This is a genomic window from Clostridium puniceum (assembly GCF_002006345.1).
GTDB lineage: Bacteria > Bacillota > Clostridia > Clostridiales > Clostridiaceae > Clostridium > Clostridium puniceum.
This window is the reverse complement of record NZ_LZZM01000234.1, coordinates 57672-113998: the sequence shown is the minus strand read 5'-3', so window position 1 is coordinate 113998 and position 56327 is coordinate 57672. Positions and strand designations below refer to the sequence as shown.

The following is a 56327-nucleotide window of genomic DNA, read 5'->3' as shown; positions in this document are numbered from 1 at the left end:
ATTTCTGCAATTGTCTTATTTTTAAAACCTTGAAAGTGCTTTAAAACAACAGAATATCGTTTATACATTCGTACATTTTTAGTCTTTTTCATTGCTGATTCTAGTTCTAATATTGCATTTTGATTATCTTTTATAATAACCATTTGAATCACCTCACAAAATAAATCTAGATTTATTTTGTGCAAACTCATCGAATAATATAAAGCTGTTTTGCCAAGCTATGAATTTTATTAATTAGAACTTATATATATTAATTTATATATATATGTTCTAAAAAATTTTGTTCATTAAGATTTAATTTCTATATTAGAGTGATTGGATAAGACAACCAGCTAAATTATGAACTTTCTTAATTAGAACTTATATATAAATAAAATATCATAAAAAAGTTAAAAATAATATTATAATAAAGTATGTTATTTAAAAATATTTAAAAATATTTAAAAATATTTAAAAATATTTTGTTTGAAAAAATTAACAAACAGATGTATAATTTTACAATAATATATATATTTTTGATTTTGTGAAAAATAATGTTGGTATGGGTGGGATGATATGAGAGATGAGAGAGATGAAGTTGAGTACATAAATAAAATTATAGGTAATTTTAATGTAGGAGAAACGATAAAGTTTAGGCGGAAAATTAAAAAAGGGACAGTAAATAATACAATTTTATTAGAGGGTAGAAGCAAAAAGTATATATTACAAAGACTAAATTCTGATGTTTTTAAAAATCCTAAAGACAATATGAATAATATTAAAATATACATCGAAACTGCTAAAAAGGAAATTGAACTTAATGATTACAGTGATTGGTGTATACCGAAATTCTATACTAGTACTTTAAATAATAATTATTATATTGATGGATTTAATAATTATTGGAGATTATATGATTATATAGAGGGTATAGTACACGATAAGCCTAGATCTTTAAAACAAATTAAGGAATTGGGAAGAGGACTTGCTAGAATGCATAAAATATTGAAATGCATACCTAAAAATAAAATAGTACCATTTTCAAAAAACTTTCATAATATTGAATATTATTATAATGAATATCTCAACTTAAAGAATGATAAAGTTATGGATGAGTATTGTGAAGACATAATCAGTAGTAATTTTTACAGTATGATTAATTGTAAAATCAATTCCCGAAAACTCACAGGACAGGTTATACATGGAGATTCTAAAATAGCAAATATGATATTTAATGTAAAAGAGGAGGTGATTTCATTTATTGATCTTGATACTCTTTATTATGCACCTATAGTGATCGATATAAGTGATTGCTTGCGCTCAATTACTAATAGTGCTGGTGATGTCCCTACAGAATATATGGAGGTTAAATTCAGCAAAGATATTTTAAAAGAATTTTTAAAGGAATATAAGGAAGCATCAAGTGGAAAAATATTAAGCAATTATGATGTTGTAGCATTAGAATGCTATATAAAAATGTTACCATTTGAGTTGGGATTAAGGTTTTATACTGACTATATTAACAATAATAGATATTTCCCTGTAATAAATGATAAAGATAATTTGTTAAGAGCAAAATCTCAATTCAAATTATTTGAAGAAATGACTAAATGTGATATCGGCAAGATTGTATTAGATATATTTAAGGAGGAGTTAAATGAATACAATTACATCTAAAAAGGCATATAAAATTTTAATGGATGCTAAAAATAGTAATGATGGTGAATGGATTGATCACTCTATATATGTAGGCATAGCGGCTAAGAGGATAGCAGAACATGTAAATGGATTAAATCCAGATTTGGCGTTGGCTTACGGATACATTCATGATATCGGAAGAACTTTTGGAAGAATGCAATTGAAGCACTCAATATGTGGATATGAATTTCTTAAAAAAGAGGGATATGATGAAGCTGCTAGAATATGTCTAACACATTCATTTATAAGCAAAGATATTGAAGAATGTGTAGGTAATTGGGATTGTACAGATAGTGAGTATATTTTTGTAAAGGATTATATTGAATCTATTAAATTTACAGAGTATGACAAATTAATACAGTTATGTGATGCAATATCATTATCGACAGGGTTTACAATAATTGAAAAGAGATTAATAGATGTAGCTTTAAGATATGGAATTAATGAAAGAACAACAAAACGTTGGAAAGCATTTTTTAATTTGCAAAAGGACTTTGAAAATAAATTAGGATTTTCACTATATCAATTGTTTCCGGAAGTAATTGATAACATTTAAGTAAGTAGATAGAATTTTTGCTAATGAAAGGTGTTGTTTTTTTTGAAAGAAGTAACAAGATTTGACTTGAAAGATAAATTATATCAAAAATCAGTTTTTAATAAAATAGATGAATTGAAAAAAAAATCCTCAATATATCATTTAGTTATAGATTTAGATCCGACTACAAGTTGTAATTTAAAATGTAAACATTGTATAAGTGCGGATTTATTAAATAAGAAAGAGTTTTCAAAAAGTCAATTGTTAAATTTGGCAAATGAATTTATAGAAATAGGAGTTAAAGCTGTTATATTAACAGGTGGCGGAGAACCATTACTAAATAGAAATATTCCATATTTTATATCAACATTAAAAGAAGCAAATATAAAAATTGGTCTTGTTACTAATGGAATTTTAATTCCTAAATATCTAGATTCATTAAAACTTATAGATTGGATCAGAATATCAGTAGATGCTGGTTCGGAGAGTACTTTTTATAAGTTGAAGTTAGTAAATAAATTTAATGATGTGATTGAATCAATAAAACTATTGAATAGAGATAAAAAGTGTACAGTCGGATTTTCATTTCTAGTAATAAATAATGAGGATGCAACAAATATTAAAGAAATATATGATGCAGCGGTGATAGCTAAAGAAATTGGATGTGATTATTTTGAATTAAAAAATAAATTTGATATGTCGCACAAAAATATTATGCCGCCAGATAAGTATATGGAGATACTTAAAGATCAATTGGTTAAAATCAGAGACTTAGAAACTCATGATTATAGGATTTATGCTAATTATAACATTAGTAATATTGTTAATGATAATGGTAAAATAGATAAAAAATGTAATAAATGTTATATTGCAAATTTTAGAACTGTTGTTACACCAAGTGGTGCTTACTTCTGTTCTTATCATAGAGGAAATGATATAAAAAAATATGGAGATATTAACAAAAACAGTTTTAGAGAGTGTTGGGAATCAAGAGAAAAAGAAAATATCTATGTTGATACTAACCCTAATCATGATTGTAGATTTCAATGTGCTAGGAGTAGTTCGAATTTAGAGATTGAAAAAATTATTTCAAGTTCAAGAAATGTAGTTCAAAATAATATTTTAGATGATTATGATTTATTCATTTAGATGATGATAGGGAGTGTAAAAAGTGTACAAGTATAGAGTAAGTATTATAATTCCAACCTTTAATCGTAGTAACTTATTGAACCTAACTTTAAATTCTTTATTAATGCAAAGTCTATCAATAAATGAATTTGAAGTAATAATAGTTGATGATGGTTCTACAGACGATACAGTATCAGTTATAGATAAATTTGATGGTGAATTGAATATTAAATATTTTTATCAAGAAGATAATGGATTTAGAGCAGCAACGGCAAGAAATGTTGGAATAAATAATTCAGAAGGTGAAATATGTGTATTTATTGATTCAGGTATCTTGCTAGCAAGTAATGCTATAGATGAGCAGATAAAACTACATAATTTACATTCTAATTCAGCAATTATAGGGTATGTATATGGATTTGATGAATATAATGAAAACTATGAAAAATTAATAAAAATGAATATAGACTCTTTTAATGTTGATAAATATTTTAATAAATTAGAAGAAGATAAAATATTAGATTTAAGGGAATCTATATATTTTGATATAGGGGATGATTTAACTAAATGGCCTGCACCATGGGTGATTTTTTTTACAGCTTATGTTTCTGTGAAAAAGGAAACACTTATAAACATTGGGATGTTCGATGAAAGTTTTGACACATGGGGTGGAGAAGATATTGATTTAGGAATTAACTTGTATAAAAATGATACAAAAATAATATTAAGTAGAAAATTAAGATGTATACATTATCCTCATGAAAAATTCAAAACTAAGATTTCTCCAGAAGAAATGGAAAAACATACTTTAAGAAAAAAAGAATATCTAAATCAAAAGCATAAATTATATTCTACAGAGATTTTTATTAATTCAAGTAGTAAAGAATTAAATAAAATCTTGTTAAACAAATAATACTAATAAGTAAATTAATTTCTAAATGAGCTTTGAATACGTAAAATAAAAAAGTGTTTGTTCAGTGTTTATGCTCCAATATGGGAACTTAATTTACTTGAGTTCAAGAAATAAGTATAGTCTTTTAAACTTAGTAAAATAGCACTTTACAGGACTTTATAAAAATTGATAGAATTTATAAAAATGTATAGGTGGTATCCCGCTGGGAGTACCATACAGCAACTAGATATTAATGCTCATATAGTCTTTGTTTTTTTTATTTGTTAGGTTACATACAGGAAACTAAATCATAATAAAAAATGTAGAAAGTTTTTTATTAGCTAAAAGCAGTTCAGCAATCCAACTACTGCTTTATTTTTGCTAAAAATATATATTAAATAACAAATGAAATTTTATCATATTAGATTAAAATATATAAGAATAATACGATAATAACGAAGAGCACTTTTATATTTTAATGGTAGAATTAAGGAGCGATTTTATGAGAAATGTAACTAAAGATACAATAATGGAAACAATGAAACGACTTCCAGAGGAGCAACAAGAGATTATATTACATTTAATGGAGATATTTGAAGGTGAAGAAGAGACTATCAATGAGTATGTTAAGAATGAGTTAATTGATAGGTAGTGTATTATTGATATAATATATTTGGCTAAATTGCACAAGTACTAGAAATTAGAGGTAGATTAAATGCTCAGGTTTAAGCTACCTTTTTTTATTTTGTGAAGAACTTATGAAAGAGGTTTTAAATAATTAAGGTTAGTATCTAGTTACTTTAGGGGATATACTCATAATAAGGGATTTCAATAATGCCTTCTTTATTAAATTTATAATTTGTACCTTCAAGAGGCTCTCTATTGTAAATTAAATTTAATCCAACAGAATAAAGTGCGTTAGCGAATTCTTTAGGATCTTGAACAACAGTGCCTGCCATAAAACCTTTAGAGATAAGTTCTCGTGCCTCTGGGATGGCATCAACACCAACAACTGGAATAGTTTTTGTTTTGTCTCCTTTATTGTACCCGTAGGCTTGTAGTGCATCAATAGCGCCTATTGCCATAGCATCATTATTTGCAATTATTGCTTCTATATTTCCCCCATATTTAAGAAATAATGAATTAATTGCAGCTTTTGCACAATCTCGATCCCAATTACAAATTTTTAAGGCAAGTTCTTCAGTTCTTATGCCATTATCATTAAGTGTTGAAATAGAATAAATAGTTCTGTTAAGGGAAGCTGGATTATTAGTTTTACCCTGTAACATTATATATTGCAATACGTTATCATTATTTTTATCTATGACTTTTTTATTATTATTCCATAAATCTGCAAGAATTTTACCCTGTATAATGCCTGAAAGCTTGGAATCAGTTGCTACAACAGCAACTCTTTGGGAAGTGCTTTGGGGGGACAGTGGTAATTCTATATTGAAGAAAATTAATGGTATATTTTTTGTGGTTGCTTTATTGATAATGCTTGATATAGTACTTTGTTTCGTATCAACTAAATTTATTAATAAAAGATCAATATTATCGTTAATTAAATTGTCTATATCTGCATTTTGTATAGCTTGATTATCTTTTGAATCATAAAAGGAAAATCTAACTTTATTTGGATTTTCTTTTTCAATATTTTCTAAACTTTGTTTAACGAAAGATATATATGGATCGTTAAAATTAAATAATAATACACCAACCTTAGGAGGATTACCTATAGCATTAATTGAACTAATATAAAAATTATTTTTATTAGTAGATATTAATACATTAATTATCGTAAATGAAATAATGGCAATGACGGTTCTTATAAATAGCTTCATCCTTAAACCTCCATGGTATGATATCTAATATAGATTATGAATAAATATAAAATTTATTCTAATTAAATAATTGGGTATCTCTTGAAATGGAATTTCACCTAATATAATTAGATTCCCTTGTGGAAGTAACAAGCACTTGAATAGAGATTATTTAAAAAAATTACATGATAAAGGATTTAAAATATATGATTGGGATTTAGATAATACAGATTGATTAAATTCAAAGCTTTCACCTGGTACTTTATATAGAAAAGCGATAAAAGGAAGTGAAAATCGCTCCAATATAATATTACTTTTACACTGTACGGACATGCATAAAAACACATGTAAAGCTCTTCCACAAATAATAAAATACTATAAATCTAAAGGATATGAATTTAAAGTTATTACAGAAGATACTCCAGAATTATATTTTCACATGAAAGGTAAAACATTAAAATAAAAATACACTTGCTTAAAATTAATATTAAAAAATACTACAAAATATTATCACTTTGCGAAAGTTAAAGCAGTAGCCAGGAGAAATCCACTACTGCTTATTTTAGTTCAAAATTCATTCGCATAATATGTTATAATTAATGGGCAATGCTAACATGAGATAAACTGTAAATTTTGAAATTTTAAGTTGCGAAGGATAATTGACCATTGCCCACTATTATAACTTTATAGTCAGATTGAAGAGGTATCATAACATATCGTTTTGAGTTTGATTCAAAACGTAAAGCTTGATGTATAACTTCATTACCATCAACTATAATAATTAAAGCTCTCTTATCGGAAACATTTTGAACATTGTATGAAACGTTTGGAACTAATTTTAGTTTACCTACATCATAAAATCCTTCAGAGAAACCTTGTGTAGGCTGAGCGATAGCAGTTGTTGCATTCAGACCAAAGCATAGAAATAAAAAAATAGAAAATATAGTGATAAACTTTTTCATTAAATATGACCACCTTCCATGAATCCAGTAAATATAATTAAGTATTCTAATATATATTATTATGTGAAAATAAAAAATATATATTCTGTAGTCATTAAAAATGAGAATGTAATTTACAATGGTAAAATAATGCGAAGATTATTGATAAAATGACTTTTAGAAATAAGTTTAATGTGTGCTGATTTGCAAACATAATTTAACTCAGAAAGAAGAGTTTAGGTACAAAATCAAATTTATTATCTTTAGTATTAATCAAAATTCTTAGTTCATCTAGCATTTGTTCTAATTTTGAAAAATAAAGCTACATTCCTTCCAACTTATGTCTAATAAAAACTTCAACTTTATTAAAATTAATCATTTTATCTTTGGATATGTAATAATAAGTTACAGAAAAGGCAGATTGCTATTATTTTCAAAATACTGCCTGTAAAAAAAACATGTATAGAATTGTTCCTGTTGCAATTGAAAGAAACATGTTTTTTTTCCAAAGTTGCAAACATACAACAATTATTCCTGCAATAAGTTCAGGGATTCCATGATTTACAGAAAATATGTTTATATTTTTATAGCAATAAACAACTAGCATACCAAAGATAGTAGGTGGTAAAACCTTACCTAAATATTCAATATAACTTGGAATAGGTTTATTAGAAGGAAAAGAAATAAAAGCAATCCATCTAGTGAACTGAGTTCCCAATACTACCATTCCAATTGTAATAATTTGTTGTATTGTTGTCATAGCGTATTCACCTTATCTTCCAATTTTTCACGACGTACAGAGAGTGACATCCAAATGGCAACCATTGCTGGCAATAAAAAATTTGTTTTTTCAAATAAAATTAGACTTATAAATGAAAGTCCCAGTCCTAAAATAGAACTTTCATGTGATTGTTCCTTTATATGCTTCTAATGGTCTAATCCTCATAGCTTCCACCATTGCCTCTGTTATGTCTACTTTTTTAAGTTCATAAGATGGAAAGTCCATTTCAAAAAGTTCGCCTTTTTTTATAACTGTTAATAATCCAGATAGCGTCTTGAAACGTACTTCTGTTACTTGAGTTTCAATAAACTTTGTAATGACGTAGGTAGTTGCAAGTGTTGCATGTCCGCATAGATCAACCTCACCACCCGGAGTAAACCACCTTAATTTATAATCTAAACCTTCTTTCACCGTAAAAGCTGTCTCAGACAGATTATTTTCCCTTGCTATCTGTATCATGGTTTCATCGGTCACCCATTCATTCATCACACATACTGCTGCTGGATTTCCTCCAAATACCTTCTCAGAAAAAGCATCTACTACATATTGTCTCATTGTAATTTCCTCCTTTATTCTCCTAAATAAACAATTGCTTCAACTTCACATAGAATACCAAGCGGAAGTGTTTTTTCCGCAACACAACTTCTTGCCGGCTTTCCTGTAAAATATTTACCATACACTTGGTTAAACGCTGCAAAGTCAGACATATCAGCAAGAAAACAAGTTGTTTTAACTGTTTTTGTAAAATTAGTTCCTGCTGCTTGGAATAATTCGCTTAGGTTTTTCATAGTCTGTTCCGCCTGTGCTTCAATTCCACCTTCCACTACAGAACCATCAAAAGGATTTAGCCCTCCTTGTCCTGAAGTGAAAAGAAAGTGCCCTGCTACATGTCCTATCTTTCCTTCTTCAATAGCATCTATCAAAGCATCTGTATCAATTAGAGTACCTCTCGCAGTATTCACAATCATGACACCATGCTTCATAATCTCAAAGGCCTCTTTATCAAGTAAATAATTATTTTCCTTATGCGCAGGTACGTGAAGGGTAATAATGTCGCTTTCCTTCAACAAAATATTCAAATCTGTATACTCTAAAAGTTCACTCAGTTCTTGTTTTTGATGAGAGTCATTTGCAAGAATCCTGCATCCGAATGCCTTCAAATATTTGATTACTGCCACTCCAATCTGTCCTGTTCCAATCACTCCCACAGTGCAGTCACATAAATTCTTTCCTAATTTCCCCTTAAGAGAAAAGTCCTGAACTTTTGCCCTATCTAAAACGTGGCATATTCTGCGGCAGCCCATCATCATAAGCATCAATGTATATTCAGCTACTGAATCCGGTGCATAGTTAACTTTAGAGACCTTCATTCCAATCCTTTTCGCATGTTCTATATCGATATGATCATATCCGATAGATCTTGTTGCAACATATTTCACTCCCAGTTAATGAAAGCAGTCCAATAATTCAGCATTAATGTCACATACAGTTGTACTAACCGCATCATATCCTTCTACCAGTTTGGCATTTTCCAAGTTAGGATAATCTGCTGAGTATCCATAGGTACAACCATATTTTTCTGTTAGCTCATCAAAAAATTCTTTTTCATCAAATTCCCTAAAACAATACACAAATATTTTCATTCGTTTGCTAACCATCCTTTACACACATCAACCCATTTTTTTGAGTTTGAGTATTTTTCTAATTCTGTTATATTTAATTCTATAGCGCTGTTTCCGCTTCCCGCAGCCGGATATACTGTAGAAAATAGTTTTATTGAAATATCAAGATAAACATCTACCTCTTCATTTATGCCAAATGGACATACCCCACCTGGAGCATGACCGATTATTGCCTCCACGCCATCAGCAGGTATCATTTTTGCCTTTTCGTGAAATTCTTCTCTGTATTTTCGATTATCTATTTTAGCATCACCTGCAACAACAATTAATATCCCTTTTCCATCAACTAAAAATGAAAGTGTCTTAGCAATCCTTTCCGGCTCACATCCAATGGCTGCCGCTGCAAGTTCCACTGTAGCACTTGACTGCTCTAATTCTATCACTTTGCCTTCAATTCCAAAGCTCTTAAAATATTCTTTTACCTTAGTAATTGACACTATACTTAACCTCCCGTTTCTTTATTGATTTTTATGTATACTCAGTATACAATAGGTCTATATATAAGTAAAACGACAATTTCTAATCAATATATAAGAAATACTAATGTAAAGGAGATTATTATATGAACCGATACCTTGCCCTGTATAAAATTGTAGAAGTTGGAAGTTTCACTAAAGCCGCCGACTTGCTTGGTTATACACAGTCAGGAATAAGCCAGATGATACAGTCACTGGAAGATGAGCTATCTCTAAAGCTACTGTTGCGTTCTAGAACTGGTGTAAAACTTACTCCGGAAGGCGAAGAATTATATCCTTATATCTTAAAAACAGCTTCTTCTTATCGTGCAATGATAGAGAAAAGTAAAGAAATAAAAGGTCTTGAATCAGGAACTATACGAATTGGTACTATTTCCAGCATTTCATGCCATTGGCTTCCTCATATGATAAAGGAATTTCAGACCATTTATCCTAATGTACAATTTATTCTTCATCAAGGAGACTATACTACGATCCCTGAATGGATCAAGTCAGGCGAAGTAGATTTTGGATTCATAAATCCTGCCGCTGTGTCAGGATTAGAGACCATTGCTTTAAAGGATGGGGAACTTCTGGCTGTTCTTCCGAAAAAACACCACTTAGCAAAAGAGAGTGTGATTACATTGAAACAACTTGTAACGGAACCTTTTCTTCTTTTGGAAGAAGGCACTCTCAGTGAACCTTTAGAGGCTTTTCACGTACAAAATCTTCATCCTAATATCAAAATGTGTATTCATGATGATTATTCCATTCTTTCAATGATTGAAGAGGGGTTAGGGATAAGTATTTTACCTGAATTAGTTATGAGACGAGTAAGCTACGATGTGGCAAAAATTCCAATTGATCCGCCCGTGACACGTACTATAGGAATTGCTTTTAATAATATAAAAACAATTCCTATAGCAAGCAGATATTTTATTGATTATTTAGAGGAACACATTCCTGATTAATTGCAGATTATATAAGTAATTTTAATAACCTACCAATAGCTAGATTATTAAACTTTTCCCCAATACATTACATCATATTACTTGTACCATTTGATTAGTTGTATGTAGTAATTACTTTTCAGTGCATGACATGGATGCTATTATTACGCCATTAAGTTCGGAATGTTCTTAAATCATGAATTATTAATACTATTCATTAACATAGCCAATAAAAAAGGATCATATAAAAATATGATCCAACTTCAAAATAGAAATAGTAAACAAACTTGTAATTCAGTATTATAATATTATATTCAATATTTTCAATAAAAATGTTTAAGAGCAGTAATTAGAATGAAATAATATTAATTTAATAATAATTTAAATACACAAAATCATAAAACAGTATTTAGTTTGTATTAAAAATTTTTAGAAACTCAAAATTCTACCACACTTATATTGTATAAAACTATAATAAAAGTGCTACTTTTAATAAAGCCGTTATTGAATATTTTGAACAGCAATATCATATATATTATATGTAGGCATATGGTATAGATAAAGAAAAGCTTCTAACTCAACTGTAACCTTTCAGAATAAAAAAGATGCAGTCATTAATTTGGCTGCATTTTTTATAGTAATGTTTTCTGTCTCATTTTATATTAGTTATAAGGCAGGGGTAGATTATCATAAAACTACTACATTAGCTTTTACAGCTGCAAGCAATAATTTTGAATTAGCAATAGCTGTTGCAGTAGCAGTATTGGGAATAGAGTCAAAGGTAGCCTTTGCAGCAGTAATAGGATCATTAATCTAAGTTCCTGTAATGATAGGGCTTGTGAATATAGCTTTGTATTGGGGAAGAAAGTATTTCTCATATTCTAAAGAAAAATAGTTTATTTCTAAATTAAAACGTACAATTTCAATTAAACTTATATAATAAAAAAGATGTTCACTGAAATTATGACCATCTTTTTTTATTTACTTATATGAATTTGTAAAGTTAATAAATCTAAAGAGATTTGAAACAGATAAAGATTCATTAATATATATTAAAATGTTTTGAAAACAAGTCAATAGAGTTATTTCATAAGGTGTTAAAAGATAAAGAATCAATATTAAGTCCTAAACAAAAGAAAATGATATATTATAAATTTTATTTGCAATGATTATAAGTGGTGACGCTAGTAGTATAGAAACCAAAACAATGAGATGGAGTGGTGCAGGTGGGGGAATTTCGCCTGGATTAAGTAAAAGATGTAGAGCAAGAGTTAATATGTGCTTATATGAGGAATATGACTCTACTTATCAAAAAATTATAGCTGCTACTTATAGAACTTTATATAAAGGTGTTGAAATTAAATCATATAATATTTATGAAAAATAAAATTAATAATAAATAGAATAATAATTAGAAAGTTGCAGATAATAAAACGAAATACCTTAAAAATTATTTATTTGGAAAAATGTTTACATTGACAAAACTGGATTGGAAATGTTAAAATATTTATTTTGCTTGACAAATGAAGAACTTTGAGGTATAATTTAGTGTGAAAGAGGGTGTATACATGGAAAAAGTTAAAACTATTGCTTCTATCAAAAATGATATAGAGAGACATGTAGGTCAAAAGGTCACTCTAAAAGCTAATGGTGGAAGGAAAAAGATTTTAGTGAACGATGGTATCATTGAAAGCGTGTACCCAAGCATTTTTGTAATAAGATTGAAAGATGACACCCAAAGGACTGTGACATATAGTTATTCAGATGTATTAACAAAGACTGTACAATTGGTATTTCCAAATAGGATATAAACTTCGATTTATCGAAGTTTTTCTTTTTTGAAAATTATTATTTTAATATCATGCTTTTTTGACATAAAGCTAGTAGTTTATTTAATAAAATACAATAAAAAAGAAAGATGGTGGGTTTCCATCTTTCAACTATGGTATAAAAGGGTATTGAGAATTTATGAGAGGTTATATGGTCAATAACCACTTCCTATATTACGACAAAAAATAATATATGTCAATAAAAAAATGAAAAAATTTTTAAAAAACTAAAATATTAGGCGAATTAGATAGAATTTTTGTTGAAAATTAATATTAAAACAGGAAGATATCTATCATAAAATTCCATATATAAGTATATAAATAAATAGTAGGAATTTTATGGAGGTATAAAAGTATGGCAGAGATAGATATTATAAAAGAAAATGTACAATTTGAAAAATTGCTAAGAGAAAGTAATTCTAATACTGTATTGAAAGATGAATATTTAATTCCAGATACTCATCCGGATGTACAAGAAATATTAACAGTTGAAGCTAGACCAATGATAATTAACAAAGAAATAATTGGAGATAAAGTAATCTTAGAAGGAAAAATTGAATATACAGTAATATATTTGGCTAGGGAAGATGGAATTGTTGTAAATTCAGTTGATTATAATCAAAACTTCACAAATAATATTGATTTGAATCAAGGTGAATATAAGGTTATTTGCGAGGCACAGTGCAATGTTGAACATATTGAAGCTACCATAATGAATGAGAGGAAGATATCCATTCAAGGTGTAATAACTATAGATTGGGAGCTTTATAAGAGTAATGAATTTGAATTTGTAAAAGATATTCAAGGCAGTGATGAGGTAGAAGTTCTAAAGAAGACAGAAACAATAAACAAAATAAGTGCTAATGAAGATGTTGAACTAACAGGCAAATGTATGATTAGAGTTGGTATGGATAAGCCTCAAATAAATAAAATATTGAACTGTTCGTTACGATTACACAAAAAAGAAGTTAAGATTGCAGAGGATAAAATTTATCTTGGCTGCTATTGTAAACTAAATGTTTTATATAAAGGAGAAGATTCCAAGGAAGTGATTCCTTTAGAAGATGATATTTACTTATCAAAGGAACAAGATGTTACAGGGATTACATCTGAGATGATTCCAACTGTCTGTTATGAAATAGCCAATAATGATTTAATGCTCGAAGAAGATGATTTAGGAGAAATAAGGATTATAAATGATGAATTTATAGTCAAAGCAAATGTTAAGGTCTTTTCAAAGGAAAATATAGAGACAATTAAAGATGCATATTCTAATAAATGTTTGCTTGGACTCAAAAAAGATGAATATGAAGTTGGAATTCTCCATGGAGCAAATAATTCAGAAGCGATTGTTAAGCATAATATTCAGCTAAAAGAAAATAATTTAAGACCTGATCACATTATATCTACAAATGCATCTATAATATTAACTGATAAGCAAGTTATGAAGGATAGAGTTGTTGTAGAAGGTATTATTAAAGCGGATGTATTATATAAAACAACTGATCAGGATAAATATTTAGCAAGCGTTAAAGCCGAAATACCTTTCACAGCAGCCATTGAAATTTTTGGTGCAGATGAAAATATGAAATGTATAGTAAAGGCAAATTTAGAAAACATAGAGGCAGCAATTGAAGGGAATAGCATAGCAATTAAAGCAACTATAATATTATCAGGCAAGATTTCATATGAAATGAATAAAGAGTTTATTTCAGATGTAGCTGAAGAAGAAGGTGATATGATACCTAAAAAGGCAAGTATAACTATTTATGTTGTAGGTCCAGAAGATACTCTTTGGGAACTTGCTAAAAAATATAATACAACAGTTGCAGACCTTATTAAGGTAAATAAGGTTGAGGATTCAGAACATATTGAAGAAGGACAAAAATTAATAATTCCAGGAAGAGCACTTTTTTAATAATACAGAAAATTTAAGGTAATACCCCAAAATAAATTTTAATTTGTTTTGGGGTATTAATTTCATAGCGGATATTTTTAAAGATTTTACATTATAAATAGCAGAGATTTTTTACTAACCTATAGAATTTTAAATTGTACTTCTAAATTAATAAAATAAAAAGGATACTGGAATACTTGTCTAGTGTCCTCTTTAGCTTAAGGTTATCATATTTCAATTTTACAATCGCAAAATTCACCATACATATTTATTAAATCTTTCGATTTTTCTTTTTGTTTTTATCCCTTATTCTTTTTTGAATAATTATTTAAATCAGTGGAAAGAATAGTTAATGCATGATATGAGGTGATAATAGTTGAAAGATGTTTTAAGTGGCAACTTGATAATTATTGGAGGTGCCGAAGATAAAGAAGGTAAAAAAGAAATATTAAATAGAGTATGCAATTCAATTGATAAAGACAAAGATATATTGCTAATTGCTACAATTGCAACTGAGTATCCTAAAGAAGTAGCAGCTAAATATAAAGAAGTCTTTGGAGCGCTTAAAGTCAAAAATATGAAAGTTTTAGACATTAGTGAAAGAACTGATGCATTTGACCCAATTAATGTGGAATTAATACAAGAAGCAGCTCTTATATTTTTTACAGGTGGAGATCAGTTAAGAATAACAAGCTTAATGGGAGGGACACCTACATATAATGCTTTAAGAGAGGCCTGCCATAATGGAACTTTTATCGTAGGTACATCTGCAGGGGCATCTGTTATGAGTGACACCATGATAGTTGAAGGGAAGGATGAAGATTCACCAAGAAAATGTACTCTAAAAATGTCGCCAGGCTTTGGATTAATTAAAGATGTTATAATTGATCAACATTTTGCTCAAAGAGGAAGATTTGGAAGATTGTTAACTGGAATCGCACAAAATCCTGAGATTCTAGGGATCGGAATAGATGAAAATACCGGAATAGTAGTTAATAAAGCTGGAAATATTGAGGTTATAGGAGAAGGCGCAGTTTATTTTGTTGATGGAAGTACAATTACATATACTAATGTATCAGAATTACGATCAGATGAAATTTTAAGTATGCACAACGTAAAATTGCATATATTAACTGATGGAAATAAATTTGATCTTATAAAAAAGTCACCTTTTGAGGAGGAACAGTTTAGTCATGAAGATAATACAAAAGAGAATATATGAAGGACAGAATATTTATTCTCATAAAAAGTGCATAAGAATAGATATGGATTTAGAAGGCTATTGTGAAATACCAAGTAAAGAAATACCTAATTTTAATTTTAATCTTGTTAAGTTAATACCTGAGCTAAAAACTCATAGGTGTGGAATTGATGAAGAGGGCGGATTTGTTAAAAGGCTTGAAGAGGGAACTTATTTGGCTCATATTTGTGAACATACAATGATAGCTATACAAAATAATTTAGGCATAGATGTATCTTATGGAAAAGCTAGAGAAATCGAAGGTGATATGTATTATATCATTGTTGAATATGAATATAAAAATACTGTAAATGAAGTGGCTAAATTAGCTGTAGATTTAATGAATTGTTTAATAAAACAAATTCCTATAAATTTTAATGGAAGAATAGATATCATAAAAGCGATATTACAAAATGAACAAATGGGATGTACTACAAAAGCAATTTGTGATGCTGCAAAAGAGTATAATCTCCCAATTATGCAGCTTGGAGATAGTAATATATATCAAATAGGTTATGGTAAAATGAGCAGAATTATAGAAGCATCTATAGGGAGTAAGACTAAATGTGTAGGTGTTGATATTTCCTGTGATAAGCTTTTAACTAAGCAACTACTTAAAAACCAAAATATTCCTGTGGCAGATGGCTCAAAGGTATTTAATGTAATTGGATTATTGCAGGATGCTGAAAAAATAGGATATCCAGTAGTATTAAAACCTCAATGCGGGAATAAAGGTCAAGGAGTAATATTAAATATAAAAAATCAAAAACAGTTAATAAACACATATATTAATTTACGAAAAAACCAAAAGGATATTATTATTGAAAAGTATTTTGAAGGCAATGATTATAGAGTTTGTTTAGTTAATTATAAAGTGGAAGCAGTAGCTTTAAGATTAGCTCCCTTTGTTATTGGCAATGGAATGTATAATTTAAGAAGATTAATTGATATTTTAAATGAAGATCCATTAAGAGGGGAAGATCATGAAAAAGCATTAACAAAAGTAAAAGTAGATTCAGAGCTAACTTCATGTTTATCAAAGAGAAATTTAGATTTAGATTACATCCCTAAAGAAGGAGAAAAGGTATTACTTCGAGAAAATGCAAATTTATCTACTGGTGGCATGGCAATAGATTGTACAGAAGAAATTTGCCAAGAGAATATTGAATGCTGCATAAATGCGGCTAAGACCTTAGGTCTTGATATATGCGGAATTGACATTTGTACAAAGGATATAAGTATACCACTTAAAGAAAGTAATGGAATCATTATGGAAGTAAATGCCGCTCCAGGAATAAGAATGCATCATTATCCTTGGAAAGGTAAAAAGCGTAATATTGGAAAAGCAATATTAGAAATGCTTTATGATGAAAAGCCAAAAAATATCCCAATAGTTTCGATTACAGGAACCAATGGAAAGACTACAACTACAAGATTAATAAGTCATGTACTTAAAAAAATGGGAAACTGCGTAGGGATGACATGTACTGATGGTATATATTTAAATGATAAATGTATACATAAAGGTGATGATTCAGGTTTTGACAGTGCAAAAACAATACTTATGAATAACGAGGTAGATATAGCTGTTTTAGAAACTGCTAGAGGTGGCTTAGTAAGAAGAGGATTAGCTTATAATCTTGCAGATGTGGGAATAATAACAAATGTAACAAATGACCATTTAGGTTTAGATGGTATTAATTCTATTGAAGAGTTAAGTTTTACGAAAGCGTTAGTAGGAGAAGCTGTAAAGAAAAATGGAGTTGTAGTAATAAATGCTGATGATAAATATAGTAAAACTATAATTAATAGATTTGAAGCTGAAAAAATTTATTTTTCAAAATTTAAAGATAATCCATTGATACAGGAAAATATATCAAATGGTAAAACCGCTGTATTTATTGAAGATAATAAGATATGTGTAGTTAATGATAATAGAAAATATGAGATTGTTTCAATCAAAGAATTACCAATATCTTATGCTGGAAAGCTGGAATATAATATTGAAAATGCAATGGCAGCTTGTGCAGGGTTAGTAGGATTAAATATTGACTATTGCATGATTTCAAAAGGATTAATGGACTTTAAATTAAATAGTGATAATAATAGAGGAAGATTTAATATGTATGACTATGGTGGACGAAAAGTTATTTTGGATTATGCTCATAATATTGAAGGCTATAAATCTGTTATGTCTTCCTTAAAAAAGATGAAAAATGGAAATAATTTAATTGGTGTAATTGGAATACCTGGAGATAGAAAAGATGATATAGGATATGCAATTGGAGAAATATGTGCTAAAAACTTAGATAAAATAATTATAAAGGAAGATAAGGATAAGCGAGGTAGAAAATCTGGAGACGTTGCAGCTATATTAGAAAAAGCTATATTAAAAACTAATAAAAATACAAATTTAAAGATATGCTTAGATGAAGTTGAAGCATTAAAATATGCTATAGAAATAAGTGAAAAAGATGATATAATAATAGTCTTCTATGAAAAATTAGATTCTCTTTTAGAAATTGTAAAAGAAGAACCAAAAGAACCTATAAATAAAATGGATGCTTTAGAGGAAAAATGTAAAACAGTATAAGGATACTAGTGAGCAACATTATATATATTTCAAAAAGTAATCTTCATTGAAATTAGTTATGGAAACTTAATTTTATTGAATAATTAAAATTGAAACATATATATTAAGTTCTAATTATTAAAATTAATAATAACAAGATTCGTTTAAAAGTTATAAAAATAAGAAATATTTTATAAGGCATATGAAAAATACAGCAAGTCATAAAATTTATCTAGATTTGTGAGTTTTGAATGTGCCTAATCCTTTTTAAGCAACTTAATTAGACAAGATATTTTACCTATGATAAAATATTGTTAAAATGTTCAGAAAGGATATATATAAATGGAGATTAAGGCTTATGCAAAAATTAATATTGCCTTAGATGTTGTAGGAAAAAGAGATGATGGATATCATTTGTTAAGAATGATAATGCAAAGCATAGATTTATATGACACAATTGTAATTAATAAAATTAACTGTGGTATAAATTTAAAATGTAATAAGCACTATGTTCCTACAGATGAAAGGAATTTAGCATACAAAGCAGCAAAATTATTTATGGAAACCTACTCTATAGAGGATGGTGTTGAAATTGAGTTAATCAAATATATACCAGTTTCGGCAGGTCTTGCTGGTGGAAGTACTGATGCAGCAGGTGTTTTAAAGCTTATGAATAAAATGTTTAATATAAATGCTTCAGAAGAAGATTTAAAAGTTTTAGGATTAAAATTAGGAGCGGATGTTCCTTATTGTATAAGTGGTGGAACTGCATTATGTGAAGGTGTTGGAGAAAAAATTACTCAATTAAAGGGATTTAAAGACAAAATTTTAGTTTTAATAAAACCACCTTTTGGAGTATCTACGAAAGAAGTTTATAAAAATTTTGACTTAACTAAAGTAATTTTTCATCCTAAAATAGAAGAATTAATAGAAGCTATGGAAAATGATGATATTTATTTTGTAGCAAACAACATGAAGAATTTATTAGAAAATGTAACGTTAAGAAAACATAGGGTTATTATGAATATTAAAGAAGAAGTTAAGGTAGATGGTTCCATTGGCACTATGATGAGCGGAAGTGGTCCTACTGTTTTTGCGTTCTTTGATGACATGTTAAAAGCACAAATGTGTTATGATAACATGAAGAAACAATATAAAGATGTATTTATAACAAGAACTATTTAAGGTGCAATAAAAAATAATAGAACAGAAAACTTATCTATTACTTTCTTTCAAGTTATTAAATTGAATTTCATATGATTCTAAGTTTATTAATAGGATTTAAGTGCTTATAAGTTTGAATTAATTATAAGCTACCAGTGATTATAAGGGTGAATTAATTATAAGTTATAAGTAATTTTGTTTTGAGATAATGTATAAAAGCCCCCCGAGTGGTAATAATTTTAACTACAAGGGGGGTTGTTTATGAGACAATTTTTTAAATTAAAAAAAATAATTTTTATAATTTTAATATTTAGCAGCATAAATATATTTGAAGGATGTACAAGTATTCAAGAGACTTTCGATAAGAATATAGGATATGATTTATTTAAAATAGATAAAGATAATGATAAGCAAGAAAACGTTACTAAGACTCAGAATGAGAATAATGGAATTCAAAAAAATAACACGGACATTAAAATTGAAGAAGATGAAATTCATAGTGGTGATATTAAGTCTCAAGCTGAAAACAATCAAATTCAAGATAAAAATACTAAATCTCAAAATAGAACTACTAAAACTCAAACTGAGAATAGAATTCTTAATTATGATGAAGTTAAAGATACTTTAATAAGGTTCCATGTTATTGCTAATAGTGATAAGGATGAAGACCAAAATTTAAAGTTAAAGGTGAAAAATCAAGTTATAGATTATTTATATCCATATTTAAATGCTTCACAATCTTTAGAACAATCTAGAAAAATTATAAAAGATAAGATGGATGAAGTTAAAAAGCTTGCAGAACAAGTAATTAAAGATAATAATTATAAATATGGAGTAAAAGCTGAATTATCCAGAGAAAATTTCCCAGAGAAATCTTATGGAAAAATAACTTTACCTCAGGGGAATTATGAGGCCTTTAGAATAATAATAGGTTCAGGACAAGGAAAAAACTGGTGGTGTGTAATGTTTCCACCATTATGTTTTGTAGATGAAACTAAAGCAGAAGTAGAGTATGATAAAACAGAAAATAGACTAAATTCAAAAAAAAGCAGTTCTGGCTTTAAAATAGATTTTAATTTTGGTGAGGATAAATCAGAAGAATTAGATACACAAAATAATAAAGAAGGTTCAGAACAAAGTGATAATGAACAAGACTCAGAGGAACAGATTAGTAAAGAGGAGTCAGATAAACAGGAAGATAAAGGAGAATCTGACCAAAAATATATTAAAGCTAAATTAGACAAGCAAGAGAATAATAAAGAAGAAAATAAAGAAGATGTACAAATAAAATTTAAAATAGTAGAAATTTTTAAGAGTTTATTTAATTAGGAGGATAAAGATGACAAGAGCATTAGCTATGATTTCAGGTGGATTGGATAGCACTTTAGCGGCTAAGTTGATTAAAGAACAAGGGATAGAGGTAATAGGAATTTGTTTTAGATCTTATTTTTTCAACGAAAATAATGCAAAAAAAATGACAAAACAAATAGATATACCATTAGAGGTTGTAGATTTTTCTAAGGAACATTTTGAAATGGTTAGAAATCCTGAACATGGATGGGGAAAAAATATGAATCCATGTATAGACTGCCATTCTATGATGATGAGATATTCAGGTGAATTACTTAAAAAATTTAACGCTGATTTTATTATTACAGGTGAAGTTCTAAATCAAAGACCTATGTCACAAAACAGATCTGCATTAGATATAGTAAAAAAACAATCTGGCTTTAGTGATAAAATTTTAAGACCATTATGTGCAAAGAATTTAAAAGAAACTCAAATGGAAATTGATGGTTTGGTCGATAGAGAAAAGCTTCTAGATATTTCAGGAAGAAATAGAAAACCTCAAATGGCATTAGCTGAAAAGTGGGGGATAACGGATTATCCATCTCCAGCTGGTGGATGTAAATTAACAGAACCTAATTATTCTATAAGATTAAAGGAAACTTTAGATAGAAAAGAGAAGGTTACAGAAAAGGATATACATTTATTAAAGCAAGGAAGACATTTTGTAACTGATAATAAAACTAAAATAATAGTATCAAGAACTGGAGAAGAAGGAGAACAAATAAAACAGTTATTAAATAATAAAGATATAATGTTTATTACTTGTGACTTTAATGGTGCAATGGTTATAATACCAGAAGGAGAAAAACCTTCTGATGATGACTTAACCTTTGCATGTAGACTAGCTGTTAGATATAGTAAAGGAAAAAATGAAGAATTAGTTAAAGTTAAATTTGGTAAGGTTTCAACTGAATTTGATGAAGCTAAGGAAGTTACGGCTATGACTCAAGATGAGTTGGACAAGTATATTGTTAATTAGTTAAATTTATTAATGATGTAAGATTTAAACTGTAATATATATATTAACTTATACAAATTTATAATTGTAACGTGTATAATTAAATAAAAGATAAACTTGAATATAAAATTTGGAGGGAAATTAATGAACAAAAAGGCAATTATCACTGTTGATAGTGCTGTTTTAAATGAAGAAGAAGATATAATAAGTGTAGTAACCCCAGGAGATTTTTATGAAACAGAATATGGCTTTAAAGTACAATATGATGAAACAAAAATTTCAGGAATGGAAGGAACTAAAACTACAATATTAATAAGAAAAAATTCTTTTGATTTAATAAGAGAAGGTACTACAGAAACTAAGATGGAATTTGAAAATAATAAAATAACAACGTCTTTATATAAAACACCTTATGGTGTATTGGATATTAGGATAGATACTAAAAAGCTTAATATTAATGTTGATGAAAAGGGCGGGAATATTAATACAGTTTATTTATTAGAAATAGGTGGACAGCCTGTATTAAAAACTAATTTATCTATTGATATAAGGGTAAATTAGAATGTACATATTGTAACTTTAAGGATTGATTGAAATTTAATTATTTATAATACTTTAGTGTGTATTATTTTTTCAATGTAAAATTTTACTTTTTTTATTTTAGCAAAAAGATGAGCTAGTACAAAACTAACAACTTTAGTTTTGTACTAGCTCAAATACTAGGAATTAATTAATTTATATAGAAGAAGCCCACTTTCCATACCATAAGTATCCTGTTCTTCTTTCTTTTTCAATTTCACTAAGTTTTGCTTTTGGTATACCATCACGACCTACAAATATAGGTTTATTAGTCTTTAAATCATAAAAACGAGCCCAAAGCGTAGGAGCGCCAGCTTGAGTTTTAACTATAACATCGCCGCCTTCCTTAACTACTACTGTATTTTCAATCTTATAGGTATTAAACCACTCTTGAGCTGCTTTAATAGATGCAGCTATTTTTGGAGTGCTAGGTCTAGTTTTTAGGAATTTTAGAATATTTGCACTTTCCTTAGCGCAAAGAGAAGGAAGTTCATATGCTCTTGCACTATCTGGTAATAAAGTGTTTTCATTGTGTTGTTGTCCCCAAATTGTTAACTTTCCGTTACTATTCTTATATTGAGTGTTTATTAAACAGTCTACACCTTTGTTCACTGCTTTCTTTGAGTTAGCAGCTAAAGTGTTGTCTACAAACGAAAAATCACCTTTTTTATTTGCAACTTCATCTAAAAGAATCATTACATTAATCATTGCATCATCATTATAAGTAATGTGTGTATGGTAACCCGAGCTCTTATAAACTTGTGGCCATCCACCGTTAGCATATTGCATACTTATCAAGAAATTGATTCCTTTTAAAGCAGCAGTAGAGTAGGCTGTATTTTTTGTCTTTTTGTATTCAGCAGCTAATTTTCTTATTTCTGTGTAAGTAGCTCCATTGTCAATAGTTGAGGCTGCCCATTCTCCACTAGTTTGAGTATAATTCTTTTTCCAACCACCATCTGGATTTTGGTTCTTTAAAATTTCTGCAATAGTTGCTGTAGCAACACTAGACTCAGCAGCGAAAGCTGTTACATATGGTTGGAACATAACTGCTGGAGCAGCAGTTAGACCTACTGTTAACATTAGTGTAAGTGATAAGGTTCTTAATTTTGATTTTAACATAAATAATAGTCTCCCTTCAGTTTTTAATTATAACAATTTAAAATTTTGGAACATAAATTTATAGTATATTGAAAAGGTTAATATTTTGTAAACCTTTTCCAAAGCACATATTATTATGTAACTATTTGATAAATAAATAATTGCAAACGTTAAACTTTTTCTGTTTACTATATTTAAAAAGATATTATAAAAAAATACATAATTGAAAACGTTAAATTTTTGCAATTTCTTATAGAATAATTATCATAAAATATTTTTCATATTATCACAATATTTTAATCAAGTAAATATTGTTATCTTGAAAGATGAAAATTAGAGCATAAACGACATTACATTTTCTTATTATAGCGTTTACGCTCTTATATTTTGTATTTTTTATTAGAAATTGTTTAAAGGTTAATAATTCTTACATATCTTAATGATAATATGACATACTGATGTCACATTATATATAGTATTATTTATTAAAATGGATTTTAAAGTGAGTTATTAAAAATGTAAGCAAAACCTATTAAAACTATGAATAAGGGAGCGATTATTATGGAAATCATTCAAGTAACAGAAAATAATATAGATACAGAACATATATGCTGCGCCATTGCTGATACAAAAGGAGAGAGCTGTGTTAAGTCTAAGAAGGAATGGCTTAAAGAAAGATTTAAGGATGGTCTTATTTTTAAAAAAGCAAATGTAAGAGGGAAAGTTTTTATAGAATATATACCAGGTGAAAAAGCTTGGTATCCAATTAATGCAGATGAATATATGGTAATTAACTGTTTTTGGATTTCTGGACAGTATAAAGGGAAAGGAATAGCAAATGAATTGTTAAATGAGTGTATTGAAGATAGTAAATCTCAAGGAAAAAAAGGTGTTGCAGTAATTTCCTCAAAGAAGAAAAGGCCATATTTAACTGATGGCGATTATTTAAAATATAAAGGGTTTAAAGTTGCTGATACTGCTAAACCATACTATGAGCTTTTGTATATTAGTTTTGAAGAAGCAGCAGAAAAACCAGCTTTTAAAAAGTGTGCTAAAGAAGGTTTAATTTTAGAAGAGGATCTTGTGGTATATTATTCTAATCAATGTCCACATGCAGAAAAATATGTTCAAATAATAAAAGAAACAGCTAATAAACGAGGGCTTAATTTAATCACACATAAATATGAAAATTTAGATAGTGCTAAAAATGCACCAGCACCATTTACAACCTATAGCTTTTTCTTTAAAGGTAAATTTATAACAAATGAAATACTATCAGAAAGTAAATTTATTAAATTTCTTGAGGAACAAGGACTATAGACTAACTAAATGCATAAAGGAGAATAGTCTTATCCATCTTTAAAATAAAGTAAATGGATAAGACAGTTTGCTTTTAAGTTGAAGCTAAAAAGAGTTCATAAAAGCAAGATATTCCTCATAATCCTGCCTTTTTCTATCCAAATAATTTTGAAAATTTCTAATAATATACCTATCAGAGCTAGTTATAAATTGATGTTTACACCATTTCTTATAACTATCATATCTGTATTTGGAAGCCTCAGAAGATAAAGCACAAAAAATTTCAATATCATAAGAACCGCGTACATTTAATTTTTTTAATATAACTGGATTTGAGAGTAAAAGTCCAGTGAAATGATTGGCTTCTGCTTCTCTATATTTATATTCAGTTTCAGTTAAATTTTTAGAGAATATCTTTGTATTATTTGAATAATGGCAGCATAAAATATGACCTAGTTCATGAGTTAAAGTCCATCTAATTCGCTCTTCAGATTTATTATCTAAATCATTGTAATAAATAATATACCTGTTTAAAGGCTTGAAATAATCAGTACATCCTTCCTCTGAAGTTAATATTTCAAAAGTTTCTTCTTTAGTCAAGTTATGGTCAATCATGAATTGATGATAAGAGACTATTTTTATATTATCGAAAGAATTAATTATTTCAATTATGTCAATAGGAAATTCAGTGATATTTAATTTTAAATAAATATCATTAACAATATTTTTTATGTATTTATATCTAATCGTCAAAGTATTCATCAAAAGCAGATCTCAGAATTTTCATCATTTTTTCTTTATTTCCTGGGTCCATTTTCTTTCGAGCTCTTTCAATTCTTCTTATATCATCATCAACTTCTGTTGTATATTCACTGTTTTTATCAGCAACATATGATTCATCTATATCATTAGAAAATAAATAATCAACGTCATTGGAAAGTAAATAATCAACGGTTGTATTTAAGGCATTTGCTAATTTTACCAGTGTATCATTGCTGGCACCTTGCCTATTTCCTTCTATCATACCTATTGCAGACTGGCTGAGCCCAATAGATGTAGCTAATTCCTGTTGTGTGATTTTCATTTTTTTTCTTAGTTCTTTAACTTTATCACCTAACATATAATCACCTCTTACTGATAATTTTATCATATTTACTGATAAAATCAATGGAGATTTTAAGAAAATAAAAGAAAATGGAAGGATTCACCATATAATTGGTAAAAATATCAGTATTCATGATAAGGTGAGGTTTGAGAATTATCAGTTTAACTGATAAAATAAGATTATGTTAAGGAAGCAAAAAATTATATTAGCAATGGAAATTAGAAGCTAAATAATTAAGAGCAGAGATTAGAAAATTAAACAATTAAGGGGTAAAGATTAGGAGTTGAGGATTAAAAATGAAATTAACACCAATAAGATTAAGAAGATTAAATTTAGGTTTTGAAAGTGAGGATGTTATAGAGTCACTAGAAATAAGTAAAAGCACTTTTTATAAATTGGAGCAAGGCTGGGCAACTCCTTCACCGAAGTTAATAAAAAGGATAGCTGAATTTTATGGATGCACTACTGATGAAATATTTCGAGATTTGAAGATAACGGGGAAGCGTTAAATGGGTAAAATGGTACAAGCTGTTCTTAAAATAATTTATGGCAGACAGGTATACATAATAAATTTAGGTAAAATTAGAAAAATATCAAAACATTTAGGGAGGTATTAATTATGAATAATACTATAGATAAAATAAGAAGATATAAGGAAATGTTAGCAGATATTGCAGATATAGATATAAGAGTTCAAGAATTAGAAGAAGAGATTTTAGGCGTAAGTGGACAAAGCATGGGGGAAAGAACAGGAAAGACTTATAAGATTACCTCTACTGTTGAGCAGCAAGCGGAACTTTTAATGGAAAGAAAAGAAAAATTATATAGAGAGCAATCAGCTAAAAAAAGGGAACTTGAAAGAATAAATAATGCAATGACAATATTAACAGAAGAAGAAAAGGATATAATCCAAATAATTCATATAGAACATAGAAAATATTATGTGGTACAAGATAAATTAAATTTATCTTACCAAAGAGTTAAGCAATTAGAAAAGCAAGCTGCTAAAAAGATGGAAAGGTATGTTTCATAAAAATTGAGAAATCTAGTATGGAGACATTATTCAGCTATGGGAATTATTGCGGATACATTTCGTTGAAAATGGTGCTCCACCTATTCAGCCATGGTATACAATTCGGAATATGGCTTATGAAAAGGGGTTGATAAAAGACGGAAAAATTGGTGAGTGTAAATGCATGTTTTTTGATATTTCAAGTCTTATAAATATATATAAAGAGGAATTAATAAGAAATCCATATAAATTATACGGAATTAGCAGATAGGGTTAAATTCCAATTTGTAAAGTTGGTTATAATAAGAAGCTCTAAAGAAAAGATGGGATAAAGTATAGGATAGAACACTAATTATAACTTAATAATGTATTTAAGTAAGGTCGGAGAACCAAGTCCAGATAATGGAGGCGGTTCTCCTTCTTATTTTGCATCTAGAAGAAGAGTGTTAATAAATTTTGTAAATGTAAAAAATATATATAATTTATTAACTATTTTACCCAAAAAGTAAAGATAAAATTAGGATTTTTTTTCGGTTCTAAAAAGAATAATTGCTATAATTTGAGTTGCCATTCCAAAAATACAAACGCCATACCATCCAAAGTGAGAATAGCTGTAGGATCCTAAAAAAGAACCAGCTGCGCCTCCAAGAAAAAAGCTGACCATATAAATAGTAGTGAGTCTATTACGTGTTTTCTCATTTAAAGCTTGTACTATTGCTTGGTTTGAGACATTACAAGATTGTACTCCTAAATCGAGAAAAATAACTCCTAAAACAAGTCCCCATATTTTAAAGCCAAATAGGAAGAAGAATAAATAAGAAATTATAACTACAATTATACTTATGCCTATTGCAAATCTAGGACCTTTTTTGTCAGCTAGCTTACCAACTATTGGAGCTGCAAGAGCACCGCTAATTCCAACTAATCCTAATAGGCCTGCTGCTTCAGATCCCATATTGTAATGGGAACTCTCAAGTAAAAATATAAGGGAAGTCCAAAATGCGCTAAATGCTGAAAACATAAGAGCACCATTAAGAGAAGTTTTTCTTAAAATAGGTTCAGTTTTTATTAAATATATCATTGATTTTAATAGTTCAGTATATTTAAGTTCAGAGACAGGTTTACATAATGGAATCAATTTTTTTAAAATAAGCATAAGAATCAACATCATAATTGCTGCAATAAGATAAACAGTTCTCCAACCAAAGTAACTGCCTAAAATTCCGCTAATTGTACGAGAAATCAATATTCCAATTAATAAACCACTCATAATCATTCCAATTATTTGACCTCTTTGTTTTGGATCTGATAATTGTGCAGCTAATGGAATAATAAGTTGAGGAATAATAGAAGTAAAACCAACAGCAAAAGAGGATAAGGTTAATATAAAGATATTTGAAGAGAAAAACATACTCATAAGTGAGATTATTGAGCATAAAAGCATTATGATAATTAATCTTCTTTTTTCTTTTATATCTCCTAAGGGTAATATAAATATCATTCCAACTGCATAGCCTATTTGTGTAAGCATTGCTGCAAAACCTATACTTAATTGATTAACATTAAAAGTTTTAGCTATATCAGCTAGTAAAGGTTGTATATAATATAAATTTGCAACAGTAGCGCCACAAGCTATGGACATAACTAAAATCAATAAACGGCTCAATGTTGGATTAGCTTCTAAATTATTTGAAGTAGAATTGTTTTTTATAATTATATTATTTGCTTGATACATTTTAAAATCACTTCCTTAAATTAAATAAAGTATTAGAATAACAATTGAAAGGAGATTTTATTATCCTAAAATAATAGAATTGTTATTCTAATGAATGGTAAAATAGTAATTTAGCGAATAAAATTAGTGAATATCTTTTCTTCTCTTTCAGGTTTATTTATAATTCCTTGTCCGTTTTCCACAAGTTTCATAAGCCAAGCCATATTTTTACCTAATATCCTCATTATTTGTATTCCTTCTTCATCCTGCATTACTTCACCTGGCAGTCTTCCATTAATAACATTCCAATAATTTGAAGTAGGGATTAGCATTTCAGAATGGTTGATATAATTATTTAATTGATCAAAGGTTGGAATTCCTCCGGCACGTCTTACAGCGACTACTGCAACTCCAACTTTGTGTCTTAGCATACTATCATTGGCTTCTGCAACACGGAACCCCCTATCTAAAAATGATTTCATTGTTCCTGCAATTGCTGAATAATGTACTGGCGAGCCTAAAATTATTCCATCTGCATCTTTCATTTTTTCAATCCAATCATTAACTGGATCAGTAGTAATAACACATTTTCCGTTTTTATTTTTTGTACAATATCCACAAGCAATACATCCTCTGATAGATTTATTTCCTACATGAATGATTTCTGTTTCTATTCCTTCTTTTTCAAGTTCCTCAATAACTATTTTTATTCCATGATAAGTATTTCCTTCTTTAGATGGACTTCCGTTAAAAGCTACAACTTTCATTAAAATTTCCTCCTCATATTTAATAATTTTATACACGTGACTAATTACACAGATGTTGACTTGACTAACATTTTAGTTATTACTACAATTAAGTACTTCAATAATTAAAAGTTTTCTCTCAAGTAATTTGATTTTGATTTTAACAAAACTGAACGTTTAGTTTATAAATATATAATATACTAGACGTTTAGTTTTGTAAATAGTTTTTTATTTAAAATAAAAAATATTTATTTCATTTGAATTTAAGAATTTCTAAAATGAAATCCAAGATGAATCCATAAAAGTTGAATATTGATAATTACAGTACATATAGTATAATATACGTATAGTTTATTAAATATATTATTATAAGCTAATTACAATGGAGGTAATTATAATGGAGAAAAAATTGGGACGCCCTCGTAGCGAAAAAACTAAAAATTCAATTCTTACTGCGGCGTATGAGTTATTGCTTGATAAAGGATTTGGAGCAATTACGATTGAGAAAATTGCTGAAAGAGCTGGAGTTAGTAAAGCTACAATTTACAAGTGGTGGCCAAACAAAGCTGCTGTTGTTATGGATGCTTTTTTTGATGCTGCCGTCGTGAGACTTCCAATACCTGATACAGGATCAACTATTAATGACATGATAATTCAGGTAAATAATTTAGCAAAATTTTTAACTAGTCGAGAAGGAAGGGTAATTAATGAGATAATAGCGGAAGGTCAATATGATCAAAAATTAGCTGAAACTTATCGAACAATATATTTTAAACCTCGCAGACTTGATTCGCGATATATATTAGAACGTGGAATTTCAAGAGGAGAGCTAAAGGAAAATTTAGATATAGAATTAATTATAGATTTAATTTTTGGTCCAGTATTCTATAGATTATTAATAACTGGTGATGTAGTTGATGAAGATTTTATAAAGAATTTAATAAAATATATATTTGAAGGCTAGCGGTGTTGGTTCTCTAATAAACTTCACATTTATAAAAAGAAAACACTAAGTCAAAATACATTTAACTAAATGTCATAAATAGTGCTTATATAGAAAAATTATAGAAAAATTGTAGATATATTAGATAAAGTGTATAAGAAAATAGTAATAATACGTAATATAATAGTAAGTGAGAAGAAAAGATAAATTTTAAAACATTGTTGTTTATTTAGTTTTTTAAAGCAAAAACAAATACAAACAATTAAATTTAATATATAGGTTGCAATTAAAACTTTACATTGAAAAATACGTCAAAACTTCAAAAGTACATAAGTTTATTTTTAGATTTACTATTCAATGTATATAGACATAAATTTTATGAAACAATTATTTTGCAACATATGTATTTAAGTTATAAAAAGAACGCTTAGAAATAAGGGTTCTTTTTATATTGAAAAATATCTTGAACTCAAAATTAAAATAAGGTACTTTTAAACTTAAAAGTCTAGATAAGGTACTTATAGAAAGGGGTGAGGATTTTGCGTTAGAGTTTCTAAAGATCCTAAATTATAATTCATAGAGATTATAGGAGGAGATTCATGATTAATGAATTAATCAATTCAATTAACGGAATGTTAATTGAGAAATTCCCAAACACAAAAGTATATACATCAAAGTTAGAGAAGGATTTTACAAGACCTTCTTTTTTTATTCGCTATATTACTAGCAGACAAGTGGATTTAAATAGAAATAGTTATTTAAATATAATAACTATGAAGATTATTTATTATCCGACACTAGATGAATTTATGAATGTGGACTTGATAGCACAAAATGAAGTTTGGGATACAATGCGAGAAACCTTCAGTAGCGGATATATAAAGGTTTTGGATAGAGCCGCAAAGATAAGAAGGTTAAGAGGCAGAGCAAAAAATACAGAAATACATCTTAAGCTAAAATTGGAATTTACTGAAGACAGGATCTTTAATAAAGCTCAAAGTCCTAAAGCAGAAGCAATCAATTTAAATTTTTAAGGAGGAATAGGAAATGGGAGAACCATCAATACAAATTGTATTTAAACAAGCAGGAATAACTGCAATAAAAAGAGGAGAAAGAGGAGTTGTAGTGCTTATTTTAAAAGACACTATGCCAGCATCATATAGTAATCCAATCAAAATGGAAACTATAGATGAAATTCCTGAAGGATTATCAGATTTTAATAAAGAACAAATTAAACTTGCTATGATAGGATATCAAAATCCACCAAAGAAAGTTATTGCTTATGTAATAGCATCAGATGCAAAGGATTATTCAGAAGCTCAAAATCACCTAGAGACAATTAAATGGGATTACGTAGTAGTTCCAAGTATTGGCCTAACTGTGGAGGGCAAGGTTGATACAGAAGCAAATACTACTTCAAGAGCAACAGATTTTGCTACTTGGATTAAGCAATTAAGAAGTACTAAGGATATTAAAGTTAAAGCAGTACTTCCACATTGTCCAGCAGATAATGAAGGAATTATTAATTTCTGTACTGATGATATAAAAACAGCAAATAAAACTTACACTGCAGCAGAATACTGCTCAAGAATTGCAGGTATGCTAGCAGGAACACCATTAACTATTAGTGCTACTTTTGCACCTCTTGCAGAAGTTGTTGATGTTCCACATTTAAAGAAAGAAGAAAGAGATGCTGCTGTTGATGCAGGTAAATTAATCTTATTTAATGATGGAAAGAAAGTTAAGATTGACAGAGCAGTTAATAGCTTTGTTACTACAATTGAAAATAAAGGTGATGATTTTAAGAAAATTAAAATCGTAGATATTATGGACTTAATGCATGATGATATTAAGACAACTGCTGAAGATAGTTATATTGGTAAATATCCAAATGATTATGATCACAAATGTTTACTTATCACAGCTATTAATGGATATTTTGAAGGCTTAGAATTAGATGGCTTACTTGATAGCAGCATTCAAGGCCAAAACAAGGCTGAAATTGACTTAGAAGCACAAAAAGTTTACTTAAAAAGTCAAGGAACAGACCTTGGAACAATGAAGGATCAAGAAATAAAAGAAAGTAATACAGGTTCTCAAGTATTTCTTAGAGGACAAGCTATTATTTTAGATGCAATTGAAGATATTAAATTTCAAATATATATATAGGAGGGGTTATTTATGCCACAAGCAAAACAAGTTATAAATGGAACATGGGGAGAAGTCTGGATTAATGGAGAATACGTTTCAGAAGTATCAGCACTTCAAGCAAAGGTTACTCTAACAAAGGTAGACGTTAATTTTACAAGAGATTTATGGAAAAGAAGTAAGATAACAGGAATAGAAGGAAAGGGAACATTGAAACTGCATCATGTATCCTCAAGGATGGCAATTTTAATGAAAGATAATATTAAGCAAGGAAAGCAAACAGTATGTACTATTATATCTAAATTAGCGGATCCAGATGCATTGGGAGCTGAAAGAGTAGTACTTAAGGATGTTACTTTTGATGAATTAACAGTAGCAGACTGGGAAGTTAAAAAGAATGTTGAAGAAACGCTTCCATTTACTTTCTCAGGATATGATTTCTTAGACTTAATAGAGCCACAATAAAAGCTTAAATCAAGTATTGATAATTGATAATGCACGATTGACACAGGGTGCCCTTTATGGGCACCCTGTGGGCAATGAAGGATAAATTTCAAAGAGAAAGTTCTGATAGCTAAATGCAAGATTTGGAGCATCACTTTTTGGACTTTTACTTTTCTCTCTAGGATTTTTTAAAATGTATTTTTAAACAAAACCTGAGTTTTTAAATCTTAACTGTCAATTGTCAATTATAAGAGTGGCTTAGCCATTTTTGGTTTAAAAAAATCTAAATTAGTATAGAAAATATATATAGAAAAAATTAATCAATAAAATATGGAAAAAATTTATTTAAATTATTATAGAAAATGAAAATTTTTAATTAAATTATTATAGAAAGTGGAGATGAAAATTATGAATTTAGTAGAACAATTATTAAAAATAGATGCTGGCAAAATTGAGGTACCATCAAAAGAGGTAAAGCTTAAACTTGCTAAACTAGGAAATGCTGAAATTACCTTTACATGTAATGCTATTTCTATGGAAAGATATAATGAAATTCAAGAAAGAGTATTGCAAGTAGATAAGAAAGGAAATATTCAAGGCTTTGCCACAGCACAGGCAAAAATAGAAACAGTTCTTGCAGGGGTTTCAGAACTTAGATCTGAGGAGCTTATGAAACATTTTAAAACTCCAACACCTAAGGAACTTATGAATAAAATATTTTTACCGGGTGAAGTTGATATTTTAGCAGATACTGTAACAGAAATATCAGGAGTAGAAGCTACCTCAAATAAAAAAGAAGACATAAAAAACTCATAAGCACTGATGAAACGGTTAATCTTCTATACCACTGTTGGAAACTGCATGATAAGTGGCCAGCAGAAACTTTAAATAGAGGATTTGGAGAAAAGATTATCATCAGTGCTTTTATTGAACAAGAAATAGAAGATAAGAATAGGAATATGGAAGCCCTAAATTCAGGGGGTGATGATTAATGGCATCTGGAATCAACATGACACAAGTGAATGTAAATCAAATGAATGTTGCAATAAATATAACAGAAAATTTTATTGTTGCTATTCAAAAAGCTCAACAATCTATGGATGGATTAGGGAAAAAGGCTATAGAAACTTCACAAAAAGTGAATGAATCATCTAAAGCGTTAGGATTTGGTGATAGATTAGCAAGTGGATTAAGTACAGCTAGACAGGCAATAGGAGAGGTGGGGAATTCTACAGCAAGTTTTTTAAAAGATTGCATAGATGGTGCCGCAAAATCAGAAAAAATAAATAAAGATTTGGCACAAACAATTAAATCCACTGGAGGTGCTGCCGGATTTACAGCCGAAGAAGTAAGTAAAATGGCATCACAATTGAGCAATACATCTACATTTGGCGCTGGAGCAATTAAAACAGGTCAGAGTATGTTACTTACATTTACTAATATAGGCAAAGATGTATTTCCAAAGGCATCACAAGCAATGATAGATATGGCCCAAAAAATGGGGACTGATCCTGTGGAAGCTAGTAAAGTGCTTGGCAAAGCGCTTAGCGATCCTACTAAGGGACTTGCAGATTTAGCTGGAGTTGGAATTAGATTTACGGATGGACAAAAAAAGCAAGTAGAAGCAATGCAAAAGGCTGGTGATACAGCTGGAGCTCAGAAATTAATTTTAAGCGAATTAAATAAGGAATTTGGTGGGCAAGCAGCAGCAGCAGCAGATACTTATGATGGTAGGTTAAAGCAATTAACTAATACTATAAGTAGTATAAAAACAACAATAGGTACAGCTTTATTACCTTATGTAAGTAAGGCAGCAGAAGTGTTTCTAAGTATAGCACAGGCAATAAAAAATGTACCACAACCCATAATGGATATTATTGCAAAAACTTTAGGTCTTACAGCAGTATTTGGAACATTAATTGGTGGCTTTGGAATGTTTAAAAATATGATAGGAATGTTCTTTCAGCCTCTTTCAGGAGTTATAGGTTTATTTACTAAGTTTCCAATTCCCATTATGCTAGTTGTGGGAGTAATTGCATTACTAGCAGCCGCTTTTGCTACTAATTTTGGCGGAATAAGAGACTTTGTTGTATCTGTATTTAATAAAATTTCAGGAGCAGTAAAATCAGCAATTGATGTATTTAAGAAAACAGGAAGTGCAGCTCAAGGGCTAGGAGCATTATTTACTAATTTATTTGGATCCAAAGTTGGTGCCGTTGTAACAAATACTATAAAACTAATAACTATAGTAGTTAAATCCTTAGTAGAATTTATTAAAGCACATATGCCACAAATAAAAATTGTAATTCAAAATGTATTTAAAGGAATTCAATCAGTTTGGAACTCTATATTAAAACCAGTATTAACATTTGCAATTCAAATCTTTGGAAAGTTAATAAGCTTTGTAATGTCTAACTGGCCACTTATAAAACAAACTATTACAACAGTTATGACAGCTATCAAAAATGTTATAACCACAGTTTTAGGAGGAATAACAACTTTTTGGAAGGCGCATGGACAAACTATAAAAATAGTTGTAGGTGCAGCCTTTAATAATATAAAAACAATAATTTCAACCGTACTTAGCGTAGTTACAGGAGTTATTAAAACTGTAATGCAAATTATAAATGGAGATTGGTCAGGAGCCTGGAACACTATAAAAAGCACTGTAGGAACAGTATTTAATGGAGCTGTTGATATTGTAAAAAATATTATAACTGCTATAGGTGCAGTATTTAAGGATATGGCAAAAACTGCAATTACTTGGGGAAAAGATTTTGTTGATGGAATTATAAATGGAATAAAATCTAAAATTGAAGGAGTTACTGAAGCAGTTACAGGAATTGCTGATAAAATAAGATCTTTCCTTCATTTTTCAGTTCCAGATGAAGGTCCTCTTACAGATTATGAGACTTGGATGCCAGATTTTCTAAAAGGTATGGGAACTGGAATCAAAGTTAATACTCATTTAGTAACTGATCCAGTTAAAAATCTTTCAGTTGGTATTAAAACTAATATGAATAAGAATTTATCTGGTGGAAGTAAGGCTGAAAATGTAAAGGCAGCAGGTACAACAGCTAAGGATGACACAGCTCAAAATGGTTTTGCAATAACAATAGCTAAACTTGCTGATTCCATAATAATTAGAGAAGAAGGCGATATAGATAAAATTGCGACAGCACTAGCAAACAAATTAACTCAAACAGCACTTGGAATGGGATAGGAGGTATTTTATATGATAGAATTTTGGTTTAATCAAGGTAGAACCTGGCTGCAATTGCCAGTACCACCTTCTAGTTATTTATTAAAATTAGGTAATAATAATTCAGTAGTTAATGTTGAATCCATTGGAGAAGTAAATATATTAGGAGATTCAAAGCTTTCAGAGATATCTTTTGAAGGCTTTTTTCCTGCACAAGAATATAATTTTTGCGCATATTCTAATATTCCTAAGCCTTTTGAGTGCGTAGCACAAATAGAAAAGTGGAGGAAAAACAAAAAGCCTATAAGAGTAATTCTAACTAATACACCTATTAATGATTTATTTTCAATAGAAACCTTTGAATATGGTGAAAATGATGGCACTAGAGATGTATATTTTACTTTAAATTTAAAACAATATAAGGTTATAAAATTGAATCAAAAGCTTGTAGGCACATGGGGGTCAAGCTTTAGTTTAACAAATTCAAACAATATATTGGGTGGAAACTTATGATTGAAGTATTAGAAAAAAATATTAAGAGTAAATATAGGCTTAAGATATTAGGTGAAAAAATTAAAAGCAAATATATGGTTAGTATTTTAGAAGAAAAAAATAAAAGCCAATATATGCTTGAAATATTAGGTGAAGAATATGATTAAAATTTATAGCTTATACGATGGATGGAATTTAACAGATATAACCCCAGTATGTAAAAGTGTTGAATTATCAGCATCGGTAGATCAGCCTGCGAGAAAATGTGCATTTAGTATGATTTATTCATTATCAGATAAAAATCAGCCTAGAGTTCAAATAGGTCCAGGCACCTTAATTAGTGTTGTGGAGGAGGAACATGGAGAAATCTTTAGAGGCGAAGTAGTGGATAGAACTTTAAGCAGTTCAAGTCAAGAGGAAACCTTCACTTGCTATGACTATATGAGGTTTATTATGAATTCATCTACAAGTATGAATATTAAGAATATGCCACCAGAAAATGTTACAGCTAAAGCTTGTGAAGAGGTAAATATAAAATTAGGTGATATAGCAGTTACAGGTTTTCCAATTAATAGAGTATGTCCAGATAAAACTTACTATAACATAATAATGCAGTGTTATAGTGAGGTAAGCAAACAAAATGGAAAACAATATATTCCAATAATGAAAGCTGACAAATTAAGCATAATTGAAAAAGGACAAGTTATTTCAAATTACACACTTCAGTCAAGTAATAAGGATGTATATAACAATAATATTATAGATTTAAGCTATAAAGATACTTTAGAAAATATGATAAACAGGGTTGTTATTTTTGATGCTGATGGAAATTACGTAGATAAAGTTGAAAATGCAGAAGCAGTAAAAAGCTATGGTGTTTTCCAAACAACTTATTCAGTAGAAGATGATAAGGATACTTATACCGTAGCACGAAATAAATTATATGGTTTTAGTGATGAAATATCAATTGAAGCTATGGGAGATTATAGCTGTATAACAGGATATGCAGCTATGACTAAAGTATGGTATTTAGGCTTATTGAATAATACTACAGTATACATTAATGCTGATTCTCATACCTGGGAATGCGGGACAGGAAAGTATACTATGAAGCTGACAGTCAGCTTAACAAATAAAATGGATTTACAGGAGGTGGATAGCTAATGGATCCCTATGTAAAAATGTTAAATTTAATGACAAAGAAAGGTGCAGAATGTAATCCACTAAGTATTTGTATTGGCAAGGTTATATCACCACCGCCTGAAATTATAATTCAAACAAATAATTTACAGCTATATAAGGATGATCTTTATATAGCTGATTATTTATTGCAAGGGTATTCTCGAAACGTATCTATATCGCCTAATTGCACAGGAAATACAATAGTAACTAAGGATACTATTAAGATTGGTGATGAACTTGCAGTTTTTCCTATAGGAGGTAATCAAGTATGGATAATACTTTGTAAGGTGGTGAAATGTGATGGCTAATATATTGCCAGAAACTAATTCAATTTTAGCAAATGTAGTTGCTTCATTTCCAGAAGAAGAAGCAGAAGTAAGTATACCAAAGGAATATGCTTGGGATTTTGAAAAAAATGATTTTAAGCTAAAGGATGGAAAGTTTCAAATAGTAGAAGGCACAGAAGCTTTAAAGATTTGGATATGGAAAGCTCTTAAAACAAGTAAAGCCATATATCCAATTTATAGTGATAGCTATGGACAAGAGCTTGAGAGTTTGGTTGGAAAAGGAATTAGTAAAAGCTTGGCTGAAAGTGAAGCAGAAAGATTAACTTTAGAATGTTTAAAAGAAAATGAACACATTCTAAGTATTAGTAATTTTAAGGCTGATAAAAGTAAGGATACTTTAAAAATTACATTTACAGCAATAACTGATTGTGGGGAGGTGATAATTGATGTTTGAAAATAATACAGAAGAAGTTTTAAAAAAAGAGATGTTAAGTAGTATTGATTCTGGAATATCTAAAAGTGAAGGATATTTTGTATATGATGCAATTGCACCAGCTGCAAAAAAAATATCTGAATGTTATACCGTATTAGATATAATTTTAAAGTTAATATTTGGAGAACCAGCACCAGAAATTCCACAAGAAGACTATGATAAATTTATGGATAAGGATGCAGCAAGGCATGGATTAAAGCGTAAGCAAGGAATATATTCCATAGGTGAAGTAACCTTTACAGGCGTAGATAATTCTATAATTAATGAAAACAGCATTGTCCAAACGGTTGAAGGTTTAAAATACAAAGTAACTTCTCAAGGGAAAATTGTAAATGGAAAATGTACTTTAGGGATTAAAGCAATGGAAATGGGTTCAAAGTATAATGTACCATCAAATACTATAGTTCAAATTCCAATTAAAATTAATGGAATAATAAGCGTAACTAATTTAAATACAACTACTAGTGGTACCGATAGAGAAACTAGTGAGGAGCTGCTTGAAAGAATTATATCAAAAGAAAGAGACGAAAGCAGTAGTGGAAATGTATACGACTATGAAAAATGGGCAATGGAAGTGTCTGGAGTAGAGTCGGTTAAAGTAAAACCTCTTTGGAAGGGGAATGGTACTGTAAAAATAATAGTTGCAGGTGACAATGGGGCTCAGTTAGATGATACTATAGTTCAAAATGTAAAAGAATATATTGATCCACATGATGGAGCAGGATTTGGAAAAGCTCCTATAGGTGCTACGGTTACTGTCATATCAGTAACGCCTATGCAAATAGATGTTAAAATTCAAGGTTTAATCATAGAAGATAAATTCAGCTTAGAAGATGTAAAGCTTAATATTAAAAAATCACTTGATGCATATTTTAAAAAATTATCAGCAGGGGGAGCAGTTAAGATAAATGCTGTTGAAGCTGTAATAATGATGACAGAAGGGGTAAATGATCTAACTTCAATTAAGATAAATGATCAAAGTAAAAATATACTAGTTATAGATGAAAACAAAGCATCTTTAGGAGGTATAACCTATGAATAAGTTACCTTTTAGAAGATGTTATTTATTGTTAGGGGGAGTTATTTATGAGTAAGGTATCACAAGTAAATTTATTTATGAATAAGTCCTTAAATAATGAAGTAGAAAATAATAAATGTGCAGAAAAATTAAAGAGCTATGTGCCTTATGAAATACAAAGTAGTTATATTTTCAAGGAAATATTTAATGCTCATGGAGATATATTTGAACAATTAGAAGTAGATATTTCAGATTTATTTTTGCAAATTCTGCCTCAAACTGCGACAGAATGGGGAATAAGTCTTTGGGAAAAGCGTATTGGAATCTCGACTAATACATCTAAAACCTTAGAAGAAAGAAGAGCAAGAGTTTTAGCAAAGCTTATTAATAGAAGTACAACTACGGTTGAAACAATAAAGCAAATTTGTAGAAGCTTTGCTTCAGAAGTTGAAGTAATTCAACATAATGATGAGTATTATTTTGAAGTAAATTTATTAAGTAATTTAGGATTTTCTTATGAATTAAAAAGTATGTATGATTTTATAGATATAGTAAAACCAGCACATCTAGGAACAAAATATAAATTGACATCACTTTCTAGAGGAAAAGCTTATTACAAATTAGCTGCTACAACAGGTGAAATTTTAACGGTTTACCCTTGGATTGCTAGAAACATTGAAACAAGCACAAAACTAGAAGTTGGCGTAAGTCAAAATAAAGGTTCAGAAACTATGACAATATATCCATTAAAATCTTAGAAAAATTATAACTATTACAGTTTTAATAAAGTTATAACTACTGGAATTTAAGAAAGGTTATAAATAAAAATCTTTTATAAAAAGTATAAAACAATATATTCAAAAGAATAAAGGATTAAAATTTAATAAACAAAATAAAAAAACAATAAAAAGGAGAGGATTTAATTTGGCAGAAAATTTTTATACAATACTAACCTCAACAGGAAAAGCAAAATTAGCAAATTCAGCAGTCTTAGGCAGTAAAGTGAATTTTAAAACATTAAAAGTAGGCGATGGAAAAGGAGCTTACTATGAGCCGTCAGAAAATCAAACCTCACTTGTAAATCAAGTCTGGTCAGGAAATATAGGCTCAATTTCTGTAGATGAAAATAACCCAAACTGGATAGTAATAGAAACCTTAATACCAGCGACTATTGGAGGATTTTTCATTAGAGAAGCTGGTATTTTTGATGAAGACGATGAGTTAATTGCAATAAGTAAACTTTCAGAAACATATAAGCCAGTAGTTTCAGAAGGCAGCATAAAAGATTTATGCATCAAAATTATATTAGAAGTAAGTAATGTAGAGAGTGTAACTTTGAAGATAGATCCTACTGTAATTGTTGCTACTAGGAAGGATATTGATATATTAGAAGCAAAAGTTCAAGATGTTAATACGAAAGTGTCAAAAAATACTCAAGATATATTAGATTTAAATACTAATAAAGCTAATATAACTGACAGTAATAGAACTACTACTGCAAAAGATATAACGGGTGCTATAAATGAATTGAATAGTGGTAAAGCCAATAAGGATGGATTAGTACAAAAAAATTTGAATGCAGATTTATTAGATGGATTACATTCAACAGACATTATTAGAAAATATGATTTAAATTCAATCAATATAGATATAACAGATGGAAGTTGGTATACAAGTATTAGTGAAACTGGTCATGGTACAACTTCTTGGGGGGGATGGGTTCATGTAATTCAATATGCAACTCCGCATTTTTACACTCAGATTGCAAATACTGTAAATAGTAATCCTGGTGCAGTGACAGGAATGGCAATTCGCACAAAATGGCTTCAATCAGGTGTATGGACACAATGGAGAGCAATACCAATGCATCAAAGAGCTGCTGATGGCATGAATGCAGACAACTTAACAGATACTGGTATGTACTCAGGTTCGTGGGGGGCAGGAGTTCCAACTGAATATCCAGGATACTATGATAATCAAGGAGTTTTACAGGTTGTTAATTATTGGAATTTAGCAGATCCAAAATGGGTTAGACAAATATTTTATACTCCACATAATGATCTGATTTTTGAGAGAGCTAGAGTAAATGGAGTTTGGTTAAAATGGAAACCTTTGAATACAACTGAAACTACAACAATAACACAATTCTACAATGGATGGTCAAGATGGTCAGATGTTACTTATGGAACTGATTTAACGAAGAGTGGAAATTTGGTCAACTTATCTATTTTAGTTATAAGTTCATCACCTAATCAAAGTGCAATGTTTTATTTACCAGAAGGTTATAGACCTAGAAATAATATTATAGGTACAGCTTGGGGGGGAAACAAGCATTCTGAATTTAGAGTATATAAAGATGGTACTGTTGCTATGAATAGTACACCAACAGCACAAACATGGCATTCAATACAAGTGACTTTTTCAGTATAGGAGGATACGCAAATAATGGTAACACAAAAAGAATATGAAAGAATGTTTAAAGAAATAGATGGAATGATTTTTACTCCAAAAGTAAATTATGTTGAAGAAGAAAATGAAGTTGATGGAATTAAAGAAAAAGAATTTAAATATGAAATATTAAAAACTGCTGATGAAGTATATGAAGAATACTTAAATCCACAAAAGCCACAACAAACTGAAATAGAAACTTTAAAACAAAGATTAGCAGACATGGAAAACTATATATTACAAAAAGAATTACAAGAATCAACTAACTAATAAGCAAAGTATATAAAGATTATAAAAAAGGTGGTATGTTAAAATGACAAAATTACAAGAACTGCTAGGAAAAATATTAAAAAGTAGAATCGAAAGAGAAATAGAAGATGGTATTCTAGAAACTGATAAAGCTAATTTATGTGAAACCTTAGATATTTTTATGGCAAGCAAAAAAATTACTTCAGAGCAATATAAGGAGTTAGCGGAACTAGCAACCATTGGATAATAATAAAACTCTGGAATAGTAAAAAGGAGAGGAATTTTACATTCTTTAACTTAAATCAAAGAGGTAAAGCTTATTTAATAATGTAAAAAAACCTTATTTCATAGAAAAATTATATAAAAATTACAATATAATTAGAGAAAATGTATAAGAAATTGAGAATAATAACCCTTATAATAGTAAGTGGGAACAAAAGATAATTTCCCCTCATAAAGCATATTAAATAAAGCAGCTCAGAATGTAAAATATTTTTGAACTGTTATTTTTATGCTTAAATTCTAATACACCTTAAACAAAAGGACATTTATAGAAATATAGATGTCTTTTTTGATTAAAAGCATAGGTAAAAAAGTGTAAGATTACATACAACACTTCCAAAGGTTTATTCTATATTACGATTAAAGGGGGTGATGAGGGAGCAATCAGTTAAAATTAGCCTTTAATTTAAACACAGAAAATATTAATACTTAACCTGAGTAATTCAGGGAAATCAATGCTTATGCAATTACATAAGTAAATATTAAAAATTAATTATTTAGGAGGAAAATATAATGGGAACAATTAAACAAAGAAAGAGTTTTGCAAATTATTTAAATGTAGGAGCAGGTGTAGAAGAATACGCGTTAATGGGAGCTGGTTTTACAGATTTAATTGAAACTCCAGCAGCGCAAACAGCTTCAAAGAAGTACGTAAATGACAAATCAGCTACTAAGAGCATACTAGGATATGACTGGACTACAGCATATGTAACAGATCAAATAAGAGATGAAAAGGCTGTTGATTTTATCTGTAATGTAGGTGAAATGCAATTAGTTGGTTCTGATTGTGAAACTGATTATGTTATCGTTGATTTAGACAAAAAGGGCGCTGTTGATGGCGAATTCAAAGCTAGAAAATTCAGAATAGCAATAGAAGTTGCAAGTTTTGACAACAATGATGGGCAAATGGCTGCAACAGGTAACTTACTTGGAATTGGTGATATAGTGCATGGAACTTTCAATGTTACTACTAAAAAATTCATTCCAGCCGTATAAAGGAATTGAAAAGACAACAGACTCGTATAACGGGGTCTGTTACTTTCGAATTGATTTATTGATTACATAAATAAAACATTAAAATAATATTTAACAATAAAAGATTATAGGAGGAATTTAGATGATTATTAATAATGTAGAAATTGGTGAATTAGATATATTTGATGCAGATAGTTCTGAAAAGTATGAAAAAACCATTGATAAAGTAATAAAGGAAGCACAGGATTCAAAAGGTCTTAAACTTTCTGCTGCAATTAGAAAACAATGCAATGCAGTATTTAACTGTTTTAATGAACTTTTTGGAGAGGGTGCAGATAAAAAGGTTTTTGGTGATAAAGTTAATTTATTAATTTGTTTAAAGGCATTCGATGAACTAAAGAATGGAATTTCTAATCAAATAGAACAATCAGAAATAGAATTAGACACTATTGCATCTAAATATACTTCTAACAGAGCTAAACGTAAAGTTAAGACAAAATAATGAATATCTTAATTGATTTATTGCCAAAATCAGTAGAAATTGGTGGAGCAGAATATGAGATTAATTTCGATTTTCGTACCTCCATTCTCTTTGAAATGATGGTGCAAGATTACCAGCTTAGTGATAAAGAAAAGATATTAAAAACACTAGAACTATATTACCCAATTATTCCAAAGGATATTGATAAAAATATTAATGAAGCAATTGATAAGGCATTATGGTTTTATCGAGGCGGTAAGGATATAAAAAATCAAAGTTCTCAAATAGGTAGTACCAAGAGTGAGAAGATTTATTCTTTTGAGTATGATGATGAATATATTTACAGTGCATTTTTAGAGCAATATAATATGGATTTACAGGATGTAGAGGATCTTCATTGGTGGAAGTTTAAAGCTATGTTTAAAGCACTTAAAGAAGATAATGAAATAGTGAAAATAATGGGCTATAGAGCTATGACCATAGATAATAAAATGTCTAAGGAGCAAAAAGAATATTATAGAAAAATGAAAAAACTTTATGAAATTCCAAAATCCAAAAATGAAAAAGAAAAAATCAATGCTTTAGAAGAAGCTTTAATGGGAGATGGGGATTTAAATGGATTATTATAGGGTTTTATATATGGGGATATTAATTAAAATTATAAGTTAAAAATACAATATATGTTAAAAAGGAGTAAGAAGATATGTTTGTCTCAGAGCTTATCTATTAAGTGAACATACAAACATAATATTAACTTGTTATTTGTTTGAAAATATATGATGAAAGGTGGTGAACAAATGGCAGATAATTCGATTAGTATTGATACTTCTATTGATACAAGTAACTTTGAAAAAGGACTTGAAGATTTAAGCAACAAGGTAAAAAGTCAATTGGAGGAAACGTTTTTGACTCCAATAGCAGAGAAAGTTTTACCATGTTTAGATGATATGGCAAATGCTCTAAAAGAAGCTTTAGGGTCTGATGAAATATCTTCTAAAGTTGAAGCAATAGCAGAAAAATTAGGAGAATTTGCAGAAAGCATAACTGGAGTAGCAGAAGAGTGTCTACCAGAACTAACAGATGGTCTTTCCTGGATTCTTGGTAACAGTGATGCAATTGCAATGGGGATTGTTGGGATTGGAACTGCTCTTAAAGTATTTGAAGTAGTTAACTTAGTTATGGGGGTAGTTGAAGCATTCCAAGCAGCTAAATTAGCAACAGAAGGATTAACAGTTGCACAATGGCTGTATAATGCAGCAATGGATGCTAATCCTATAGGTATTGTAATTTCAATAATAGCAGGACTTATAGCAGCACTAATGTATCTATGGACTACAAATGAAGGCTTTAGAGAAGCTATAATAGGTGCATGGAATGCTATTTCAGAAGCTGCTACTACAGTATGGGAAGGTATTTGTACATTTTTCACAGAAACAATTCCAGCAGCCTTTAACAGCTTAGTTGAATTTTTCACAGAAACAGTTCCAGAATTTTTTGGAACCTTGTGGCAAACTATATATCAGTTATGTAGTGATGGCTGGAATACAGTGGCAGCATTTTTCACAGAGACTTTGCCAGGATTTTTTGATACTTTATGGCAAAGTGTATGTCAGTCATGTAGTGATGGATGGAATCTTATAGTCACATTTTTTACAGAATCAATACCAGCATGGATAGACTCCATAGGAGTTTTCCTTGCAGAGTTACCTAATCAAATAGCATATGGATTGGGTGCAGTATTAGCAGTTATAGTTAGCTGGTGTGTAAATACTTGGGAATATTTATCAACTAATGTGCCACTTTGGATAGAGGGAATAGTTAATTTTTTTGCACAACTTCCAAGTCAAATAATGACTTGGCTTGATACCGTTATTACTAATTTAACAACTTGGGGAAGTAATATGCTGACATCAGCAACAACTACAGTATCAGGTATAATAACAGCAATAGTTAACTATTTCATGCAGCTTCCAGCTCAAATAATGATTTGGTTAGATACAATCATAACTAATTTAACAACTTGGGGAAGTAATATGCTGATAGCAGCAACAACTACAGTGTCAGGTATAATAACAGCAATAGTTAACTATTTCATGCAGCTTCCAACTCAAATAATGACCTGGTTAGATACGACCTTAACTAATCTATCAACATGGGGTGCCAATATGTTAAGTACAGCCACAACAGCTGCGAGTGATGTAGTTACAGGAATAGTTAATACAATTTCTAATATTCCAAGTCAAATGATTACAATAGGGGGCAACATAGTTGCTGGAATAAGACAGGGGATTGAAGATGCTTGGGATAGCATGACAGGATGGATTGGAGGTCTATGCGATAGTTTTGTAGAAGGGTTTAAAGACAATTTAGACATACATTCACCTTCTAGAGTTTTTAGAGATGAGATAGGCAAAAATATAATCAAAGGTATTGGTGTAGGTATTGAATTAGAAACACCAAATTTACAAGAGCAATTAAGCTATAATATATCAGATTTAACTGACAAATTAAAGGCTAGTGTAGGCTTTGAAACTGCAAGCACTACTGCAAGTATTGCAGCTTCTGTAAATAATTCAGCAGGTGTAAACAATCCTACAACTACAAATAACAATGACAATGGAATAAACATAAACATAGAAAACTTTAATGGAACAGATAAGCAGAATGTACAAGAATTAGCACAGGAAATTGCATTCTTAAGTAAGAGAAAACTAGTATAGAAAGGGTGGTAAAATGTTTATATGGAATGGAATAAGCTCTGATGAAATGGGTGTTAAGGTAATATCTTTACCACCTGTTTCTTTAAGCACTGAAAATACAGAGGAAATTACAATAGAAGGCAGAGATGGATTTTTAACAGAATTTAAAGGTTATAGTGGAGATACTAAAAAAGTTGAAGCAGATTATTTTGGTAATGATCCATATGTGCTTTGCAACTGGCTTAGGGGAGATGGAGAAGTAACCTTTAGTAACCAAGAAGAATTTTATTATAAAGCTAGAATTAATAATCAGATTCCTATTGAAGAAATAATAAAAAATCAAATGTATAACTTTTTAATACAATTTAGATGCCAGCCATTTAAGTACTTTATAAGTGGAAAAAATAAAAAAATTATAATAGCAAATAAAACAATACTAAATAACTTTGGAAATTATAAAGCTTTACCGATTATAACGGTTTATGGTAGTGGAAATATTACTATAAATATAAATGGTAGAGCTTTTACTCTATCTAATTTATCTGATTCAATAACAATAATATCTGAAATAGAAGAAGTATTAGATGGTAAGGGAAAATTAATGGAGGGTTACTTCCCATATTTAGATGTAGGTAAAAATACAATTACTTGGAGTGGAAGTGTAACTAAATTAGAGGTGATTCCAAATTGGAGAGTGATTTAATGATTAGATTATGGGAAAGCACAGAAAAGAATTTTAAAGGTAATCAATGGATTCTAAATGAGTGTACTAAATGTGAAATAACAGAAATAATCAATGGTGAATTTGCTTTAGATTTAGAGTATCCATTACAAGATACAAAAGGAATCAGTAAATATATAGTAAGAGGTAATATCATTACTTGTCCAGTTAAAGATAATAGGCCAGAGCAACAATTTAGAATAAGAAAAGTAAATAAAACAGCTACTAACGTAGTTGTATATGCAGAAGCTAAACTAATTGCAGACTTAAAAGCAAATAGAGTAAGAGCTATGACAATAGTAGGTAAAACAAGAAAAGAAGCTATACAAATTGTATTAGATAATGCTTTAGAAAAGCATAGATTTGTAGCTGGAAATTTAGATAATAATACTACTAACAATGTGATAGTTAATATAGAAGAAGGTACTGTATTAGAAGCTTTAATAGGCAAAAAAAATAGTATTTTAAGTGAGTATGGCGGAGAATTTATTATAAATAATAATATTATAGATATAGTTGATAGTAGAGGTTCTGATGAGGGCTTTACTATAGCTTATGGTAAAAATGTATCTTCCATAAAAGAAACTACAGATGATACAGATTTAGTAACTGTTTTAATACCTAAAGTAGGAGATTTAAGATTGCCAGAATATTATGTAGAATCTACAAAGGTAAATAATTATGAGAAAAGATACTTTAAAGATGTGGAACTCAAATTAAAAATTTGGGATGGTAAAAGTGAGAGAGGCTCAGACGAAGTAACGCAAGCAGAAGCATATTCAGTTATAAGAAATACTTGTAATACGATGTTTACTCAAGATAAGCTAGATCAAATTAATTTTAATTATTCAGTTGACTTGGTGACGTTAGGAAAAACAGAAGAATACAAAGAATATGCAATATTAGAAAGTACAGACTTAGGGGATATAGTAGAAATAAAACATAAGCTATTAAATCTGGATTTAAGTGGAAGGATAAATAAGACTATTTATAATGTACTGTTAGATAAATATAGTAAATTAGAAATTGGATTTGCGAAGCAAGATATAACAGATATTATAAATGCTACAGTTAAACAAGTTGATTTTGCTAAACAACAAATATCTTTAAAAGTAGAAAATATGCAAAAGACTTTAAGTAGTGAAATAAAAGTAACAGAAGAAAGTATTTTGCAAGCTGTAACTAAGACAGATAATAATTTAAAATCCCAGATAGAAATAGAAGCAGGGAAGATAAATGCAGTAGTCCAAAGGGATAATACTGGTATGGGATGGACTTTAAACCAAGAAGAATTTAAAGTTGCTTGCACGGGTGCAAGTGGTTCTAGCGTAACAATAGATAAAAATGGGTTGACTGTAAAAGATGGAAAATTTAAATTAAAACACAAGAGTAATACAGTTTTTAAAGTTGATGATAATAGTGGTATATGTACAGCAGATGGTGGATTTATGGTAGAAGATGGTGATACATCGTGTGAAATCAATAGTTTAGGAGTTACTATTAGAGGTACTAATGGTTTTCCAGCACAATTACAGGCAATGGAAGATAGAACAGGATTATATGTACGTGATGATTTATACGTTGAAGATGTAATAAGAGTATATGGAGATGGAAAATTTGAAAAAGATATCATTCTCGTCAACGGAGGAACATTATATATTGGAGATAAAACTTTAAAACAATATATTAAAGATATAATAAACTCAAGTAAATAAGAAAGAGGTGATTAAATGGCATTGCATGATTTAGAAATTAACCTAGATTTAAAACAAAATTTAAATGTATATGCGAATTGTAAACAACTAGATAAACTCCATTTAATTTTTAATATATTTGATGATGGAGTACAAGCAGATTTAAGTAACTATACTGTTAGATTAAAGGCAATAAAAGCTGATAACATACCCCTTATACAAGATACAGAATATTCAGTAGTTAATAATGTAGTGACAATAATAGCACACGAGCAACTTACAACTACAACTGGAGCAACCAAAATAGAATTACAATTTATTAATAAAACAACAGGTGAAAAGAAAGCTACTTTTAATTTAAATTTAAAAGTAATAGCTAGCACATTAGAAGTAGAAAGAAGTATAAGTACAGCAACATATACATTATTAGAACAATTAGAAAATAAATTAGATCGAGCAGAAGATATAGCTGAAAGTATGGATGAAGCCATAGAAATAAATAAAACATTAAGTACAGCAATTACTGATGCTGCTAAGACTAAAAATGCATTGGAAATAGAAACTGGAAAAGGAAATACACTAAAAGCAGATTTAACAAAAAATATTACTGATGGAAATATCGTAAATACTACTTTAGAAAATAGTATTACTAAAGGTAATCAATTAAAAACTGATATAGATGTAAAAAACATACAAGCAGAAGCTAATATTAAGGCAATGGAGAGCTTTGAAGATGTGACAAAACTTACTCAGATAGTAGCTGATCATACTACACAGTTGTCAGAAAAGGCGAACCAAAATGAAATAATTAACGGTAATTTTGACTTTTGGCAAAGAGGTACAGCAATAAACAATGCATTGGTTAATACCTATTTAGCTGATAGATTCTGTATAAAATTTGGAAATGTATCATCTAGTGTTTTCCCTACTAATATTACTCATACTAAGCAACCATTATCTGATGGAGAAATTCCCAAATCAAGTAGTCATTATAGAATTTCTGTTGATGGAGGAGGTGTGTTTAATGGTAGTGATGTTTATTTACTTGCATACTTAATTGAAAATGGTACTAGAAAGTTATGCGGAGCAAATCAAAAGATAACAATTTCATTTTATGCAAGGTCAAGTATACCTAATAAAAAAATTGGATTAGATGCTCAACAGGTGTATGGAACAGGTGGTTCGCCTTCAACAACGAATGTGTTAACGGGTAAATATTTCAACTTAACATCAGCATTTACTAAGTATTCTGTTACGCTTGATACTGCAACTTTAGTTGGAAAAACATTCGGTACAAACGGTGATGATTATTTAAGATTAAATTTCGTACTTGCGTGGGGAATAAATTTTTCTACAAATGTAGGAGATACAATAGCAGAAACCTTTAGAGGTGCTGGATATATAGATATAGCGCAAATTAAAGTTGAAAGTGGAGACAAAGCAACACCTTTTATACCAAGACCTTATGGAGAAGAATTAGCGTTGTGTCAAAGGTATTATGATTATGTAAATGCTCTCACCGGTGGTCGAATTAATTTACCAGCAATCGCTTTGAGTTCAAATGAGGTGAGAGCATTTTACAATTTTAAAGGTAAAAAAAGAACCACGACTAGTACTGTAACAATAGGCGGACAATGGAGAACTTTACCAGGTGGGTATATTTTTAGTAATCCACTTTCTATAATTGAGATTGGAGTTGATGGTTGTACCGTTGCTAGTACAGAAATTACAGCCCTTACTGCTAATCAATCTTGGATTGTTCAATCTGGTGACGCAAATTCTGCATATATTAAAATAGATGCAGAAATATATTAGGAGGTATCATGTATGGATGAAAATATAAAAGTTTATGTACAAGTAAATAGTGAGAATATTATTACCCAGATAAATAGTAGTATATTCATTACAGATTTAACAGGTTGGGTACAAATAGATGAGGGTCAAGGAGATAAATATGCTCATGCACAAGGAAACTACTTTCCTAAAGAAAAACCTTTAACGGATATTCAGTTTAGATATAACTACAAGTTAGTTGATGGGAAGGTTATAGAATTAACAAATAAAGAAAAGGACAGTTTGTTTCCAGCACCAACGCCACAATCAACTAAAGAAGAATTATTGCAAAAACAATTACTAGAAACACAAGCTATGTTGGCAAATTTACAAGAACAAATATTATTAAATAATGGAGGTAAGTAAATATGGGAACTATAATGGAAAATCTAATTAATAACAAATTTTATGCTACAAAGGAAGAGGTTGCAAAAAAGTTAAATGTATTCTTTGCTTTTAATGTTATTGTAGAAGCTGATTATACTAAATTAATGCAATTAACAGAAAGTAAATATACTGTTACTGCATCATAGCAAGAATGGACGTAGAACTAAAGATAAAAAATAAGTAATAGAATAGCACAAATTAAGTGCTTTTTTATCACGTAATATTTACATTGTTATATTATATATAGATAAAAAGCAGTAAAAATATGAACAATTATCTAAGACTTTCAGGAGTCTTTTTTCTTGTTTTACTTTATAAACAAAATTGTAGAAAAACTATAGGTATTGTATAGAAAGTCTATAAGAAACGTACTATAACAAGCCTTATACTAGTATTAGAAGCAGAAGACAAAAATATTTTTCTATAATTTACTGAAGAGTATATAGGAGCTAATGATAAAAAATAAATTTTCAATATTGCAATATCACAATTAAAAGTCAACAAAAGATGGAGAGAAAAATATATTCAAAAAAAGTTAAGAGGAGGAATTTTTTATTTGAATAGACGAAAGTAATGCATTTATTAAATTTATAACAGATAATTTTAGGAGGTATAAACATGGAAAAAGAAACAAATTTAACAGAAAAAAGTTTAAGTATCACAGCCACACCAATTGAAGGGGAAAATTATGTGCATCTTGAATGGACAAACCTTGGAGCAGGGTATAAGTATATGGTTTATTCAAAAGGACAAAATGAAGCAGTATATCAAAGCATTCCTTCAAAAACCAATATAAGAGTATTAAATATATATCCAGGTAAAGGTAATAATCTAAAAGGATGGATGGAAAATCCTAATAGTGAAAGTGCAAATGGATATGGTAAGGCATTGATAGCTGTAGATGAAGTAAATATTGATGCCTTTAATGCAAATCCAATGTCATATATGAAAGATGCAAATGGTAGTTGGAAATATGATGTCATTTATGAAGGCGCATGGGATGTTAACAATTCAAAAGATTTATCAATTCAAGGGTTAACTACTATCAAAGAGTTTATTGATTCAGGAAGAGGATATTTGTGTGGACACGATACAATTTTTACAAGAAATGATTTTACTGCAACTAATAGAAATAAACTTGTATCATATATTAATCTTAAAACAGCAACATACAGCGATTCATATAACATGGGATCAAGCTCTATCAAAATATTAAAAAAGGGACTACTTACAAATTATCCATGGAGTATAGGTGACATTGGTACAACCTTAAATGTTCCTATGTCACATACATCAAGCCAGTTTGCTAGTGGTGATGTATGGATGAGTTATAGCAATAACCAGTGGAGTTCAGCTAAAGAGATTTCATCTTACGAAGGACAAGAGGTAACTAATAATTTCTATCTTACAACTTGGAACAATACAGCTATGATTCAAACAGGTCATTCAAATGGCGCTGCAACACCAGATGAGCAAAAATTACTTGCAAATACATTATTTTATTTAGCTCAACTAACAAGTGATACTTCTTGTGATGATCATAAAGGTCAAGATTTAACAGCTCCAGATAAAGTAACCATTACTAGTGCATCAAATGATGATAAAAATTTAAATATATCTTACTCTAAGGCAAATGATAATGGAACAAAGTATGAATATTATGTTAAAGCCAGTGATGGTAATACAGCTAATGACATAACTTCAAGTACTGTTTCTACTATAAATACATCAGGAATTGCTGGATATTCATATGTTATAGATAATATAGAAAATACAGAACCAAATAGCAGTATTGATACTAAGGACTTATCAATATCTGTACCATTATCTCAATTAGATTTATTAAAGCCTATTTATATTCATATTAAAGCTATCGATAATGCAGGAAACTTATCAGAAACTACTCATTATAAATATGAATATATAGCTAGCTTAGATTTAGACAAAACAGCAATAGTTCTAAAAGAAGGTGAAGCAGAACAATTAACTGCAATAACAGATCCACCAGCCATGGAAGTAACTTGGTCTTCAAGTGATACTTCAGTAGCGACAGTAGATGCAAAGGGTAAAGTCACAGCAATAAAAAAAGGGCAGGTGACTATAACTGCAACTACAACTAATGGCAGTAACTTAAGTGCAACTTGCATTGTAACGGTAAAAAAGAAAATTATTTTAGATGTGGAGCCAGAAAAAAATAAAATTCACTTAAAAGAAAATGCAGTAGTTCGTTTAACTATAGATAATATAAAAGAAATAGCAGCAGAAGATGCAATAATAAAGTACGACAGTACTAAATTAAAATTTATAGGAATGACTGAAGTTAAAGGAATAAAATTAGTAAAATTAGAACAAGATGAGGATGAATTAAGAATAATAACTGCTAGCAGAGGTTTGTCTAGAATAGTTAATGATAAGAAAATACTATTAAAATTGTATTTCAAAGGAATAGCTTCAGGAGAGGCTTTGGTTGATGTAATTAAAGGTAAAGTTACTGATGGTATAGAAATGGAAAAAGATTTAATAGATGATGAATGTGGACAAACAACCATAATTATAGATGATGTTGTAGTAGATGATGTAAATCATACTGGTGAATTCACTCTTTTGGACTTAGGTATTGATGGCAGGCACTTAGGAGAAGATCCTAAAACACTTCCACAATATAATACTGATCAAGTAATCAATGGAGCAATAGATGATGACGACTTATTAAAGATTGGTGAATATATGCTTACTAATCCTAATTATAGGTTTAATTAATATATAAAACAAATAGATATATGAAAATCTATATAAGGCACTTGCAGAAATGTAAGTGTCTTTTGCTGCTACAAAAAAATAATTATGTAGAAATAATTAACCGTGGAAAAACATTATTATTAACAAAACGAAAATTTAACCAAATAATTAAATATTAATACAAAACTTCTTTTAATAATTCAATTCAAGAGAGGAAGTGTAACATGAATGAAGAGCTAATAAGAGATAAACTAGAAACTCATGACCTACGTTTAAATAATCATGGTTCCAGAATAGATAAATTGGAGCAAGATAGTGCCAGTTTTAAGATAGAACTGAAAAATTTATGTGATAATTTAAAAGCTTTAACAAGTGTACTAAAAGGACTTATAGGACTTGGAGCAACAACGTTAGTGGGCTTTTTTATTTATACCATAGAAAAATTAATGAAGTAAAAATATTATAGAAAGAAGGATATCAAAATGAATATTAATTGGAAAACAAGATTTACTAACAAAATATTTTTAATAGCAATAGCAAGTGCCATAGTCTTATTAAGCCAGCAATTAGGTTTTAATATATTTCCAGACAATTGGGCAGATATACTTAATACTATATTAACAATACTTATTTTACTTGGTATAGTTATTGATCCTAGTACTTCTGGAATGAGTGATGCTAAAGATAGTAATTCTAAAATAATGGAAGAAAAATAAATAGAATTTATATTAACTAAATTTATGTATATATGTTGCAATAATAAATCTACATCTAAAAACTTGTAATTATAATCAGCTGTAAGTAATTTATATATAAAAATCTAATTGTAACATATATAATTTATTATAAGATCCGTATATTGGAAATTTATAGAGATAAAATATAAAACAATAGAATATATTTATATTGTAATTAAAAAATGAATCTATGAAAAGAAACCATAGATTTTAAAGTTATTCTCTCATGTTATGCAATAAAGGGACAAGGACCTAAATAAAAAAATATTAAGAAAGAAGGATGGTAGAAATGAATATTGATTGGAAATCAAGATTTACTAACAAAACATTTTTAGTAGCAATGGCAAGTGCTATAGTTTTATTAACTCAGCAGTTAGGTTTAGATATATTTCCTAGCAATTGGGCAGATATACTTAATACTATATTAACAATATTTATTTTACTTGGTATTGTTATTGATCCTAGTACTTCTGGAATAAGTGATAAAAAAGGCAACAGTGAGAAAACAATTGAGAAAAATAAATAAGGTCAATAATAGATATCATCAATTAGTTAAAGAGGATTTAGGTAGAGAATGATAAATATAGGATATTAAATAAAGTGGAGATATATATTATAAATTTATTACTAAAATTATGTTTATAAAACGATATATGTGTTGCAATTAAGTTTATACAATACAGTAAAGTTAGTTTTATATGCTAATGCTAATATATCTTTTTGTAAAATCATTATTGCAACATATATATTAAAAAATTTATGGAGATAAAATATAAAAATAATAGAATATGTCCATATATTTATACTGTAATTTGAACTAAATATATGAAAAGAGAGAGTACTTATAAAGTTACTTTCTCATATTATGTAATAGAGAAAAAAATTAACGTTATAACTATAAAAGGGATGGTGAAGTTATGAAAATTGGATTAAGAGCAGGGCATTCAGATAATTGTCCAGGTGCTATAGGAATAGTTGATGAGCATGAGCAGATGAAAGTTTTTTATTCATCCGTAAAAACTATTTTAGAGAATTATGGACATACAGTTATAGACTGTAACAGTAATGCAAGCACTCCGAGTAGAGAATTATCAGAGGGAGCTTATAAGGCTAATAGTAACAATGTTGAATTATTTGTGTCTTTGCATATGAATGCAAGTGATGGACAAGGGTATGGAACAGAAGCCTGGGTTAGCAGCATAAACAGTAAATCTTATAACAGGGCAAATAATTTATGTGTGAATTTTGGTAGTTTGGGTTTTACAAATAGAGGAGTTAAAACTTCTTCAACTTTATATGAAATGAAATATGTTGCTGCTCCTAATATTATATTTGAAATTTGTTTTTGTGATAGCCAAATAGATATAGATATTTATAACAAATATTCATGGGAAAAACTATCTTATATGTTTGCAAATGCTATAGATAGTAATATTCCTAAAG

At 29.1% G+C, this 56327-nt stretch carries 62 protein-coding genes and 2 pseudogenes (1 of these 64 only partly in view); 52 read left to right on the top strand and 12 right to left on the bottom strand.

All coding sequences use genetic code 11. The annotated features are described in order from the left end of the window. The first annotated feature begins 555 nt into the window (after positions 1-555). From CLPUN_RS25585 to CLPUN_RS28285, 5 genes are all read left to right on the top strand, one after another. The gene (locus CLPUN_RS25585) at positions 556-1656 is read left to right on the top strand and encodes a phosphotransferase enzyme family protein (protein ID WP_077850015.1); all 1101 of its coding nucleotides are present in this window, start codon (positions 556-558) and stop codon (positions 1654-1656) included. Further along, positions 1637-2233, top strand: a complete 597-nt coding sequence (locus CLPUN_RS25580; RefSeq protein ID WP_077850014.1) for an HD domain-containing protein — start codon at positions 1637-1639, stop codon at positions 2231-2233. The genes CLPUN_RS25585 and CLPUN_RS25580 overlap by 20 nt, the downstream gene beginning before the upstream one ends. A 42-nt stretch (positions 2234-2275) precedes the next feature. After that, a complete protein-coding gene (locus CLPUN_RS25575; RefSeq protein WP_158078841.1) occupies positions 2276-3361 on the top strand; it encodes a radical SAM protein in 1086 nt (361 codons plus the stop codon). Between the two features lie 22 nt (positions 3362-3383). Beyond that, complete coding sequence (locus CLPUN_RS25570; protein ID WP_077850012.1) at positions 3384-4253, top strand: glycosyltransferase; 870 nt, start codon at positions 3384-3386, stop codon at positions 4251-4253. Between the two features lie 481 nt (positions 4254-4734). Next, positions 4735-4884: a hypothetical protein gene (locus tag CLPUN_RS28285; RefSeq protein ID WP_198944410.1), complete on the top strand. Its 150-nt coding sequence runs from the start codon at positions 4735-4737 to the stop codon at positions 4882-4884. A gap of 148 nt (positions 4885-5032) precedes the next feature. Here the strand turns inward: CLPUN_RS28285 and CLPUN_RS25565 are convergent, their stop codons facing one another. Next, positions 5033-6076, bottom strand: coding sequence for a galactose ABC transporter substrate-binding protein (locus CLPUN_RS25565; RefSeq protein ID WP_077850011.1), 1044 nt, complete (start codon positions 6074-6076; stop codon positions 5033-5035). 88 nt (positions 6077-6164) lie between these two features. Between CLPUN_RS25565 and CLPUN_RS29010 the strand changes: the two are divergent. Further along, positions 6165-6518, top strand: a pseudogene (locus tag CLPUN_RS29010) (polysaccharide deacetylase family protein); the annotation flags it as partial. Positions 6519-6696: 178 nt separating this feature from the next. Here CLPUN_RS29010 and CLPUN_RS25555 read toward each other — a convergent pair. The 6 genes from CLPUN_RS25555 to CLPUN_RS25530 all read right to left on the bottom strand — a co-directional run bounded on the left by CLPUN_RS25555 (position 6697) and on the right by CLPUN_RS25530 (position 9896). Further along, positions 6697-7017: a hypothetical protein gene (locus CLPUN_RS25555; RefSeq protein WP_077850010.1), complete on the bottom strand. Its 321-nt coding sequence runs from the start codon at positions 7015-7017 to the stop codon at positions 6697-6699. A gap of 412 nt (positions 7018-7429) precedes the next feature. Next, entirely contained in the window at positions 7430-7756 is a 327-nt protein-coding gene (locus tag CLPUN_RS25550; protein ID WP_077850009.1) for a branched-chain amino acid transporter permease, read from the bottom strand. 141 nt (positions 7757-7897) lie between these two features. Next, positions 7898-8332, bottom strand: a complete 435-nt coding sequence (locus CLPUN_RS25545; protein WP_077850008.1) for a PhzF family phenazine biosynthesis protein — start codon at positions 8330-8332, stop codon at positions 7898-7900. Positions 8333-8346: 14 nt separating this feature from the next. Continuing rightward, positions 8347-9216, bottom strand: a complete 870-nt coding sequence (locus CLPUN_RS25540; RefSeq protein WP_158078840.1) for an NAD(P)-dependent oxidoreductase — start codon at positions 9214-9216, stop codon at positions 8347-8349. Positions 9217-9222: 6 nt separating this feature from the next. Continuing rightward, positions 9223-9420: a hypothetical protein gene (locus tag CLPUN_RS25535; protein WP_077850006.1), complete on the bottom strand. Its 198-nt coding sequence runs from the start codon at positions 9418-9420 to the stop codon at positions 9223-9225. After that, positions 9417-9896 carry a YbaK/EbsC family protein gene (locus tag CLPUN_RS25530; RefSeq protein WP_077850005.1) on the bottom strand — a complete coding sequence of 160 codons (480 nt, stop codon included), beginning with the start codon at positions 9894-9896 and terminating at the stop codon, positions 9417-9419. Before CLPUN_RS25530 ends, CLPUN_RS25535 begins: the two co-directional genes overlap by 4 nt. A gap of 125 nt (positions 9897-10021) precedes the next feature. Between CLPUN_RS25530 and CLPUN_RS25525 the strand changes: the two genes are divergently transcribed. The 11 genes and pseudogenes from CLPUN_RS25525 to CLPUN_RS25475 all read left to right on the top strand — a co-directional run bounded on the left by CLPUN_RS25525 (position 10022) and on the right by CLPUN_RS25475 (position 22435). Then, the gene (locus tag CLPUN_RS25525) at positions 10022-10885 is read left to right on the top strand and encodes a LysR family transcriptional regulator (RefSeq protein WP_077850004.1); all 864 of its coding nucleotides are present in this window, start codon (positions 10022-10024) and stop codon (positions 10883-10885) included. Between the two features lie 592 nt (positions 10886-11477). Beyond that, positions 11478-11759, top strand: a pseudogene (locus tag CLPUN_RS25520) (arsenic resistance protein); the annotation flags it as partial. 270 nt (positions 11760-12029) lie between these two features. Next, positions 12030-12251 carry a hypothetical protein gene (locus CLPUN_RS25515; RefSeq protein WP_158078839.1) on the top strand — a complete coding sequence of 74 codons (222 nt, stop codon included), beginning with the start codon at positions 12030-12032 and terminating at the stop codon, positions 12249-12251. A 181-nt stretch (positions 12252-12432) separates the two neighbouring features. Next, positions 12433-12675 carry a Veg family protein gene (locus CLPUN_RS25510; protein ID WP_077850002.1) on the top strand — a complete coding sequence of 81 codons (243 nt, stop codon included), beginning with the start codon at positions 12433-12435 and terminating at the stop codon, positions 12673-12675. 373 nt (positions 12676-13048) lie between these two features. Then, complete coding sequence (locus CLPUN_RS25505) at positions 13049-14611, top strand: DUF3794 and LysM peptidoglycan-binding domain-containing protein (protein ID WP_077850001.1); 1563 nt, start codon at positions 13049-13051, stop codon at positions 14609-14611. Between the two features lie 355 nt (positions 14612-14966). Next, a complete protein-coding gene (locus CLPUN_RS25500) occupies positions 14967-15812 on the top strand; it encodes a cyanophycinase (RefSeq protein ID WP_077850000.1) in 846 nt (281 codons plus the stop codon). Next, the gene (cphA, locus tag CLPUN_RS25495) at positions 15784-18423 is read left to right on the top strand and encodes a cyanophycin synthetase (RefSeq protein WP_077849999.1); all 2640 of its coding nucleotides are present in this window, start codon (positions 15784-15786) and stop codon (positions 18421-18423) included. The genes CLPUN_RS25500 and cphA overlap by 29 nt, the downstream gene beginning before the upstream one ends. Before the next feature lie 321 nt (positions 18424-18744). Further along, complete coding sequence (ispE, locus tag CLPUN_RS25490) at positions 18745-19587, top strand: 4-(cytidine 5'-diphospho)-2-C-methyl-D-erythritol kinase (protein WP_077849998.1); 843 nt, start codon at positions 18745-18747, stop codon at positions 19585-19587. A gap of 240 nt (positions 19588-19827) precedes the next feature. Further along, positions 19828-20895, top strand: coding sequence for a stage II sporulation protein R (gene spoIIR, locus CLPUN_RS29770; protein WP_143329129.1), 1068 nt, complete (start codon positions 19828-19830; stop codon positions 20893-20895). A gap of 10 nt (positions 20896-20905) precedes the next feature. Then, positions 20906-21895: a DUF814 domain-containing protein gene (locus CLPUN_RS25480; RefSeq protein WP_077849997.1), complete on the top strand. Its 990-nt coding sequence runs from the start codon at positions 20906-20908 to the stop codon at positions 21893-21895. A 123-nt stretch (positions 21896-22018) separates the two neighbouring features. Then, positions 22019-22435 carry a YwiB family protein gene (locus tag CLPUN_RS25475; RefSeq protein WP_077849996.1) on the top strand — a complete coding sequence of 139 codons (417 nt, stop codon included), beginning with the start codon at positions 22019-22021 and terminating at the stop codon, positions 22433-22435. A 174-nt stretch (positions 22436-22609) separates the two neighbouring features. On the opposite strand, the gene pelA is transcribed toward CLPUN_RS25475, so the two are convergent. Beyond that, positions 22610-23575: a pectate lyase gene (gene pelA / locus CLPUN_RS25470; RefSeq protein ID WP_077849995.1), complete on the bottom strand. Its 966-nt coding sequence runs from the start codon at positions 23573-23575 to the stop codon at positions 22610-22612. Between the two features lie 540 nt (positions 23576-24115). Between pelA and CLPUN_RS25465 the strand changes: the two genes are divergently transcribed. Continuing rightward, on the top strand, positions 24116-24874 hold the full coding sequence (locus CLPUN_RS25465) for an N-acetyltransferase (protein ID WP_077849994.1): 759 nt from the start codon (positions 24116-24118) through the stop codon (positions 24872-24874). A gap of 84 nt (positions 24875-24958) precedes the next feature. On the opposite strand, the gene CLPUN_RS25460 is transcribed toward CLPUN_RS25465, so the two are convergent. After that, positions 24959-25615, bottom strand: a complete 657-nt coding sequence (locus CLPUN_RS25460; protein WP_077849993.1) for an ImmA/IrrE family metallo-endopeptidase — start codon at positions 25613-25615, stop codon at positions 24959-24961. Continuing rightward, positions 25596-25973 carry a helix-turn-helix domain-containing protein gene (locus tag CLPUN_RS25455; protein WP_077849992.1) on the bottom strand — a complete coding sequence of 126 codons (378 nt, stop codon included), beginning with the start codon at positions 25971-25973 and terminating at the stop codon, positions 25596-25598. Before CLPUN_RS25455 ends, CLPUN_RS25460 begins: the two co-directional genes overlap by 20 nt. A 281-nt stretch (positions 25974-26254) precedes the next feature. On the opposite strand from CLPUN_RS25455, the gene CLPUN_RS25450 reads away from it, so the two are divergent. The 4 genes from CLPUN_RS25450 (at position 26255) to CLPUN_RS28280 (ending at position 27479) form a co-directional block, all read left to right on the top strand. Then, a complete protein-coding gene (locus CLPUN_RS25450) occupies positions 26255-26467 on the top strand; it encodes a helix-turn-helix domain-containing protein (protein WP_077849991.1) in 213 nt (70 codons plus the stop codon). Between the two features lie 110 nt (positions 26468-26577). Beyond that, positions 26578-26991 (top strand): sigma-70 RNA polymerase sigma factor region 4 domain-containing protein, encoded by a 414-nt coding sequence (locus CLPUN_RS25445; protein ID WP_077849990.1) that lies wholly within the window; start codon positions 26578-26580, stop codon positions 26989-26991. 109 nt (positions 26992-27100) lie between these two features. Further along, on the top strand, positions 27101-27241 hold the full coding sequence (locus CLPUN_RS25440) for a hypothetical protein (protein WP_158078838.1): 141 nt from the start codon (positions 27101-27103) through the stop codon (positions 27239-27241). A gap of 94 nt (positions 27242-27335) precedes the next feature. After that, the gene (locus CLPUN_RS28280) at positions 27336-27479 is read left to right on the top strand and encodes a hypothetical protein (protein ID WP_198944409.1); all 144 of its coding nucleotides are present in this window, start codon (positions 27336-27338) and stop codon (positions 27477-27479) included. Between the two features lie 8 nt (positions 27480-27487). Here CLPUN_RS28280 and CLPUN_RS25435 read toward each other — a convergent pair whose 3' ends face one another. Next, positions 27488-28705 carry an MFS transporter gene (locus CLPUN_RS25435; protein WP_077849988.1) on the bottom strand — a complete coding sequence of 406 codons (1218 nt, stop codon included), beginning with the start codon at positions 28703-28705 and terminating at the stop codon, positions 27488-27490. A gap of 110 nt (positions 28706-28815) precedes the next feature. Then, positions 28816-29451, bottom strand: coding sequence for a flavodoxin family protein (locus CLPUN_RS25430; RefSeq protein ID WP_077849987.1), 636 nt, complete (start codon positions 29449-29451; stop codon positions 28816-28818). 376 nt (positions 29452-29827) lie between these two features. Between CLPUN_RS25430 and CLPUN_RS25425 the strand changes: the two genes are divergently transcribed. From CLPUN_RS25425 to CLPUN_RS25290, 30 genes are all read left to right on the top strand, one after another. Continuing rightward, positions 29828-30394, top strand: coding sequence for a TetR/AcrR family transcriptional regulator (locus CLPUN_RS25425; protein WP_077849986.1), 567 nt, complete (start codon positions 29828-29830; stop codon positions 30392-30394). A 578-nt stretch (positions 30395-30972) separates the two neighbouring features. After that, a complete protein-coding gene (locus tag CLPUN_RS25420; protein ID WP_077849985.1) occupies positions 30973-31407 on the top strand; it encodes a phage tail terminator family protein in 435 nt (144 codons plus the stop codon). Positions 31408-31420: 13 nt separating this feature from the next. Next, the gene (locus tag CLPUN_RS25415; RefSeq protein WP_077849984.1) at positions 31421-32542 is read left to right on the top strand and encodes a phage tail sheath subtilisin-like domain-containing protein; all 1122 of its coding nucleotides are present in this window, start codon (positions 31421-31423) and stop codon (positions 32540-32542) included. Between the two features lie 12 nt (positions 32543-32554). Further along, complete coding sequence (locus CLPUN_RS25410; RefSeq protein ID WP_077849983.1) at positions 32555-32986, top strand: phage tail tube protein; 432 nt, start codon at positions 32555-32557, stop codon at positions 32984-32986. A 387-nt stretch (positions 32987-33373) separates the two neighbouring features. Beyond that, entirely contained in the window at positions 33374-33781 is a 408-nt protein-coding gene (locus CLPUN_RS25405; protein ID WP_077849982.1) for a phage tail assembly chaperone, read from the top strand. Positions 33782-33956: 175 nt separating this feature from the next. After that, on the top strand, positions 33957-36188 hold the full coding sequence (locus CLPUN_RS25400; RefSeq protein WP_242954252.1) for a phage tail protein: 2232 nt from the start codon (positions 33957-33959) through the stop codon (positions 36186-36188). 12 nt (positions 36189-36200) lie between these two features. After that, the gene (locus tag CLPUN_RS25395) at positions 36201-36680 is read left to right on the top strand and encodes a hypothetical protein (RefSeq protein WP_077849981.1); all 480 of its coding nucleotides are present in this window, start codon (positions 36201-36203) and stop codon (positions 36678-36680) included. Then, a complete protein-coding gene (locus tag CLPUN_RS27860; protein WP_158078837.1) occupies positions 36677-36826 on the top strand; it encodes a hypothetical protein in 150 nt (49 codons plus the stop codon). Before CLPUN_RS25395 ends, CLPUN_RS27860 begins: the two co-directional genes overlap by 4 nt. Next, on the top strand, positions 36819-37823 hold the full coding sequence (locus CLPUN_RS25390) for an XkdQ/YqbQ family protein (protein ID WP_077849980.1): 1005 nt from the start codon (positions 36819-36821) through the stop codon (positions 37821-37823). The genes CLPUN_RS27860 and CLPUN_RS25390 overlap by 8 nt, the downstream gene beginning before the upstream one ends. Continuing rightward, on the top strand, positions 37823-38149 hold the full coding sequence (locus CLPUN_RS25385) for a DUF2577 domain-containing protein (RefSeq protein WP_077849979.1): 327 nt from the start codon (positions 37823-37825) through the stop codon (positions 38147-38149). The genes CLPUN_RS25390 and CLPUN_RS25385 overlap by 1 nt, the downstream gene beginning before the upstream one ends. Further along, positions 38142-38582 (top strand): DUF2634 domain-containing protein, encoded by a 441-nt coding sequence (locus CLPUN_RS25380; RefSeq protein WP_077849978.1) that lies wholly within the window; start codon positions 38142-38144, stop codon positions 38580-38582. Before CLPUN_RS25385 ends, CLPUN_RS25380 begins: the two co-directional genes overlap by 8 nt. Beyond that, positions 38575-39663, top strand: a complete 1089-nt coding sequence (locus CLPUN_RS25375) for a baseplate J/gp47 family protein (RefSeq protein WP_077849977.1) — start codon at positions 38575-38577, stop codon at positions 39661-39663. Before CLPUN_RS25380 ends, CLPUN_RS25375 begins: the two co-directional genes overlap by 8 nt. A gap of 44 nt (positions 39664-39707) precedes the next feature. After that, positions 39708-40397 carry a putative phage tail protein gene (locus CLPUN_RS25370; RefSeq protein ID WP_077849976.1) on the top strand — a complete coding sequence of 230 codons (690 nt, stop codon included), beginning with the start codon at positions 39708-39710 and terminating at the stop codon, positions 40395-40397. A gap of 166 nt (positions 40398-40563) precedes the next feature. Next, positions 40564-42069 (top strand): phage tail-collar fiber domain-containing protein, encoded by a 1506-nt coding sequence (locus tag CLPUN_RS29000; protein WP_242954251.1) that lies wholly within the window; start codon positions 40564-40566, stop codon positions 42067-42069. A gap of 15 nt (positions 42070-42084) precedes the next feature. Then, on the top strand, positions 42085-42357 hold the full coding sequence (locus CLPUN_RS25360) for a hypothetical protein (RefSeq protein ID WP_077849975.1): 273 nt from the start codon (positions 42085-42087) through the stop codon (positions 42355-42357). Between the two features lie 43 nt (positions 42358-42400). After that, positions 42401-42583 (top strand): hypothetical protein, encoded by a 183-nt coding sequence (locus CLPUN_RS25355; protein WP_077849974.1) that lies wholly within the window; start codon positions 42401-42403, stop codon positions 42581-42583. Positions 42584-43131: 548 nt separating this feature from the next. Then, entirely contained in the window at positions 43132-43614 is a 483-nt protein-coding gene (locus CLPUN_RS25350; RefSeq protein ID WP_077849973.1) for a hypothetical protein, read from the top strand. A 121-nt stretch (positions 43615-43735) separates the two neighbouring features. Next, positions 43736-44095, top strand: coding sequence for a DUF6673 family protein (locus tag CLPUN_RS25345; RefSeq protein ID WP_077849972.1), 360 nt, complete (start codon positions 43736-43738; stop codon positions 44093-44095). Then, positions 44095-44703, top strand: a complete 609-nt coding sequence (locus CLPUN_RS25340; RefSeq protein WP_077849971.1) for a bacteriophage Gp15 family protein — start codon at positions 44095-44097, stop codon at positions 44701-44703. Before CLPUN_RS25345 ends, CLPUN_RS25340 begins: the two co-directional genes overlap by 1 nt. Before the next feature lie 168 nt (positions 44704-44871). After that, positions 44872-46794 carry a phage tail protein gene (locus CLPUN_RS25335; protein WP_077849970.1) on the top strand — a complete coding sequence of 641 codons (1923 nt, stop codon included), beginning with the start codon at positions 44872-44874 and terminating at the stop codon, positions 46792-46794. 13 nt (positions 46795-46807) lie between these two features. Then, positions 46808-47476: a phage tail protein gene (locus CLPUN_RS25330; RefSeq protein ID WP_077849969.1), complete on the top strand. Its 669-nt coding sequence runs from the start codon at positions 46808-46810 to the stop codon at positions 47474-47476. Next, on the top strand, positions 47476-49209 hold the full coding sequence (locus CLPUN_RS25325) for a phage tail spike protein (protein ID WP_077849968.1): 1734 nt from the start codon (positions 47476-47478) through the stop codon (positions 49207-49209). The genes CLPUN_RS25330 and CLPUN_RS25325 overlap by 1 nt, the downstream gene beginning before the upstream one ends. Before the next feature lie 15 nt (positions 49210-49224). Continuing rightward, positions 49225-51003 (top strand): hypothetical protein, encoded by a 1779-nt coding sequence (locus CLPUN_RS25320; protein WP_077849967.1) that lies wholly within the window; start codon positions 49225-49227, stop codon positions 51001-51003. Between the two features lie 12 nt (positions 51004-51015). Continuing rightward, on the top strand, positions 51016-51387 hold the full coding sequence (locus CLPUN_RS25315) for a hypothetical protein (protein ID WP_077849966.1): 372 nt from the start codon (positions 51016-51018) through the stop codon (positions 51385-51387). A gap of 2 nt (positions 51388-51389) precedes the next feature. Next, positions 51390-51554, top strand: a complete 165-nt coding sequence (locus CLPUN_RS28275; RefSeq protein WP_198944408.1) for a hypothetical protein — start codon at positions 51390-51392, stop codon at positions 51552-51554. A 472-nt stretch (positions 51555-52026) separates the two neighbouring features. After that, positions 52027-54168 (top strand): Ig-like domain-containing protein, encoded by a 2142-nt coding sequence (locus tag CLPUN_RS25310; protein ID WP_077849965.1) that lies wholly within the window; start codon positions 52027-52029, stop codon positions 54166-54168. Between the two features lie 203 nt (positions 54169-54371). Continuing rightward, entirely contained in the window at positions 54372-54602 is a 231-nt protein-coding gene (locus tag CLPUN_RS25305; protein ID WP_077849964.1) for a hemolysin XhlA family protein, read from the top strand. Between the two features lie 27 nt (positions 54603-54629). Further along, positions 54630-54863, top strand: coding sequence for a phage holin (locus CLPUN_RS25300; RefSeq protein ID WP_077849963.1), 234 nt, complete (start codon positions 54630-54632; stop codon positions 54861-54863). A gap of 310 nt (positions 54864-55173) precedes the next feature. Continuing rightward, positions 55174-55410, top strand: a complete 237-nt coding sequence (locus tag CLPUN_RS25295) for a phage holin (protein WP_077849962.1) — start codon at positions 55174-55176, stop codon at positions 55408-55410. A 391-nt stretch (positions 55411-55801) separates the two neighbouring features. Beyond that, on the top strand, positions 55802-56327 hold the 5' portion of the coding sequence (locus CLPUN_RS25290) for an N-acetylmuramoyl-L-alanine amidase (RefSeq protein ID WP_077849961.1). 332 nt of this gene lie beyond the right edge of the window; only the first 526 of its 858 coding nucleotides appear in the window; it begins with the start codon at positions 55802-55804; its stop codon lies off the right edge, out of view.

Excerpts from the sequence above, each read along its gene's own strand:
- CLPUN_RS25525 (WP_077850004.1), top strand. The coding sequence starts at position 10,022 with ATGAACCGATACCTTGCCCTGTATAAAATTGTAGAAGTTGGAAGTTTC.
- CLPUN_RS25305 (WP_077849964.1), top strand. The coding sequence starts at position 54,372 with ATGAATGAAGAGCTAATAAGAGATAAACTAGAAACTCATGACCTACGT.
- CLPUN_RS25515 (WP_158078839.1), top strand. The coding sequence starts at position 12,030 with ATGATTATAAGTGGTGACGCTAGTAGTATAGAAACCAAAACAATGAGA.
- CLPUN_RS25505 (WP_077850001.1), top strand. The coding sequence starts at position 13,049 with ATGGCAGAGATAGATATTATAAAAGAAAATGTACAATTTGAAAAATTG.
- CLPUN_RS25350 (WP_077849973.1), top strand. The coding sequence starts at position 43,132 with ATGGGAACAATTAAACAAAGAAAGAGTTTTGCAAATTATTTAAATGTA.
- CLPUN_RS25295 (WP_077849962.1), top strand. The coding sequence starts at position 55,174 with ATGAATATTGATTGGAAATCAAGATTTACTAACAAAACATTTTTAGTA.
- CLPUN_RS25320 (WP_077849967.1), top strand. The coding sequence starts at position 49,225 with ATGGCATTGCATGATTTAGAAATTAACCTAGATTTAAAACAAAATTTA.
- CLPUN_RS25555 (WP_077850010.1), bottom strand. The coding sequence starts at position 7,017 with ATGAAAAAGTTTATCACTATATTTTCTATTTTTTTATTTCTATGCTTT.
- CLPUN_RS28285 (WP_198944410.1), top strand. The coding sequence starts at position 4,735 with ATGAGAAATGTAACTAAAGATACAATAATGGAAACAATGAAACGACTT.
- CLPUN_RS28275 (WP_198944408.1), top strand. The coding sequence starts at position 51,390 with ATGGGAACTATAATGGAAAATCTAATTAATAACAAATTTTATGCTACA.
- CLPUN_RS25480 (WP_077849997.1), top strand. The coding sequence starts at position 20,906 with ATGACAAGAGCATTAGCTATGATTTCAGGTGGATTGGATAGCACTTTA.
- CLPUN_RS25455 (WP_077849992.1), bottom strand. The coding sequence starts at position 25,973 with ATGTTAGGTGATAAAGTTAAAGAACTAAGAAAAAAAATGAAAATCACA.
- CLPUN_RS25315 (WP_077849966.1), top strand. The coding sequence starts at position 51,016 with ATGGATGAAAATATAAAAGTTTATGTACAAGTAAATAGTGAGAATATT.
- CLPUN_RS25310 (WP_077849965.1), top strand. The coding sequence starts at position 52,027 with ATGGAAAAAGAAACAAATTTAACAGAAAAAAGTTTAAGTATCACAGCC.
- CLPUN_RS25405 (WP_077849982.1), top strand. The coding sequence starts at position 33,374 with ATGAATTTAGTAGAACAATTATTAAAAATAGATGCTGGCAAAATTGAG.
- spoIIR (WP_143329129.1), top strand. The coding sequence starts at position 19,828 with ATGAGACAATTTTTTAAATTAAAAAAAATAATTTTTATAATTTTAATA.
- CLPUN_RS25565 (WP_077850011.1), bottom strand. The coding sequence starts at position 6,076 with ATGAAGCTATTTATAAGAACCGTCATTGCCATTATTTCATTTACGATA.
- CLPUN_RS25390 (WP_077849980.1), top strand. The coding sequence starts at position 36,819 with ATGATTAAAATTTATAGCTTATACGATGGATGGAATTTAACAGATATA.
- CLPUN_RS25510 (WP_077850002.1), top strand. The coding sequence starts at position 12,433 with ATGGAAAAAGTTAAAACTATTGCTTCTATCAAAAATGATATAGAGAGA.
- CLPUN_RS25425 (WP_077849986.1), top strand. The coding sequence starts at position 29,828 with ATGGAGAAAAAATTGGGACGCCCTCGTAGCGAAAAAACTAAAAATTCA.
- CLPUN_RS25460 (WP_077849993.1), bottom strand. The coding sequence starts at position 25,615 with ATGAATACTTTGACGATTAGATATAAATACATAAAAAATATTGTTAAT.
- CLPUN_RS25340 (WP_077849971.1), top strand. The coding sequence starts at position 44,095 with ATGAATATCTTAATTGATTTATTGCCAAAATCAGTAGAAATTGGTGGA.
- CLPUN_RS25410 (WP_077849983.1), top strand. The coding sequence starts at position 32,555 with ATGCCACAAGCAAAACAAGTTATAAATGGAACATGGGGAGAAGTCTGG.
- CLPUN_RS25395 (WP_077849981.1), top strand. The coding sequence starts at position 36,201 with ATGATAGAATTTTGGTTTAATCAAGGTAGAACCTGGCTGCAATTGCCA.
- CLPUN_RS25300 (WP_077849963.1), top strand. The coding sequence starts at position 54,630 with ATGAATATTAATTGGAAAACAAGATTTACTAACAAAATATTTTTAATA.
- CLPUN_RS25360 (WP_077849975.1), top strand. The coding sequence starts at position 42,085 with ATGGTAACACAAAAAGAATATGAAAGAATGTTTAAAGAAATAGATGGA.
- CLPUN_RS25415 (WP_077849984.1), top strand. The coding sequence starts at position 31,421 with ATGGGAGAACCATCAATACAAATTGTATTTAAACAAGCAGGAATAACT.
- CLPUN_RS25400 (WP_242954252.1), top strand. The coding sequence starts at position 33,957 with ATGGCATCTGGAATCAACATGACACAAGTGAATGTAAATCAAATGAAT.
- CLPUN_RS25385 (WP_077849979.1), top strand. The coding sequence starts at position 37,823 with ATGGATCCCTATGTAAAAATGTTAAATTTAATGACAAAGAAAGGTGCA.
- cphA (WP_077849999.1), top strand. The coding sequence starts at position 15,784 with ATGAAGATAATACAAAAGAGAATATATGAAGGACAGAATATTTATTCT.
- ispE (WP_077849998.1), top strand. The coding sequence starts at position 18,745 with ATGGAGATTAAGGCTTATGCAAAAATTAATATTGCCTTAGATGTTGTA.
- CLPUN_RS25475 (WP_077849996.1), top strand. The coding sequence starts at position 22,019 with ATGAACAAAAAGGCAATTATCACTGTTGATAGTGCTGTTTTAAATGAA.
- CLPUN_RS25325 (WP_077849968.1), top strand. The coding sequence starts at position 47,476 with ATGATTAGATTATGGGAAAGCACAGAAAAGAATTTTAAAGGTAATCAA.
- CLPUN_RS25465 (WP_077849994.1), top strand. The coding sequence starts at position 24,116 with ATGGAAATCATTCAAGTAACAGAAAATAATATAGATACAGAACATATA.
- CLPUN_RS25335 (WP_077849970.1), top strand. The coding sequence starts at position 44,872 with ATGGCAGATAATTCGATTAGTATTGATACTTCTATTGATACAAGTAAC.
- CLPUN_RS25330 (WP_077849969.1), top strand. The coding sequence starts at position 46,808 with ATGTTTATATGGAATGGAATAAGCTCTGATGAAATGGGTGTTAAGGTA.
- CLPUN_RS25580 (WP_077850014.1), top strand. The coding sequence starts at position 1,637 with ATGAATACAATTACATCTAAAAAGGCATATAAAATTTTAATGGATGCT.
- CLPUN_RS25375 (WP_077849977.1), top strand. The coding sequence starts at position 38,575 with ATGTTTGAAAATAATACAGAAGAAGTTTTAAAAAAAGAGATGTTAAGT.
- CLPUN_RS25420 (WP_077849985.1), top strand. The coding sequence starts at position 30,973 with ATGATTAATGAATTAATCAATTCAATTAACGGAATGTTAATTGAGAAA.
- CLPUN_RS28280 (WP_198944409.1), top strand. The coding sequence starts at position 27,336 with ATGTATTTAAGTAAGGTCGGAGAACCAAGTCCAGATAATGGAGGCGGT.
- CLPUN_RS25450 (WP_077849991.1), top strand. The coding sequence starts at position 26,255 with ATGAAATTAACACCAATAAGATTAAGAAGATTAAATTTAGGTTTTGAA.
- CLPUN_RS25585 (WP_077850015.1), top strand. The coding sequence starts at position 556 with ATGAGAGATGAGAGAGATGAAGTTGAGTACATAAATAAAATTATAGGT.
- CLPUN_RS25535 (WP_077850006.1), bottom strand. The coding sequence starts at position 9,420 with ATGAAAATATTTGTGTATTGTTTTAGGGAATTTGATGAAAAAGAATTT.
- CLPUN_RS25435 (WP_077849988.1), bottom strand. The coding sequence starts at position 28,705 with ATGTATCAAGCAAATAATATAATTATAAAAAACAATTCTACTTCAAAT.
- pelA (WP_077849995.1), bottom strand. The coding sequence starts at position 23,575 with ATGTTAAAATCAAAATTAAGAACCTTATCACTTACACTAATGTTAACA.
- CLPUN_RS25545 (WP_077850008.1), bottom strand. The coding sequence starts at position 8,332 with ATGAGACAATATGTAGTAGATGCTTTTTCTGAGAAGGTATTTGGAGGA.
- CLPUN_RS25380 (WP_077849978.1), top strand. The coding sequence starts at position 38,142 with ATGGCTAATATATTGCCAGAAACTAATTCAATTTTAGCAAATGTAGTT.
- CLPUN_RS27860 (WP_158078837.1), top strand. The coding sequence starts at position 36,677 with ATGATTGAAGTATTAGAAAAAAATATTAAGAGTAAATATAGGCTTAAG.
- CLPUN_RS25355 (WP_077849974.1), top strand. The coding sequence starts at position 42,401 with ATGACAAAATTACAAGAACTGCTAGGAAAAATATTAAAAAGTAGAATC.
- CLPUN_RS25445 (WP_077849990.1), top strand. The coding sequence starts at position 26,578 with ATGAATAATACTATAGATAAAATAAGAAGATATAAGGAAATGTTAGCA.
- CLPUN_RS25370 (WP_077849976.1), top strand. The coding sequence starts at position 39,708 with ATGAGTAAGGTATCACAAGTAAATTTATTTATGAATAAGTCCTTAAAT.
- CLPUN_RS25345 (WP_077849972.1), top strand. The coding sequence starts at position 43,736 with ATGATTATTAATAATGTAGAAATTGGTGAATTAGATATATTTGATGCA.
- CLPUN_RS25430 (WP_077849987.1), bottom strand. The coding sequence starts at position 29,451 with ATGAAAGTTGTAGCTTTTAACGGAAGTCCATCTAAAGAAGGAAATACT.
- CLPUN_RS25550 (WP_077850009.1), bottom strand. The coding sequence starts at position 7,756 with ATGACAACAATACAACAAATTATTACAATTGGAATGGTAGTATTGGGA.
- CLPUN_RS25440 (WP_158078838.1), top strand. The coding sequence starts at position 27,101 with ATGGCTTATGAAAAGGGGTTGATAAAAGACGGAAAAATTGGTGAGTGT.